General features: G+C 66.3%; 55 protein-coding genes (2 of these 55 running past the window's edge). 29 read left to right on the top strand and 26 right to left on the bottom strand.

Features of this window, described 5'->3' with window-relative positions; all coding sequences use genetic code 11:
- The 3 genes from AC50X7_RS11425 to AC50X7_RS11415 all read left to right on the top strand — a co-directional run.
- On the top strand, positions 1-859 hold the final stretch of the coding sequence (locus AC50X7_RS11425; protein WP_494979102.1) for a heavy metal translocating P-type ATPase. The gene continues 1,268 nt to the left of window position 1, outside the view; only the last 859 of its 2,127 coding nucleotides appear in the window; the start codon falls outside the window, past its left edge; it ends in the stop codon at positions 857-859.
- 44 nt (positions 860-903) lie between these two features.
- Positions 904-1,389: a hypothetical protein gene (locus AC50X7_RS11420; RefSeq protein ID WP_494979101.1), complete on the top strand. Its 486-nt coding sequence runs from the start codon at positions 904-906 to the stop codon at positions 1,387-1,389.
- Between the two features lie 69 nt (positions 1,390-1,458).
- Positions 1,459-2,067, top strand: coding sequence for a DUF305 domain-containing protein (locus AC50X7_RS11415; protein WP_494979100.1), 609 nt, complete (start codon positions 1,459-1,461; stop codon positions 2,065-2,067).
- Between the two features lie 143 nt (positions 2,068-2,210).
- Here AC50X7_RS11415 and AC50X7_RS11410 read toward each other — a convergent pair whose 3' ends face one another.
- Positions 2,211-3,428, bottom strand: coding sequence for an FAD-dependent oxidoreductase (locus AC50X7_RS11410; protein ID WP_494979099.1), 1,218 nt, complete (start codon positions 3,426-3,428; stop codon positions 2,211-2,213).
- Between the two features lie 184 nt (positions 3,429-3,612).
- Between AC50X7_RS11410 and AC50X7_RS11405 the strand changes: the two genes are divergently transcribed.
- The 4 genes from AC50X7_RS11405 to AC50X7_RS11390 all read left to right on the top strand — a co-directional run bounded on the left by AC50X7_RS11405 (position 3,613) and on the right by AC50X7_RS11390 (position 7,520).
- On the top strand, positions 3,613-4,275 hold the full coding sequence (locus AC50X7_RS11405) for an arsenate reductase/protein-tyrosine-phosphatase family protein (protein WP_494979098.1): 663 nt from the start codon (positions 3,613-3,615) through the stop codon (positions 4,273-4,275).
- Between the two features lie 158 nt (positions 4,276-4,433).
- Positions 4,434-5,531 carry an LCP family protein gene (locus tag AC50X7_RS11400; protein WP_494979097.1) on the top strand — a complete coding sequence of 366 codons (1,098 nt, stop codon included), beginning with the start codon at positions 4,434-4,436 and terminating at the stop codon, positions 5,529-5,531.
- 266 nt (positions 5,532-5,797) lie between these two features.
- Positions 5,798-6,574, top strand: a complete 777-nt coding sequence (locus AC50X7_RS11395) for a histidine phosphatase family protein (protein ID WP_494979096.1) — start codon at positions 5,798-5,800, stop codon at positions 6,572-6,574.
- On the top strand, positions 6,558-7,520 hold the full coding sequence (locus tag AC50X7_RS11390) for an NAD(P)H-hydrate dehydratase (protein ID WP_494979095.1): 963 nt from the start codon (positions 6,558-6,560) through the stop codon (positions 7,518-7,520). Before AC50X7_RS11395 ends, AC50X7_RS11390 begins: the two co-directional genes overlap by 17 nt.
- 183 nt (positions 7,521-7,703) lie before the next feature.
- Here the strand turns inward: AC50X7_RS11390 and AC50X7_RS11385 are convergent, their stop codons facing one another.
- A complete protein-coding gene (locus tag AC50X7_RS11385) occupies positions 7,704-8,126 on the bottom strand; it encodes an Hsp20/alpha crystallin family protein (RefSeq protein WP_307094058.1) in 423 nt (140 codons plus the stop codon).
- A gap of 540 nt (positions 8,127-8,666) precedes the next feature.
- On the opposite strand from AC50X7_RS11385, the gene AC50X7_RS11380 reads away from it, so the two are divergent.
- From AC50X7_RS11380 to AC50X7_RS11360, 5 genes are all read left to right on the top strand, one after another.
- Positions 8,667-10,904, top strand: coding sequence for a S9 family peptidase (locus tag AC50X7_RS11380; protein ID WP_494979094.1), 2,238 nt, complete (start codon positions 8,667-8,669; stop codon positions 10,902-10,904).
- A 448-nt stretch (positions 10,905-11,352) separates the two neighbouring features.
- Positions 11,353-12,117: a peptidoglycan-binding protein gene (locus tag AC50X7_RS11375; RefSeq protein ID WP_494979134.1), complete on the top strand. Its 765-nt coding sequence runs from the start codon at positions 11,353-11,355 to the stop codon at positions 12,115-12,117.
- 6 nt (positions 12,118-12,123) lie between these two features.
- Positions 12,124-14,583, top strand: coding sequence for a zinc metalloprotease (locus AC50X7_RS11370; RefSeq protein ID WP_494979093.1), 2,460 nt, complete (start codon positions 12,124-12,126; stop codon positions 14,581-14,583).
- Positions 14,584-14,591: 8 nt separating this feature from the next.
- On the top strand, positions 14,592-14,798 hold the full coding sequence (locus AC50X7_RS11365) for a hypervirulence associated TUDOR domain-containing protein (protein ID WP_387549592.1): 207 nt from the start codon (positions 14,592-14,594) through the stop codon (positions 14,796-14,798).
- A 4-nt stretch (positions 14,799-14,802) separates the two neighbouring features.
- Entirely contained in the window at positions 14,803-15,999 is a 1,197-nt protein-coding gene (locus AC50X7_RS11360; protein WP_494979092.1) for an NAD(P)/FAD-dependent oxidoreductase, read from the top strand.
- On the opposite strand, the gene AC50X7_RS11355 is transcribed toward AC50X7_RS11360, so the two are convergent.
- Both AC50X7_RS11355 and AC50X7_RS11350 read right to left on the bottom strand, forming a co-directional pair.
- Positions 15,983-16,564 carry a GNAT family N-acetyltransferase gene (locus AC50X7_RS11355; protein ID WP_494979091.1) on the bottom strand — a complete coding sequence of 194 codons (582 nt, stop codon included), beginning with the start codon at positions 16,562-16,564 and terminating at the stop codon, positions 15,983-15,985. The genes AC50X7_RS11360 and AC50X7_RS11355 overlap by 17 nt on opposite strands.
- Positions 16,565-16,631: 67 nt before the next feature.
- Positions 16,632-17,798, bottom strand: a complete 1,167-nt coding sequence (locus AC50X7_RS11350) for an acetate kinase (protein ID WP_494979090.1) — start codon at positions 17,796-17,798, stop codon at positions 16,632-16,634.
- A 138-nt stretch (positions 17,799-17,936) separates the two neighbouring features.
- Here AC50X7_RS11350 and AC50X7_RS11345 point away from each other — a divergent pair, with 138 nt between their 5' ends.
- Positions 17,937-18,236 carry a hypothetical protein gene (locus tag AC50X7_RS11345; protein ID WP_494979089.1) on the top strand — a complete coding sequence of 100 codons (300 nt, stop codon included), beginning with the start codon at positions 17,937-17,939 and terminating at the stop codon, positions 18,234-18,236.
- Here AC50X7_RS11345 and AC50X7_RS11340 read toward each other — a convergent pair.
- The 4 genes from AC50X7_RS11340 to pta all read right to left on the bottom strand — a co-directional run bounded on the left by AC50X7_RS11340 (position 18,233) and on the right by pta (position 24,251).
- Positions 18,233-18,484, bottom strand: a complete 252-nt coding sequence (locus tag AC50X7_RS11340) for a DUF8691 family protein (RefSeq protein ID WP_494979088.1) — start codon at positions 18,482-18,484, stop codon at positions 18,233-18,235. The genes AC50X7_RS11345 and AC50X7_RS11340 overlap by 4 nt on opposite strands.
- Complete coding sequence (locus tag AC50X7_RS11335; RefSeq protein ID WP_494979087.1) at positions 18,481-19,170, bottom strand: hypothetical protein; 690 nt, start codon at positions 19,168-19,170, stop codon at positions 18,481-18,483. The genes AC50X7_RS11340 and AC50X7_RS11335 overlap by 4 nt, the downstream gene beginning before the upstream one ends.
- A gap of 190 nt (positions 19,171-19,360) precedes the next feature.
- Complete coding sequence (locus tag AC50X7_RS11330) at positions 19,361-22,099, bottom strand: winged helix-turn-helix domain-containing protein (protein WP_494979086.1); 2,739 nt, start codon at positions 22,097-22,099, stop codon at positions 19,361-19,363.
- A gap of 82 nt (positions 22,100-22,181) precedes the next feature.
- Complete coding sequence (gene pta / locus AC50X7_RS11325; protein ID WP_494979085.1) at positions 22,182-24,251, bottom strand: phosphate acetyltransferase; 2,070 nt, start codon at positions 24,249-24,251, stop codon at positions 22,182-22,184.
- A 200-nt stretch (positions 24,252-24,451) separates the two neighbouring features.
- Here pta and AC50X7_RS11320 point away from each other — a divergent pair, with 200 nt between their 5' ends.
- The 5 genes from AC50X7_RS11320 (at position 24,452) to AC50X7_RS11300 (ending at position 28,465) form a co-directional block, all read left to right on the top strand.
- Positions 24,452-24,901, top strand: coding sequence for a hotdog fold thioesterase (locus AC50X7_RS11320; RefSeq protein ID WP_494979084.1), 450 nt, complete (start codon positions 24,452-24,454; stop codon positions 24,899-24,901).
- Positions 24,902-24,908: 7 nt separating this feature from the next.
- Complete coding sequence (gene paaK, locus AC50X7_RS11315; RefSeq protein WP_494979083.1) at positions 24,909-26,270, top strand: phenylacetate--CoA ligase PaaK; 1,362 nt, start codon at positions 24,909-24,911, stop codon at positions 26,268-26,270.
- Positions 26,271-26,320: 50 nt separating this feature from the next.
- On the top strand, positions 26,321-26,944 hold the full coding sequence (locus AC50X7_RS11310) for a TetR/AcrR family transcriptional regulator (protein WP_494979082.1): 624 nt from the start codon (positions 26,321-26,323) through the stop codon (positions 26,942-26,944).
- A gap of 95 nt (positions 26,945-27,039) precedes the next feature.
- The gene (locus tag AC50X7_RS11305) at positions 27,040-28,152 is read left to right on the top strand and encodes a S1C family serine protease (protein WP_494979081.1); all 1,113 of its coding nucleotides are present in this window, start codon (positions 27,040-27,042) and stop codon (positions 28,150-28,152) included.
- A gap of 22 nt (positions 28,153-28,174) precedes the next feature.
- Positions 28,175-28,465, top strand: a complete 291-nt coding sequence (locus AC50X7_RS11300) for a hypothetical protein (RefSeq protein WP_307094042.1) — start codon at positions 28,175-28,177, stop codon at positions 28,463-28,465.
- 156 nt (positions 28,466-28,621) lie between these two features.
- Here AC50X7_RS11300 and paaZ read toward each other — a convergent pair whose 3' ends face one another.
- Entirely contained in the window at positions 28,622-30,733 is a 2,112-nt protein-coding gene (gene paaZ / locus AC50X7_RS11295; RefSeq protein WP_494979080.1) for a phenylacetic acid degradation bifunctional protein PaaZ, read from the bottom strand.
- Between the two features lie 158 nt (positions 30,734-30,891).
- Here paaZ and AC50X7_RS11290 point away from each other — a divergent pair, with 158 nt between their 5' ends.
- Complete coding sequence (locus tag AC50X7_RS11290; RefSeq protein WP_494979079.1) at positions 30,892-31,338, top strand: PaaI family thioesterase; 447 nt, start codon at positions 30,892-30,894, stop codon at positions 31,336-31,338.
- A gap of 59 nt (positions 31,339-31,397) precedes the next feature.
- Here the strand turns inward: AC50X7_RS11290 and AC50X7_RS11285 are convergent, their stop codons facing one another.
- Together AC50X7_RS11285 and AC50X7_RS11280 are read right to left on the bottom strand one after the other, a co-directional pair.
- Positions 31,398-33,446 (bottom strand): S1 family peptidase, encoded by a 2,049-nt coding sequence (locus AC50X7_RS11285; RefSeq protein ID WP_494979078.1) that lies wholly within the window; start codon positions 33,444-33,446, stop codon positions 31,398-31,400.
- Between the two features lie 11 nt (positions 33,447-33,457).
- The gene (locus tag AC50X7_RS11280; RefSeq protein WP_494979077.1) at positions 33,458-34,177 is read right to left on the bottom strand and encodes a tyrosine-protein phosphatase; all 720 of its coding nucleotides are present in this window, start codon (positions 34,175-34,177) and stop codon (positions 33,458-33,460) included.
- A gap of 151 nt (positions 34,178-34,328) precedes the next feature.
- Here AC50X7_RS11280 and AC50X7_RS11275 point away from each other — a divergent pair, with 151 nt between their 5' ends.
- Entirely contained in the window at positions 34,329-35,282 is a 954-nt protein-coding gene (locus tag AC50X7_RS11275) for an SGNH/GDSL hydrolase family protein (protein WP_494979076.1), read from the top strand.
- Here AC50X7_RS11275 and AC50X7_RS11270 read toward each other — a convergent pair.
- Positions 35,172-35,780 carry a GNAT family N-acetyltransferase gene (locus tag AC50X7_RS11270; protein WP_494979075.1) on the bottom strand — a complete coding sequence of 203 codons (609 nt, stop codon included), beginning with the start codon at positions 35,778-35,780 and terminating at the stop codon, positions 35,172-35,174. The genes AC50X7_RS11275 and AC50X7_RS11270 overlap by 111 nt on opposite strands.
- Before the next feature lie 73 nt (positions 35,781-35,853).
- Here AC50X7_RS11270 and AC50X7_RS11265 point away from each other — a divergent pair, with 73 nt between their 5' ends.
- Positions 35,854-36,087, top strand: a complete 234-nt coding sequence (locus AC50X7_RS11265) for a DUF6480 family protein (protein ID WP_494979074.1) — start codon at positions 35,854-35,856, stop codon at positions 36,085-36,087.
- A gap of 9 nt (positions 36,088-36,096) precedes the next feature.
- Here AC50X7_RS11265 and AC50X7_RS11260 read toward each other — a convergent pair whose 3' ends face one another.
- The 5 genes from AC50X7_RS11260 to AC50X7_RS11240 all read right to left on the bottom strand — a co-directional run bounded on the left by AC50X7_RS11260 (position 36,097) and on the right by AC50X7_RS11240 (position 40,273).
- On the bottom strand, positions 36,097-36,969 hold the full coding sequence (locus AC50X7_RS11260; RefSeq protein WP_494979073.1) for a 3-hydroxyacyl-CoA dehydrogenase family protein: 873 nt from the start codon (positions 36,967-36,969) through the stop codon (positions 36,097-36,099).
- Positions 36,969-37,793, bottom strand: coding sequence for an enoyl-CoA hydratase/isomerase family protein (locus AC50X7_RS11255; RefSeq protein WP_494979072.1), 825 nt, complete (start codon positions 37,791-37,793; stop codon positions 36,969-36,971). Before AC50X7_RS11255 ends, AC50X7_RS11260 begins: the two co-directional genes overlap by 1 nt.
- Positions 37,793-39,019, bottom strand: coding sequence for a thiolase family protein (locus AC50X7_RS11250; RefSeq protein ID WP_494979071.1), 1,227 nt, complete (start codon positions 39,017-39,019; stop codon positions 37,793-37,795). The genes AC50X7_RS11255 and AC50X7_RS11250 overlap by 1 nt, the downstream gene beginning before the upstream one ends.
- Positions 39,020-39,134: 115 nt before the next feature.
- Positions 39,135-39,812: a pentapeptide repeat-containing protein gene (locus AC50X7_RS11245; protein ID WP_494979070.1), complete on the bottom strand. Its 678-nt coding sequence runs from the start codon at positions 39,810-39,812 to the stop codon at positions 39,135-39,137.
- Positions 39,812-40,273: an SRPBCC family protein gene (locus tag AC50X7_RS11240; RefSeq protein WP_494979069.1), complete on the bottom strand. Its 462-nt coding sequence runs from the start codon at positions 40,271-40,273 to the stop codon at positions 39,812-39,814. The genes AC50X7_RS11245 and AC50X7_RS11240 overlap by 1 nt, the downstream gene beginning before the upstream one ends.
- Before the next feature lie 140 nt (positions 40,274-40,413).
- Between AC50X7_RS11240 and AC50X7_RS11235 the strand changes: the two genes are divergently transcribed.
- Positions 40,414-40,590 carry a CsbD family protein gene (locus AC50X7_RS11235; RefSeq protein WP_104044994.1) on the top strand — a complete coding sequence of 59 codons (177 nt, stop codon included), beginning with the start codon at positions 40,414-40,416 and terminating at the stop codon, positions 40,588-40,590.
- Between the two features lie 112 nt (positions 40,591-40,702).
- On the opposite strand, the gene AC50X7_RS11230 is transcribed toward AC50X7_RS11235, so the two are convergent.
- The 6 genes from AC50X7_RS11230 to AC50X7_RS11205 all read right to left on the bottom strand — a co-directional run bounded on the left by AC50X7_RS11230 (position 40,703) and on the right by AC50X7_RS11205 (position 48,263).
- Complete coding sequence (locus AC50X7_RS11230) at positions 40,703-41,773, bottom strand: DNA polymerase IV (RefSeq protein WP_494979068.1); 1,071 nt, start codon at positions 41,771-41,773, stop codon at positions 40,703-40,705.
- A gap of 110 nt (positions 41,774-41,883) precedes the next feature.
- A complete protein-coding gene (locus AC50X7_RS11225) occupies positions 41,884-43,344 on the bottom strand; it encodes an amino acid permease (RefSeq protein WP_494979067.1) in 1,461 nt (486 codons plus the stop codon).
- 386 nt (positions 43,345-43,730) lie between these two features.
- Positions 43,731-45,437 carry an ABC-F family ATP-binding cassette domain-containing protein gene (locus AC50X7_RS11220; RefSeq protein ID WP_494979066.1) on the bottom strand — a complete coding sequence of 569 codons (1,707 nt, stop codon included), beginning with the start codon at positions 45,435-45,437 and terminating at the stop codon, positions 43,731-43,733.
- Between the two features lie 158 nt (positions 45,438-45,595).
- Positions 45,596-46,465 carry a metal ABC transporter permease gene (locus AC50X7_RS11215; protein WP_494979133.1) on the bottom strand — a complete coding sequence of 290 codons (870 nt, stop codon included), beginning with the start codon at positions 46,463-46,465 and terminating at the stop codon, positions 45,596-45,598.
- A complete protein-coding gene (locus AC50X7_RS11210) occupies positions 46,465-47,280 on the bottom strand; it encodes a metal ABC transporter ATP-binding protein (RefSeq protein WP_494979065.1) in 816 nt (271 codons plus the stop codon). Before AC50X7_RS11210 ends, AC50X7_RS11215 begins: the two co-directional genes overlap by 1 nt.
- Positions 47,277-48,263 carry a metal ABC transporter substrate-binding protein gene (locus tag AC50X7_RS11205; protein ID WP_494979064.1) on the bottom strand — a complete coding sequence of 329 codons (987 nt, stop codon included), beginning with the start codon at positions 48,261-48,263 and terminating at the stop codon, positions 47,277-47,279. The genes AC50X7_RS11210 and AC50X7_RS11205 overlap by 4 nt, the downstream gene beginning before the upstream one ends.
- A 163-nt stretch (positions 48,264-48,426) precedes the next feature.
- Here AC50X7_RS11205 and AC50X7_RS11200 point away from each other — a divergent pair, with 163 nt between their 5' ends.
- The 5 genes from AC50X7_RS11200 (at position 48,427) to AC50X7_RS11180 (ending at position 52,855) form a co-directional block, all read left to right on the top strand.
- A complete protein-coding gene (locus AC50X7_RS11200; protein WP_494979063.1) occupies positions 48,427-49,188 on the top strand; it encodes a CPBP family intramembrane glutamic endopeptidase in 762 nt (253 codons plus the stop codon).
- Positions 49,189-49,230: 42 nt separating this feature from the next.
- A complete protein-coding gene (locus tag AC50X7_RS11195; RefSeq protein ID WP_494979062.1) occupies positions 49,231-49,671 on the top strand; it encodes a VOC family protein in 441 nt (146 codons plus the stop codon).
- A 22-nt stretch (positions 49,672-49,693) separates the two neighbouring features.
- Positions 49,694-50,662, top strand: coding sequence for a 1,4-dihydroxy-2-naphthoyl-CoA synthase (locus tag AC50X7_RS11190; protein ID WP_494979061.1), 969 nt, complete (start codon positions 49,694-49,696; stop codon positions 50,660-50,662).
- Positions 50,663-50,675: 13 nt separating this feature from the next.
- Positions 50,676-51,905 (top strand): AMP-binding protein, encoded by a 1,230-nt coding sequence (locus AC50X7_RS11185; RefSeq protein ID WP_494979060.1) that lies wholly within the window; start codon positions 50,676-50,678, stop codon positions 51,903-51,905.
- Positions 51,906-51,973: 68 nt separating this feature from the next.
- Positions 51,974-52,855, top strand: a complete 882-nt coding sequence (locus tag AC50X7_RS11180; RefSeq protein WP_307094021.1) for a 1,4-dihydroxy-2-naphthoate polyprenyltransferase — start codon at positions 51,974-51,976, stop codon at positions 52,853-52,855.
- Here AC50X7_RS11180 and AC50X7_RS11175 read toward each other — a convergent pair.
- Positions 52,852-53,163, bottom strand: coding sequence for a DUF4229 domain-containing protein (locus tag AC50X7_RS11175; protein ID WP_494979059.1), 312 nt, complete (start codon positions 53,161-53,163; stop codon positions 52,852-52,854). The genes AC50X7_RS11180 and AC50X7_RS11175 overlap by 4 nt on opposite strands.
- A gap of 62 nt (positions 53,164-53,225) precedes the next feature.
- Between AC50X7_RS11175 and AC50X7_RS11170 the strand changes: the two genes are divergently transcribed.
- A complete protein-coding gene (locus AC50X7_RS11170) occupies positions 53,226-53,642 on the top strand; it encodes a PLD nuclease N-terminal domain-containing protein (RefSeq protein WP_494979058.1) in 417 nt (138 codons plus the stop codon).
- A 5-nt stretch (positions 53,643-53,647) separates the two neighbouring features.
- Positions 53,648-54,256, top strand: coding sequence for a hypothetical protein (locus AC50X7_RS11165; RefSeq protein ID WP_494979057.1), 609 nt, complete (start codon positions 53,648-53,650; stop codon positions 54,254-54,256).
- Between the two features lie 23 nt (positions 54,257-54,279).
- Here the strand turns inward: AC50X7_RS11165 and AC50X7_RS11160 are convergent, their stop codons facing one another.
- Both AC50X7_RS11160 and AC50X7_RS11155 read right to left on the bottom strand, forming a co-directional pair.
- Positions 54,280-55,770 carry a dynamin family protein gene (locus AC50X7_RS11160; RefSeq protein WP_494979056.1) on the bottom strand — a complete coding sequence of 497 codons (1,491 nt, stop codon included), beginning with the start codon at positions 55,768-55,770 and terminating at the stop codon, positions 54,280-54,282.
- A protein-coding gene (locus tag AC50X7_RS11155; protein ID WP_494979132.1) for a dynamin family protein crosses the window boundary here: on the bottom strand, positions 55,767-56,303 show its 3' end. 1,368 nt of this gene lie beyond the right edge of the window; the window shows 537 of its 1,905 coding nt (coding positions 1,369-1,905); the start codon falls outside the window, past its right edge; its stop codon occupies positions 55,767-55,769. The genes AC50X7_RS11160 and AC50X7_RS11155 overlap by 4 nt, the downstream gene beginning before the upstream one ends.

Raw genomic sequence — 56,303 nt, 5'->3', positions numbered from 1 at the left:
GGAGTCGGACAGCGAACACCCCGTAGCGCGGGCGATCGTGCGCGCGGCACGGGAGCGGAACCTGCCGCTGCCCGCCGTGGCGGAATTCAGCTCCCTCACCGGCCGCGGCGTCCGGGCTTCAATGGATGGCCGCGCGGTGCACGTCGGCGGGCCCGCGCTCCTGCGCGAGCTTGCCGCCGTCGAACCTCCTGCCCTTGCGGACACGACCCGCAGCTGGATGGACCGCGGCGCGGCCGTCCTGCACGTGATCGACGACGACGGCCGGGTGCTGGGGGCGGTCAGCCTTGAGGACGCGGTGCGGGCAGAGTCGCGCCAGGCAGTTGCCGCCCTGCAGAACCGCGGCGTGAAGGTGGGCATGATTACCGGTGACGCCCGGCAGGTGGCCCAGGCTGTGGCAGCCGACCTGAACATCGACGAGGTGTTCGCGGAGGTCCTGCCGGCGGACAAGGACAAGAAGGTGGCTGAGCTGCAGGCGCGCGGCCTGAAGGTGGCCATGGTGGGCGACGGCGTCAATGACTCACCGGCGCTGGCCCGCGCCGAGGTGGGCATCGCGATTGGTACAGGCACGGATGTAGCCATGGAATCAGCCGGCGTGGTGCTCGCGGGAAACGACCCGCGAGCCGTGCTGTCCATGGTGGACCTGTCCCGGGCCAGCTACCGCAAGATGTGGCAGAACCTGGTGTGGGCCACCGGCTACAACATCCTGTCCGTGCCGCTGGCGGCCGGCGTCCTGGCCTTCGCCGGGGTGGTGCTCTCACCGGCCGCCGGCGCGGTGCTGATGTCCGTGTCCACTATCGTGGTGGCTTTGAACGCCCAGCTGCTGCGCCGGCTGAAACTCAACCCGTCCGAAGTACGTTGACAATGCAGCCCCGGCACCAGCCCCCGCTCCAAGGAGGAAACAGCATGGCAACGCGCGTCCGTGTCCTGTCGTCAGCCCTCCTGCGTGCGGGGCTGGTGGCCGCGGTCCTGGCCGTCATGGCCGGGATCCTCGGCATGCACGTTATAACCGCGGACCACTCGTCCCACGCGGCGGGCCCTGCGGTGGCGGGCTCCGTGGCAGGATCGACGGCGGCGGCCGCCGCTGGCGGGCACAGCGACCATTCGCGCCATCCCGGGGACACCGCCGGTAGTCAAGCTGAACCGGCAATCCAAGCGGCTGAGCACGCGCCACTGACAGCGGCCGACGCCTGTGGCTCGGCCTGCCCTGGCATCCAGGAAAGTGGGGCGTCCTGCATCCCCTTGGCCACAACCGGATCGCTTGCAGTTTTCCCGCCGAACGGCGCCGCCGGCGGAGAGCCTAACCTGGCCGTCCATGCCCGGCATGTCCGTGCGTACTCCTTCACGCCGTCGAGCCCAACACCCTGCGAGCTGTCCATCAGCCGGACGTAGACCGGGCTGCCGCGTGGCCCGCCGCGCTTCCATCAGCCCACTCTTTACTACTTCCCTGAAGGACAAACCATGAACACGAAAATCAAAACGCTGTCCGCCGCTGCTGCGCTCGCAGCCGCGCTCGGGCTGGCGGGGTGCGCTGCCGACTCCGGAACCAATATGCCCATGAACCACGGCAGTTCCGGCCCCATGTCCAGCATGATGCCGGACGCCAACGCCGACCGTAACCAGGCTGACATCATGTTCTCCCAGATGATGATTCCGCACCATGCCCAGGCCGTGGAGATGAGTGACATCGTCCTTGCCAAGCCCGATATCCCAGCGGAGGTCACCGCCCTGGCCACCAGGATCAAGGACGCGCAGGCACCGGAGATCGAGACCATGACCGGGTGGCTTAAGAGCTGGCATGTCCCCACTATGGCGTCCGACCATTCCGGGCATGGCATGTCCGGAATGTTGGACGCCGAGGGCCTCAGTAAACTCAAGGCCGCCCAGGGAACCGAGGCTGCCCGGCTCTTCATGGAGCAGATGATCGGGCACCACGAAGGGGCCATTGACATGGCCCAGCAGGAGATCGGCGCCGGCAAGCACCCCGGCACCGTCCAGTTGGCCCGCGACATTGTCACGGCCCAGGAAGCGGAAATCGCCGAGATGAAGAAGCTGCTGGCTGCGCTCTGACTCAGCCCTCCCTCCCAGGACGCTCTCTCACGTAATGCAACTAATCGGCCAACGGTCTCTCACTTCCTTAGAAAAGGTGAGAGAGCGTCAGCCGGAAAACCGCATTAAGTGAGAGAGCGTTCCTTCTGGAGGCGGCGGTGGAGTCAAACACGGTGTTTGACGTGTTCGGGAAGGATGCCCACACCAACGAACCGTGCGGTAACCCGGCGCAGCAGGGGTGACGCCGCGCGGAGAAGCCCGATGAACCAGCGTGGCGCCACCCTGCTGCCGGCGGCTGCCCGTGCAATGACCCTGTGTCCGCTGCGCTGCAGCAGTTGCATGACCTTCACCGGCTTCTCCCGACGCCGCTGCACCGCCGCAAGCTTCTCCACCGGAACGGTTCCGGTCACGAGGTCCTCGGCGATGGCGTTGGACAGTGCGACGGCGTCCTGGATGGCAAAGTTCACGCCGACGCCGAACATCGGGGACATCGCATGGGCAGCGTCCCCGATCGCGATGAACCCGGGGCGGTACCAGCGCCGAAGCCTGTTGATCTGGACGGAGAGGAGCTTGATCTGGTCCCAGTCGGTGAGGGTGTCCACGACGGGCCGGAGAACAGGCGCAGCGCGGCCGATACGCCTGTGAAGGGCGTCAAGCCCTGCCCTTCGAAGTTCGTCTAAACCACCTTTCTGGATAACCATGCCGGACTGGTATCTGTCTCCCCGGTCTATGGTGAGGACCATTCCCTGGGGAGATATGTAGCCGAGGGTTGCCGGCGGAGGGTTCGACGGTTTGGGAAGGCCGAACCAAAGCACGTCGATGGGCACGCCGAATTCGTCGGGAACCATCCCGGCGGCAGCGCGCAGGACCGAGGCGCGTCCGTCTGCGGCAACGGTGAGCGTCGCCCGGATTTCAAGCGCGCCGTCGGGCGTGGTGGCCCGCACGCCGCGCACCTGGTCCTCCTCAATGATCAATTCCGTCACGTCACTCAGCATGCGGAGCTCAAAGTTTGGGGACACTGCGGCCTCACCGGCGAGGAAGTTCAGGAAGTCCCACTGCGGCGCCAGGACCAGGAAGTTGTCCGGGCCACGGAGTGTGCCGAAGTCCACGAGGGTAAAGCGCTGTTCGTCAAAAACGACGTCCATGGTGGGCAAACGCGTGAGCGGCAGCTTCAGGAACTTTTCGCGCAGTCCCAGCTCGCCAAGCAGTGTCACGGTGGAGGGATGCACGGTGTCGCCCCGGAAATCGCGGAAGAAGTCTGCGTGTTTTTCCAGCACGGTGACACGCACGCCGGCGCGGGCAAGGAGGTAGCCGAGAACCATGCCCGCCGGGCCGCCGCCGGCAATCACGCAGTCGCGCTCGAGAAGGTTCTCCGCTGGCATGTTGTCATCCCTTCCCACTGGTTTGCTTCCATCGTGAAGGCAGAGCGGGCAGATTGATAGTGCGCGAGCGTCCCACCTAAACCGGCGAAAGCTGAGCGAGCGTGCGGGGTGGGGCGGCCGGCGTGGGGCCCTGGCGTGTTAAGTTGAAAAGCACGGAGGCACCGGCTGGAAAGAGAAATCTCCCTTGGACTCACCCGCACCAGTAAGAATCCTGACCGTCTGCACGGGCAACATCTGCCGGTCCCCCGTGGCCGAACGGCTGCTGCAGGCGGGGCTCAACCAGGTGCTGCCGGGCGGTTTCGAGGTGGCCAGCGCCGGTACCCGGGCCATGGTGGGCGACCCCATGCAGCCCATCTCCGCTGACATCGTGCGCACCTTCGGCGGCGACCCCGGAAACTTCGCCGCCCGCCAGCTGACGCCCAAGATCCTCCGCGGCGTGGACCTGGTGCTCACCATGACCTCCGGGCACCGCGGCGAGGTCCTGCAGCTGGACGCGTCCCTGCTCAAGCGGACCTTCACCATCCGCGAATTTGCCCGGATGCTTGACGTCCTGGACGAGCGAGCTGCCGCTTCCGAAAGCAAGGAACCTGCAGCAGGAGCGTCCGACGGCGATGATCAGCTGGCAGCCAACCAAACTTTTTGGCGGGGCTTGCCGGCGAGGGCGGCTGCAGTGCGGCACCTGTCCCTGCCTTCCGACTCGTCCGAAAACGACATTATCGACCCCTACCGCCGGGCGCCCGAGGTGTACCGGCAGATGGAAGACGAACTCGCGCCAGCGATCGTGTCCATCCTGCGCCACGCACGCCTCAACGCTCCGGTTCGCGGCACACGTGCGGGGTCGCTGTAGCGGTTCGGCGGGCCAGCCACCTCCCCCGGGATATCAGCGTCGGCGCGTCCGAGCCGACGACAGCGCCCTTCCAGGTGACAGTTTGGACACGGTCGTAGCCAGGGAGGGCCCGGCAGGCGGACACTGATCCCACCATCCCCACGATGAGGTGAGGCACAATGAGCACGCCAGGCGGTTCTGAACCCGGTTCCAGGCCCTCTGGCCCCCACCTGCGCGGTCCTGGCCTCGTGGCGTATGGACGGCGGCGCTGGATCGCGGCGCTGCTGGCGCTGGTCCTCGTGGCGGTTGGCGTCGTGGCGGTCACCAGCCTTAACCGCGCGGGTACTGAGGCCCGGCCCGCTGCAACGCCAAGCGAAACACCCTCGCCAACTGAAACACCTTCCAAAGCTGTGCCGCCGCCTCCCCCTCCCCCTCCCCCTCCACCCATTCCGCAGCACCCTGCCGTTGCCATGAACGTGTTGGTCATCGGCAGCGACATGCGCGGCATTGCGAAAGACGCGGCAGCCCACACGGATGCCACCGGCGAGCCCAGGGACCAGCGTTCGGACGTGCTGATGCTGGTCCACGTCCCGGCCCACCGCCGGTCCCTGTACATCGTGTCCATGAACAGGGATATGTGGGTGGACATCCCCGGCTTCGGTGGAGGGAAGATCAACGCCGGGCTGCAATACGGCGGCATCGATATGACCACCCAGACGGTGCAGCAGCTGTTCGGTATCACCATCAACCACACCCTGATGCTGGACTTCGGCGGTTTCAAGCTTCTGGTGGACGGGCTGGGCGGCATTGACGTCAACGTCCCGGTCCCGTTTCAGTCCACACACGACACTGGGCATGTCTTCGGTCCCGGCGTGAACCACCTGAACGGCCAGGCAGCGCTGGAATTCTCCCGGGAGCGGTACGCGTTCGTCGACGGCGACTTCCAGCGGGTGCGCAACCAGCAGATCCTGCTCCGCGCCGTCCTCGCCCGCCTCACCGCCGGCGGTGGCCTCAACGACGTGACAGCCGTACGGAGCCTGGTGAACTTCGCCTCCTGCTGCCTCACCGTGAACAAGGGCTTCAACGCGGTACAGGCCGCCATTCTCGCTTACAGCCTGCGCAACCTTGATGCGAAATCGATCGGCACCATGACCTTGCCAACGGCCGGATCCGGATTCATTGCCGGCCAGTCCGTGCTGCTCCCCGATTACGGTGCCATTGCTGCCGTGGGAGCCGCCCTGCGGGAGGGACGGATCGGGGAGTTCGCGGTGCCGTAGGCTTTGGGCCGCGGCGGTGTGTGACGCGTAAATTCCTTTCCGACGCGGATATTCCCTGGCGCTCCGGTTATGCGGGCGCGACCGGGAATATGCGCGTCGCGGTGGAAGTCGGGTGTCGGGAGACTCCCGGAGCGCTGCCGCTTGCAGCGCTCCCGGGCGGGCCCGCCGTCGCCCGTTTGCTTTTTTCGTTTACATTCCCTGAGCCATGGGTACGCCGCTGGTAATGTTCCTGCATTCGGCAAGGCACACAGACGGGGTGATTCTTTGTGAAAGAGGACGGACTGACAGAGGCTGTCCAGGACGCCGGGGCGGTGGAGCTGATCCTTATCCGCCACGGCGAGAGCGAAGGCAACGTGGCGGCCACGGATGCGCGGCTGGCGGGGGCTGAGGTCATCGAGGTACCCGCCCGGGATGCGGACGTGAACTTGTCCGGGACCGGGCAGGACCAAGCAAAGGCTTTGGGTGCCGCACTGGCACGGATCGCCGAGGACCTCCGGCCGGATGCGGTGGTTTCCTCGCCGTACGCCCGTGCGCGCCAGACCGCCGAGATCGCCGTTGAGGCCGCGGGCTGGCCCGTGACGGTGCGGACCGATGAACGCCTGCGGGACCGCGAGCTCGGCATCCTGGACAGGCTGACGCGCCGCGGTGTTGAAAACCGATTCCCGGAAGAGGCCGAACGCCGCGAATGGCTGGGCAAGATGTACTACCGGCCGCCGGGCGGCGAATCGTGGGCCGACGTGGCACTGCGGCTGCGGTCCGTCCTGGACGAACTCAACAACCTCGGCACGGGGCACCGGGTCATGCTGGTCTGCCACGACGCCGTGATCCTGCTGTTCCGCTACGTGCTGGAGGGCATGAATGAACAGGAGCTCCTGGACCTTGCGGCGAGCACGTCGGTCCTCAATGCCTCCCTCACCCGTTACGTCCGGCCCTCCGGCGAAGGGCCGTGGACCCTGGAAAGCTTCAACGTGGCGGACCACCTCACGGAGCAGGGTGTAACAGTCACCGAACACGCGGGAGACGCCAGTGTCCACCCAAAGTGATTCCGTCGCCAGCGCAACTGAAGCCGCTTCACCTACCCTTGTGACGCCGTCGCTGCTGCGCGACTGGCCGCTGCCGGCACCCGGCGCGGACAAGTACTCACGCGGCTCGGTGCTGGTGATCGGCGGTGCGCGGGCCACACCCGGTGCGGTACTGCTGGCCGGTACGGCTGCGCTGCGGGCCGGCGCCGGGAAGCTCACCCTCGCCGTGGCGGAATCGGTGGCCATGCATCTTGGCGTGGCACTCCCGGAATGCGGGGCCATGGGGCTGCCGGAAACCGCCGAAGGGTCGGTGACGGGTGAGGGCCTGGACCGGATTTCCTCATACCTCGAGCGCGCCGATGCCATCCTCGTTGGCCCCGGGCTGGATGACCCGGACCTCGCGGAAAAGCTGCTGCGGGCACTGCTGGAGCGGGAACCCCGCTCCAGTGATTCAGACTCTGGCGACGGGAAAGCAAACGGTGGTCCCGCCGTCGTACTTGATGCCTATGCCCTGGGCGGCCTGGTAAAGGTGGCGGACCAACTGGAGCCGTGGAAGGGGCGGCTGATCCTGACGCCGAACCCCAAGGAGGCAGCTGTCCTGCTGGAGCGGGAGGTGGATGATCTGACGGCGGACATCGCCGAGATCGCCGACAAGTACCAGGCTGTGGTGAGCTGCCAAGGCTTCATCGCGCGGCCCTCCGGCGGGGACGGGCCGGAGGAATCGGAGCTCTGGAAAATGACCACCGGCTACGGCGGGCTGGGAACCTCTGGCAGCGGGGACGTCCTAGCCGGGGCAATCGCGGGCCTTCGCGCCCGGGGAACCACCAGCGCGCAGGCCGCATGCTGGGGCACCCACCTCCATGCGGCAGCGGCAGACCGGCTTGCCAGCAGGTTGGGCCCCCTCGGGTTCCTCGCCCGCGAACTGGCCGACGAACTGCCCGCCCTGATGCTGGAGCTGAACACCTAATCCTGCCCCGGGCCTTCGAAGCCCGGGCAGGGGATGGCCCCCGGCCGAAGCCGGGGGCCACCGTATCGGGAAGTGCAGGCCTACCCTGCCAATGCGCTTTCAGCGCTGTGGCGTGCTCAGAATGGCTATCCGCCCCAAAAGGCAGTCAACAATCATTACCCGACATCCCGATCCTGCTGGGGACTAAGCAGAAATCTCGTGCTTTGCCCCCTTCGTCTCAACCTCAATCTTACGCGGCTTTGCCTTTTCAGCGACAGGAATCCGCAGGGTCAGGACACCGGCGTCGTAGGACGCCTTCACGTTGTCGGTGTCCAGGGTGTCCCCGAGGATCAGCTGGCGGCTGAACACGCCGCGCGGCCGCTCCGAGGCGATCAGTTCGGTGTCCTTACCTGCAGGTTCCGGGCGTTCTGCCCGCACCGTCAGGACATTCCGTTCAACATCGAGATCCACTGAGTCCACTGAAACACCGGGCAGATCAAAGGCGACTACAAAGTCCTGGCCTTCACGCCAGGCGTCCATTGGCATCGCTGCCGGACGCGCTGCCGTGCCGAGGACCTGCTGGGCCAGCCTGTCCAGCTCACGGAACGGATCGGTTCGCATCAACATGGCTTCCCTCCTCGTGAGAGACGGTCCAACACTGTTTTGGTACCAGCCGATCTGTATTGGCTGATATAGATTTTTTAGCACTGGCCGGGTAGATCTGCAAGCGTTTTTTGGGGAGAATTTTTCTCCCGTTTTTGACCGCCGAGGGCAGGCAAAAGGGGCCCTCGCCGTGCGCAAGGGCCCTTCAGTGCGTTACTGCTGTCCTAGCTTCGGGTTGGGTCGGGACGAAGCGGCGCAGGGCCCGGATCGGGCACGGGCAATGGGCTGGGAGGCTCCGGCACCGGGAACGGGTTGGGCGACGGCGGACCAGGGTGGCCGGGATCAGGGGTTGGGCCTGGCTCCGGCGGGAACGGCTCGGGCTCGTGCACTGGCGGGATGGTCATAAACTTCCCCTCTCACGCTGGGCGGATGTGCCTTAGCGTGAACAGGATACGCCTGCCGCCCGGACCCTACTAGGGCACCCCGCCTCCCCCAATGCGTCCGGTTCTCGTCCGGTAGCGAACGCCCGGTCCATTGCCAGGGCGGGTGGATATATTTGAACCCATGACCCAGACTCCGCTGCAGGATTCCGCCAAAACCGCGACTTCCACCCCCGCTCCCCCGGTTGCCAAGAAGATCCCCTCCGAGCGCATCCACCACGGGGACACGTTCGTGGACAACTACGAGTGGCTGCGGAACAAGGAATCCGACGAGGTAGTGGAGCACCTCAAAGCCGAGAACGCCTACCAGGAAGCGGTCACCGCGCACCAGGAACCGCTGCGCGAGGCGATCTTCCAGGAGATCAAGGGCCGCACCCAGGAGACGGACTTGTCCGTCCCCCACCGGAAGGACGGCTGGTGGTACTTCAGCCGCTCCGTGGAAGGCAAGGAGTACGGCATCCAGTGCCGGGTCCGCGCCCAACACACCAACAACCCCGTCGCGGACTGGACTCCCCCGGCCGTTGAACCCGGCATCGAAATTCCGGGCGAGGAAATCCTGCTGGACGGCAACGTCGAGGCCGAAGGGAAGCCGTTTTTCTCGGTTGGCGGCACCGCCGTAACGGTGGATGGCAACCTCTACGCGTACGCAGTGGACAACGCCGGTGATGAACGCTTTACCCTGCGCATCAAGGACCTCCGGACCGGCGAACTGTTGCCGGACGTCATCGAAAACGTCTTCTACGGCGTCTCCTTCTCCCCGGACGGCACGCGAATTTTCTACACAGTGGTGGATGAGTCCTGGCGCCCCTACCAGGTCAAGGCCCACTCTCTGGGCACGTCCGTCAACGAGGACGTGGTGATCTACCAGGAGGACGACGTCGCCATGTGGCTGGGGTTCGAGCTCTCCGCTGACCGGCGCTACCTCGTGCTGGGGATCGGCTGCTCGGAGTACAGCGAGACCCGCCTGCTGCGGTTCGACGATCCCGCCCAGGAGCTCACCACCGTCATTTCCCGGGATGAGCGGGTACTTTATGAGGCCGAACCGTTCCTGCTGCCCGGCCCCGACGGTGTCAAGACCGAACGCATCCTGCTCACGCATAACCGCGGCGCCATCAACTCGATGGTCTCCCTGACTGACTGGGCCGAGCTCCGCAAGCCGCTCGCCGAGCAGCGCTGGGACACCGTCGTCGAACATTCCGACGACGTCCGCGTCAACGGCGCAGGCGTCACCTCCACGCACCTCGTCGTATCCATCCGGAAGGACACCATCGAGCGTGTCCAGGTCATCGGACTGGAAGGCCTGGGCACTGCGGCGCAGGAGGCGCCCGTGGAGCCCGCGTTCGACGAGGAGCTCTACACCGCGGGAGTGGGCGGCTCGGACTACGAGGCTCCGGTGATCCGGCTCGGTTACACGTCCTACTTCACGCCGTCCCGTGTTTATGACTTTGTGCTGCCCACTCCCGGGCAGCCAGCCGGTGAACTGCTGCTCCGGAAGGAAAGCCCGGTTTTGGGCGGCTACGACGGCAACGACTACGTGGCCACCCGCGAATGGGCCGAGGCCGGCGACGGCACCCGGATCCCGCTCTCCGTGCTGCGCCACAAGGCGGTCAAGCAGGATTCGACGGCGGCGGGCCTGGTGTACGGGTACGGCTCCTATGAGCTGAGCATGGACCCCGGCTTCGGCATTGCCCGGCTGTCCCTGCTGGACCGCGGCGTGGTGTTTGTGATCGCCCATATCCGCGGCGGCGGTGAACTGGGCCGGCACTGGTACGAAAACGGCAAGAAGCTCACCAAGAAGAACACCTTCACCGACTTCGTGGATGCCACGGACTGGCTGGCAGACTCGGGCTGGGTGGATCCCGCGAGGATTGCAGCACTGGGCGGCTCGGCCGGCGGACTGCTGATGGGTGCCGTTGCCAACATGGCCCCGGAAAAGTACGCCGCGATTGTGGCTCAGGTGCCCTTCGTGGATGCCCTCACCACCATCCTGGACCCGGAACTGCCGCTGTCCGCCCTTGAATGGGAGGAATGGGGCAACCCCATCACGGACCCTGAGGTCTACGCCTACATGAAGTCGTACTCGCCCTACGAAAATGTCCGCCCGGCGTCGTACCCGAAGATCGCCGCGGTGACGTCCTTCAACGACACCCGCGTGCTGTACGTGGAGCCGGCAAAATGGGTGCAGGAGCTGCGGAACAGGACCACGGGATCCGAGCCGGTGGTGATGAAGATCGAGATGGACGGCGGCCACGGCGGCGCGTCCGGCCGCTACGTCCAGTGGCGCGAAAGGGCGTGGGACTACGCCTTCATCGCCGATTCCCTCGGGGCCATTGAATTGCTCCCCGGCGCCGGCCTGAAGTAGCAACTTGAACATCCTTTGCTCCGTAACTGCCGTTTTGAGCCCGTAAAACGGCAGTTACGGAGCAATCGATGGGCGGGCCACGCGGCGCCCGTATCCAAACAAGCCAGCCATGCGTACTCACATCTGACGTTGTGCTGTCCGCTGGGGGGCAGATCAACCCGCGCCGGAAGTTGAGGTTGACGTGATCAGGGTTTCCCGGCAGCACAGCGACGGCGGAGTTCGCACTGGTTTGGGCGAGGATGAAGCCTACAAGGCACAGATCCTCACGATCATCCAAGCCGATCCGAGTGCCGGTGGGGACGGCATCGCAACGTCCAGCAAACCCGCCGCGGGGCCTGAACAGCCTCAATACTGATTTCAAAAAAACATAATCATGCTTACTATTAGTTGGCGTCGGGCTGCCCACTGGGGGTAGACAACCCGCGCCACACTGGAGGTTTGCGTGAGCATGGAACAGGAAATGCGTCCCCTGACCGACGACGAACTGATTGCGGAGCAGGCAACGGCTTTGCCTGACAAGGAAGTTGCCTCTGTCTTGGACCTGAATGCGGATTTGGACCTGGGCATTGACGCGGCAGCACCCATCGACCTCGCCGTTGCGGCCAACGCCAACGTGGCCGCGCCGATTGACGCCGCAGCCTCCGCCAACATCCTCTCCTACGGCTCGGACGCGCAGGCACTGGCGGACCAGGGCGTCATAATCGAGCAGGGCATTGTGGCCGATGCCAACGCCGAATCCACCCAGGACAGCACCATCAACCAGGGCAACGACACCGTTGACAACGGCGGCACCACTCCCACCGGCACCGAAGCGGACGCCGCCGGCACCACGGCCGACGCCGGCGGCCTCCTCCCCGACGGAACATCCACGGACGGAATCGTGCCCGAGGAAGGCCTCGGCGGCGCCTTGCCCGACGTCGGCTCCTTGCCCGACGTCGGCGCGCTGCCAACAGACCCCGCCGCCGCTCTAGACGGGGACCTGCTCAACGTCAACGTGGACCTCGCCGCCGACGCGGACATCGCCGCCCCGATCAACGGCGCGGTGGCGGCCAACGCGAACGTCGCTGCACCGATAGACGCCGCTGTGGCCGCGAACATCGGCTCCATCGACAGCCAGGCCTATGCCGTGGCCGAGCAGGACGCCATCATCACCCAGAACATCGAGGGCGAAGCCAACGCCTCTGCCGACCAGCAGTCCGACCTCGAGCAGTAAGCACAGATGACCCACGCCAGCGGCGGGCCGCGCCCCCAGGCCGGCCCGCCGTCGTCCGCTGCCCCCGTTGCCGAACGCCCACCGCAGGTTCCCGCGCGGGCCGACGGCGTCCAACTCATCGGCAGGGCGGAGGGGTCCGGCTACCGCGAGGCGCCTTCACTGGTCCGCCGTGCGGACGGCCAGACCCTCCAGCTGACGCCACTGCTCTACCTGGTGCTGGAGGCAGTGGACGGGCAGCGGAGCCTGGAGGAGATCGCGCAGCATGCCAGCGCGGGTTCCGGAAGGCTCGTCAGCGCGGAGAACGTGCGCACGTTGATCAACTCTCAGCTCCTGCCGTTGGGCCTGCTCCGGCTCGCGGACGGGTCCCAGCCGGAGGTTCGGAAGGCGGACCCGCTGCTGGGCATGCGCTTCCGCTACACCGTGACGGATCCGGAGCGAACCCGCAAAATCACCGCGCCCTTCGCGGTGTTGTTCAACCCGCTGATCGTGCTGGCAGTGACCGCGGCGTTCCTGGCCGCGTGCTGGTGGGTGCTCATGGTGAAGGGACTGGGCTCGGCTACGCATGAGGCGTTCGAGAACCCTGTCCTGCTCCTGCTGATCTTTGCCATCACCATCATCTCCGCCGGTTTCCACGAGTTCGGCCATGCCGCCGCGGCGCGCAAAGGCGGAGCCACGCCCGGTGCCATGGGCGCAGGACTGTACCTGATCTGGCCGGCGTTCTTCACGGACGTCACCGACTCGTACCGGCTTGGCCGCGGCGGCCGGCTCCGGACAGACTTCGGCGGCCTGTACTTCAACGCGATCGTTGCGGTGGCCATCATGGCGTTCTGGTGGGCCACCGGCTTTGATGCGCTGCTGCTGGTGGTGGTCACGCAGATCCTGCAGATGGTCCGGCAGCTGCTCCCCCTTGTCAGGTTCGACGGGTACCACATCCTGGCCGATGCCACCGGCGTTCCCGACCTCTTCCAGCGCATCAAGCCCGTCCTGCTGGGCCTGCTTCCCTGGCGGTGGGGAAAGCCGGAGAACAAGGTCCTCAAACCCTGGGCACGCGCAGTGGTGACGGTGTGGGTGCTGGTCACCGTGCCATTGCTGCTGTTCAGCCTGGCCATGATGGTGCTTGCCCTGCCGCGGCTGCTGGCCACGGCATGGAGCAGCGCCGTTAGACAGCAGGGACTGCTCGCCGACAGCCTTTCCGCCGGGGATATTGCCGGGGCCGCCGTGCGCGTCCTGGCCATCGTGGCCGTGGCCCTTCCCATGCTGGGCATGCTCTATATCCTGCTGCGGCTGCTGAGGCAGCTGGTCACCGGGCTCTGGCAGAAGACCCGCGGCAGGATCCTGCAGCGCACTGCCGCCATGAGCGTTGTGGCGGTACTGCTGGGCGGGCTCGCCTGGGCATGGTGGCCCGACGGCGGGACGTACCGTCCGGTGCAGCCTTACGAACGCGGGACCCTGGCGGACGCCACGACGTCGGTCCTTCCAGCAGCGGACACCGTCCTGCGGGAGGGCAGCAGCGGGAGGACGGTGGCGCTGTGGCCCGAAGGTGCCGCCAAGCCAACCCGGGAGAACCCGCAGCTGAGCTTGGTGCTGGTTCCGGTGGAGGCCTCGCCGGGCGCCGGACTTGATTCATCCCCGGCCGCTTCTCCAGACGCTGCCGCCACTGCCGGTTCCACCGCCCCGTCCTGGGTATTCCCGTTCGACCGGCCGGCGGCCCCGGAACAGGACGGCAACCAGGCGCTTGCAGTGAACACCACCGACGGCTCGGTCACCTACAACGTGGCCTTCGCGCTGGTCTGGGCAGAGGACGGCGAACCCGTGGACACCCGGAACGAGGCCTACGCCTTTGCCAACTGCACCGGCTGCGCCGCCGTGGCGGTGGGTTTCCAGGTGGTCCTCATCGTGGGGCAGGCGGATGTTGTGGTCCCGGAAAACCTCTCGGCCGCTGCCAACTACAACTGCGTCGAATGCCTCACCTATGCACTGGCCAGCCAACTCGTCCTGACGCTGGACGGCCCCCTGAGCGAAGCGGGCATGGAGCAACTGACGGCGCTCTGGGCGGAAATCGCAGAGTACGGCCGGAACATACAGAATGTACCGCTCTCGGAAATCCAGGCCCGGCTGGCCGCGTACAAGGAACAGATCACGGCCATCATCAAGGCCGACCCGAGCGCCACAGAAACCGCGGCAACGCCCGTGCCCGCCTCAACGAACACCGCCCCGCCTCCAACTGCGCCGGCCGGAGCACCCAGCGGAGCGCCCACCGGGACGGGGGTTTCCGGGGTTACACCTGCGACGGCGCCCGCAGCACCCGCTCCGGCAGGGGCCGGGGCCGCAACCGCCCCGGCGACGCAGCCCGCCCCCGGTGGGGCACCGGCGTCGTACGCACCCGTTGAGACGCCGGCCCCAACGGCGGATACTGGGGGCACGGCCCCCGCCGCTGAACCACTACCCACCGCAAACCCCAGCTAGGAGAGCAGATGTCGTTGAGCAAGGGAACGTCCGTGGAATGGAACACGCCGCAGGGCAAAACGCACGGCAAGATTGTGGAGAAGAAAACCAGCGATTTCGAGCTGGACGGCCACACGCACCGCGCCAGCAAGGATGAGCCCCAGTACGTGGTGGAGTCGGCGAAGACCGGCGCGCGGGCAGCACACAAGGCCTCCGCCCTGACGGAAAAGAAGTAGCGCTGTGGCCGCCCAGCACGAAGTTGTCATCATCGGCGGCGGCAACGCCGGGATCTCCCTGGCCGCCCGGCTGGAGCGTTACGGCGTCAAGGACGTGGCCCTCATCGAACCCCGGGACCACCACTTCTTCCAGCCGCTGTTCTCCCACATCGCCGGGGGCAGGGCCGCAGCCAAGGAAGCCGTCCGGCCGCAGGGACCCCTGATCCCGAAGGGCGTCACGTGGATCCGTGACTCCGCCTCGGGCGTGGACACCGACGCGAACCTGGTCACCCTGGCTTCCGGCGGCACCGTGGCGTACGGGCAGCTGGTGGTGTGCCCCGGCCTGCAGTACGACTGGGACGATGTGCCCGGCCTTGCCGAAGCCGTATACTCGCCGAGCGGCGCCTCACATTATGAGTTTGAGCTGGCACCGAAGGCCTGGACGCTGCTGAGCGGGCTGACGTCCGGCACCGCAGTGTTCACCATGCCCGCCGGTCCCATCAAGTGCGGCGGCGCAGCCCAGAAACCGATGTACCTCGCCTGCGACTACTGGAGGGAACAGGGCGTACTGGACAAGATCCGCGTGGTGATGGTCCAGCCCTATCCCACCGTGTTCGGGGTGGCGGAGGTGGACCGCGAGCTGGACCGGAAAATCGCGGAGTACGGCATCGAGTTGCGGACCAACAGCGAACTGGTGTCCGTGGATGCTGCCAGCCAGAAGGCCACCATCCGGAACACCGAATCGGGCGCCGGGGAAAACCTGCACTACGACGTCCTCAACGCCGTCCCGCCCCAGTCCGCCCCGGACTGGCTGAAGGCGACAAACCTGCCCGCACCGGATGACACAGGTGGTTTTGTGGAGGTGGACCGGCAGACCCTCCGGCACCTCCGGTTCCACAACGTCTGGTCGCTGGGGGACGCTGCCGGAACCACCAACTCCAAGTCCGGCGGCGCCCTGCGCAAGCAGACGAAGGTGCTGGCCCAGAACCTGGTGGCTGCCCGTAAGGGAAAGCCACTGCCGGCCAAGTACAACGGCTACTCGGTGTGCCCGTTCACGGTTTCGCGCAACACGGTGGTGTTTGCCGAGTTCGATGACCGGTACCGGCCCATGCCCACCATCCCGCGTGTTCCCACCTGGAACGAGAGCAAGCTGTCCTGGGTGGTGGACCGGGACATCTTCCCGCAGGTGTACTGGAACCTGATTCTCAAGGGCCGGGCTTAGCTGCCTTCGCTGCCTGGTCGACGCGCCACTCGTCGGCCAGGACCGCGTAGATCAGCTCGGTGGCCCACTGGCCTTTGTAGTGCCACTTGTCCACGTGCCGCGCCTCCTGACGCATGCCGAGGCGGCAGCAAAGCTCCGCGGACGCCGTGTTGAGCTCGTCCAGGCGTGCCTCGATCCGGTGCATGCCCAGCTCCTCGAAGCCGAGCCGAAGCATCGCCGCCGCGGCTTCCGTGCCATAGCCCTTGCCCCTGCCGCCCGGGGCCAAGGTCCAGCCCACTTCGCCCTGCCCGCACCCCGGCAGCCATTTGAGGACCACCTCACCCTGCAGCCCGCCGTCGTCCGCTGCCTCGATGGCAAGCGCCACCCAGTCGCCCTCCTTCTCGAAAACGAAGTTGGCGTACCGGCCCACCCGCTCCATCGACTGCGTGTAGGTTTTCGCCGGCCCCGGCAGGAAGCGGGCGGTCTCACGCAGCGAGTGGTAGGCGTGGAAGGCGTCGAGGTCGCCGCCGTCGAAGCGGCGCAGGATCAGCCGCTCGGTGCGGATCGGCAGGGTGATGTCAGGCATGGACCGAGGCTACGTCATTCCGCATCGACTGCTCCATAAGCGCCGTTTTGACTGACCAAAAGGGCCGTTACGGAGCAGTCGATGAGGATACGACGGCGGCTGTCACCTCCGCGATGGCCCGTTCCTCATCAGTGGGAACCACCAGGACGGGGATGGCGGACTGAAGCGTGGAGATAACGCGCGGTTCCTTGGACCGCTCGGCGTTCAGGCCGGCGTGGAGTTGTATGCCAAGGGCGCCCAGTTTCTCGGCCACGAGCGCACGGAACTGGTGCGAGTTCTCGCCAATCCCGGCGGTGAACACAAGTGCCTTGGCCCCGCCCACGGCCACGTGGTAGCCGCCGATGTACTTGGCCAGCCGGTACGAGGTGACCTCGAGCGCGGTGGCCGCCTTGGCGTTGCCGGCCTCGGCTGCTTCCACCACCGAGCGCATGTCGTTGTTGCCGGCCAGGCCCTTCAGCCCGGATTCCCGGTTCAGCATGGTGTCGATGTCCTCCGGCGTCCAGCCGGCCCGGCCCAGGAAGACCAGGATGGAGGGGTCCAGGTCGCCGGAGCGGGTTCCCATCACCAGGCCCTCCAGCGGCGTGAATCCCATGGACGTGTCCACCGAGTGGCCGCCGCGGATTGCCGTGACGGAGGCGCCGTTGCCCAGGTGGGCGATGACGCCGTCGAATTCTTCAACGGGTAGGTCCAGCAGTGCGGCCGCCCGGCGGGTGACGTACTCATGGGACGTGCCGTGGAAGCCGTAACGGCGGATGCCGTGGTTCGTGTAGAGCTCGTCAGGGACGGCGTAGCGCCAGGCGTGTTCGGGAAGGGTGCGGTGGAACGCCGTGTCAAAAACAGCCACCTGCGGCATCTCGGGCCACTTTTTGGTGATGGCGCGGATACCCAGCACGTTGGCGGGGTTGTGCAGGGGCGCCAGCGGGTTGAGGCGCTCGATGGCACGGGTGATCTCGTTGTCGATCAGCACCGGCTCAGCGAACCGCTCGCCGCCGTGCACGACGCGGTGCCCTACCGCGGCCAATTCCAGGTCGCCGAGTTCCTGGTGGATGGCGGCGTCCACCTGCTCCAGCGCCTCGGCATGGTCCCGCGGGCCTACGATTTCGCCGTCACCGTCACCGCCGTTGCCCTGGCCGATCTTTTCGATCAGTCCCTCCGTGAGCACGCTCCCGGCAGCAACATCGCGCACCTGGTACTTGAGCGAGGACGAGCCGGAATTGATGACGAGCACGAGCATGCGGGCCTCCTGAGCCTGGCTTCTGCAGTTCAAACCACACTATAGGTTGCCCCGGTGCCGCACGGTTTCCTTGCGGAAGGGAGCGGGCTGTGCCTAGAGTCGGCGGACAGGCTGGACCACGCCCGAGAGGACATTTCCATGACGAACGAGCCCACTTCGTACGACGAAAACAAACCCACCGACACGGGATCCGGCAACACCGCTGCGCTCAAAGCCCAGGGAGGCGCAGGTTCCGGGACGAAGGACCCCACCGGAGTGGAGGGCGCGAACCCGGCCCTGGACGACACCGGAGCCTCCAAGGCCGGCGAGACAGGGGATGCCCCGGAAGCGCCGGAGAACCTGGAGGACCTCGACCTCACCCCGGAGGGCCTGTCCGACGAACCGGCCCAGCAGGAGGATCCGGACAGCCTGGCCAGGCCGGACAGCAGCGACGCCTAACTCCCAGCGGCGGCACTCACCCGGGTGCCGCCGTCGGCTGCGTCCAACGCCTCCACGGAGAGAAGGACGACGCCGAGGTCCCGGACTTTGGTGAGCAGGCCGTGCAGCGCCGCCTGGTCGGCGACGGCTCCGCTGAGCATTGTGGTGCCGTCGCTCTCGTGGGTAAGCGTGAGGTTGCCGAACCAGGCAGACCAGCGCTGGTCGAGGTGCCCGCCGATGCGGATCCCGTACCGGGTGGGGACAGTCACCTCACGGCCTCCGGTGCAACGGCCGGCCCGGCAGTGCCGGACAGCGGCAGGGCTGCCGGTGTACGCAGCCCGCTCCACAGCGAGTACCCCAGGCCCATTAGGGCGACGCCGGTGGGGATGGCAAACAGCCGTTCGCTGACCTGGGGCAGCAGCGGAATGGCGAGGGTTGCCACGGATCCGATGGCGAGCAGCGCCGCAGCCCAACGGGCCAGCACCTTAGCACGAAAGAGGGCGATGCCGAAGAGAAGTCCGCCGCCCAGGAAGGTGAGTGCCGAGGCGATGTTCAGGACCGGAAAGAGGCCGGTGTCGCCGTTCACCTGTTCCCCAAGGACCATGGCAAAGACGTCGTTGACGTAGCCGGGGTTGGTGCGGGCGAGCGTTGGAAGGACTACCGCGCCGATGACCTCGACGCTGGTCATGATGAGGTAGCCTGCGCCGAACACGAGGTACCCCACCAGGCCCAGCAATCCGGCCTGCTTAACCTGGCGCAGGTACATGCCGGTGATGCCGATCAGGGACAGCCCGCTCATCAGGACCTTGAGGGTCTGGCGGACCGTGTACTCGGTGGTGGTGGCGAACTCCGCGTCCAGGTGCGGGTGGTTGATCTGAACGGCGATGAACAGCAGGCCCGCTGCGACGGCGGACAGGCCGGCCCAGCGGGTGAGTTTGGTGGTGCTGATGGACATGTCAGGGTTCCTGTCGGTGGCTGCGGCGCTTGGGATTTCCGGCTGACGCTGCCGGATAACTCCAAGGTAGGGACCAACGGGGTGAGCAGGCATCACCCGATGATGTGACCAGCGGGGTGAACCCCGGGCCGGATCCAGCGGCCCGTTGACAGCAGCGGCGCTGGAGCAGCCGGCGCTGCAGCCGCCGGCCCTACAGCAGGCCGCGGTCGCGTGCCCGGCTTACTGCCGCCCGCCGGCTGGTCACGTCGAGCTTGGTGAAGATGTGCTTGGTGTGCGTGCGCAGCGTGTTGTGCGAAATAAACAGGGCGCGGGCGATCTCCGGCCCGTTCAGCTCGCTGTCCAGGAGCCGAAGGACCTGCAGTTCGCGTTCGCTCAGGGGGTCAACGTCCGACGGCGGGTGGTCCCGGGGGCCGGCAGGTGCCGTGGGTGGAGGGGCAGCCAGGCCGAGCAGCCGCTGGGCGCGGGCGGCAGCAACGCCGTCGTGCATTGCTCCGTGCGCTGCTTCCCGCAGCAGCTCCACCATCAGCGGGCCTTCGTCCAGGAACAGCCGCACGTACCCGTCCGGTTCCGGCGCGGCGGCCAGCGCAGCGGCGAGCGCCTCCTGCGCCTGGCGGCGATGGCCCAGCACCGCGTGTAACTGGGCCTGGAGCATGGCGATCTCCACCATGCTGCCCGCGCGGGCGGATTCGGCGGCGCCGGCAGCCATCCGGTCCAGCAGGCCAAAGGCATCTTCGACGGCGCCTTCGGTGGCATCGGCGCCCGCCAACTGTTGGGCGATCAGCAATCGCACCAGGGTGAGGTGGCTGTACTCCTTCAGGTAGCCGCCGTCGCCTGTGACAGTGATGCCATGCTCCCGTGCCCAGCCGGCCGCCTTGGACAGCTTGCCCTGGCGCACCCACATACGGGCTCTCACTGCCGGGACGGGGCGCACGTCCGGGAAGAAGCCCGGCCGGTACAGCTGCTCCGCCTGCTCCAGGTGGCTGATGGCGCCATCCGGGTCATCCTCATCCTGGGCCACCAGCGCCTTGGCCACGAACCACCGGTAGCGGCTTTCGGCCATTGGCCCCCGTTCGACGAACACCGCCGCTGCATCGAGGTGCCGCCTGGCCTCGTTTCCGTTTCCGGCCTGCCTGCTGATCTCGCTGAGGGCCACGTGCAACTCGGCGCCCGCCCGCAGCATGGAGTCGCCCCGGCGGTTGGCCTGCTGCAGCGCGTTCTCGCAGAGCCGGCGTGCCTCCCCCGGCCGGCCTGCCGCAAGCCACATGTCCGCGAGGATCACCGTGCTGCTGAACTCGTCCAACAGATTGCCGGCGGCGTGCAGGCTTGCGACCGCCTGCGTGAATATCTCCAGGGCTCCCTGCACGTCACCGTCCGCCCAGGCGGCAAGCCCAAGCAAGCCGGCAGCGGCACCACGCGCCAGGTGGTCCTCGGGGCGGGCAAGGTCGAGTGCTTGCCGGGCATAGGCCGCCGTGCCCTCGGCATCTCCCCGCGCCTGCGCCAGGGAGGCTCGGTAAGTGGCGATGGTGGCCGGCAGCGTCCTGACCTCCTGGTTCCCGGGCCCGGGAACGGATCCGGCAGGCGCCGCCCCCTCCGGGAGTCCGCGCTCCGCGGCAGCCAGCCACGGCTCCACCCCGGCCAGATCCCCGGAGGCCATCAGCATGGCGCCAAAGAAGACGCTCAGCACCGGGCTGCGCCGGATGGCGGCCTCGGGCAGCGCCTTGAGCCAGCCGAACAACACGGCGTCCTGGCGGTTGCGCCGGAGCCCGGGCACAGCGAGCTCCACCAGCTGTGCCGCGCGGTCAAAGTCCTGTCCGGCGAGGGCGTGCCGGACGGCGTCGGCTTCGTGGCCATGTGCCTCGTACCAGCGGCTCGCGCGCTGGTGCAGGGGTGGAATCTGCCCTGGCTCCTCGCTGAACAGACGCCCTCTCAGCACGTCGGCAAAGAGGTGGTGGTAGCGGTACCACTCCCGCTGGTCATCCAGTGGGATGACGAACAGATTGGCGCGCTCCAGGTTGACGAGCATCGCACTGCCGCCTTCATGACCTGTCACGGCATCGCAGAGCGGCCCGGTAAGCCGGTCGAGGATCGCTGTGTGCTGCAGGAAACTGCGGACGTCGTCCGGCTGGTGCTCCAGCACCTCGTCCACCAGGTAGTCCACGACGTACCGGTCGTCCCCGGCGAAGCGTTCAACAAAGCCGGCGGCGTCCTCCCGGTCCCGGTCCCGGAGCGAGAGTGCGGCCAGCTGAAGTGCCGCGATCCATCCCTCGGTCCGCTGTTCAAGCGTGGAAACCTGCGCCGCGGCCAGTTCCAGCCCTGCCACGTCGCTGAGGTAGGCCGCCGCCTCCTCAGGAGTGAACCGCAAGTCAGCGGCGCGGATTTCCACCAGGCCCCTCTTCACCCGCCAGCGGGACAGGGGCAGGCCAGGGTCGGAGCGGGTGCTCACCACAACATGGACGTGCTGCGGCAGGTGCTCCAGGAAGTAGGTCATCCCGGCGCCCGTCTCCGGGTTGTCCACCGTGTGATAGTCGTCCAGTACCAGCCAGACGTCGTGGGGCACGGCCGAGAGGTCGTTCACCAGGGCGGTGAGGACAAGCTCGGTAGCAAGGGGCGGAGAAGCGATAAGCTCCAAGGCGGTCCGCCCCACACCGGGCACAGCGGCTTGGAGTGACGTAACGACGTAACCCCAAAATGCGGCCGGTTCGCTCTCTCCCGCGTCCAGGGAAAGCCAGGCAACGGAGCGGTCATTGCCGGCTGTGGTGGCAATCCAGTCGGCAAGGAGGGCTGTCTTCCCGAATCCTGCCGGAGCGGACACAAGTGTCAGGCCGGAATCGGCGCCACTGCGCAGCTTTTCCCGCAGCCTCGGCCGGGCCACAAAACCGCGCCTCGGCGCGGGGACGTACAGTTTCGTCGCGAGGAACGCACGGTCCATGTTATCACCCTAGGCGACGACGGCACCCAAGCCTGCTGCCGCCGTCGTCCGTCCTCCCTGAGCCTTGCGGCGACGGGGAGCGTCAGGCCTGCGCCTGGATGGCGGTGATGGCCACGGTGTTCACGATGTCCTCCACGGTGCAGCCGCGGGAGAGGTCGTTGACCGGCTTCCGCAGCCCCTGCAGGACCGGCCCGACGGCGACTGCACCGGAGCTCTGCTGCACCGCCTTGTACGTGTTGTTGCCGGTGTTGAGGTCCGGGAAGATGAACACGGTGGCCTGCCCGGCCACAGAAGAGCCCGGCATTTTGGACTCGGCGATCGAGGCGTCCACAGCGGCGTCGTACTGGATGGGGCCCTCGACGGCGAGGTCCGGGCGGCGCTCGCGCACCAACTCGGTGGCCTGCCGCACCTCGTCCACCGCCTCCCCCGAGCCCGAGCCGCCGGTGGAGTAGGACAGCATGGCCACCCGCGGCTCCACGCCGAACTGAGCAGCGGTCTCGGCGGAGGCCAGCGCGATGTCCGCCAGCTGTTCCACGTTCGGGTCCGGGTTCACTGCGCAGTCGCCGTAGACCAGCACCCGGTCCGGCATCAGCATCAGGAATACCGAGGACACGATCTTCACGCCTTCCCGGGTCTTCACGAACTCCAGCGCCGGCCGGATGGTGTGGGCGGTGGTGTGGGCGGCACCGGACACCATCCCGTCCACCACGCCGAGCTGGACCATCATGGTGCCGAAGTAGCTGACATCCTGCATGATCTCCAAGGCTTTGGGCACGTCAACACCCTTGTGCGCCCGCAGCTCTGCGTACTGCTCGGCGAACTTCTGCCGCAGGTCCGAAGTGGCGGGATCCACGATGTTGATCCCGGAGAGATCGATGCCGCGGGTGGCAGCAAGCTCGCGGATGTCCGTTTCCGGTCCGAGGACGGTCAGGTCGCAGACGTCGCGGCGGTACAGGATTTCCGCGGCGCGGAGGATCCGTACATCCGTCCCCTCGGGGAGGACCACGTGGCGGCGCTGGCCGCGGGCCCGCTCGATGAGGTCGTGCAGGAAACGCAGCGGAGTCATCCGTTCAGCCCGCGGCAGGTGCAGCCGCTCCACCAGCTCGGCCTCATCCACGGTGCGGGACCAGAGCCCAAGCGCCGAGGCCACCTTGCGGCGGTGCCCGGACCAGATCTCGCTCCGGACCTCGGAGACGCGGCGGGCAGTGGTGTAGGTGTCATCCGTGGCGGCAAACACCGGGAACGGCGCCTGCGCCAGGAGCGGGTAGATGTTGGCGTCCGGTGCCAGCCCGCCAGTGAGGATGAGCGCTGAAGCCACGGGAAACTCTGGCGAGAAGGAGGATGCCAGGCACGCGACCATCACGTCGGCGCGGTCCCCGGGCACGATCACCAGGGCGCCCTCGTCCAGCACATTCAGGAAGTTGCCCACGTTCATGGCCGCCACCTTGATGTCCTTCACGTCCCGCTCCATGTCCGCCCGGCCCGCAATCTGCCGCACCCCCAGCGCCGCAGCCACTTCGCCGGTGGTGGGGCGGGCAATCTCTTCCAGCTCGGGCAGGACATACACGGGGCGCTTGGAGGCGCCGGGCTTCACGGCGGCGGAGATTGCCTCGACGTCCTCCGGATCTGCGCGGTTCACCATGATGGCCAGCAGCGCGCATTTCTCGGCGGCGAGCTCCTTGCGGGCAACCTCGACGGCGGCCGCCGCCTCCGCCACGGTCCGCCCCTTGGCGCCCACCACGGCCACTACGAGGGCGGCCAGGTTGTTGGCCAGGCGGGCGTTGAGGTCGAATTCGACGGCGGCATCCTGGCCGGTCAGGTCCGTGCCCTCCACAATCACCACGTCGCAGTGGCGGGAAATGTCGGCGAAGATCTCCACACAGCGGGAATCAATCTCCTCGCGGTTTCCTTCGGCGAGCAGGGACCGGACCTCCTCGTGGGTGAGGCCGCCGCGGCACCGCTCATCCTCCAGGGCGAACCTTGACTTCATCAGCGCCACCATGGGATCGTCCTTGGCCGTGGGCCCGGTGACTACGGGTTTGAAAAAGCCGATCCTGTCCGCGTGGCGGTGCAGGGTGTCCGCCAAACCCAGGGCCACAAGGGACTTGCCCGATCCGGGAGTGGTTGCGCTGACGTAGATGCTTTTGGCCATGGTCCGCCCTTTTGCTGGTCTGCTGGTGCCGGTCCTCCATCCTTGCACTTCCCGCCCCGCGAGATGGCACTTCGCGGCAATGTCCGGCCGCGGGACTGCCGTGAAATGCCATCTCGCGGGAAGGAGATGCCCTTGACACCGGACCCCCTCATGGGATTACCTAATGAACATTCGGTAAATAAAGCTGGAGGCAATGACGCATGGCTGAAACAACAGTGTCCGGGGCCATCCACCCCATCCTGGAAAACGACTACGCCTCCATCTGGATGGGAATCGAAGTCCTCGCCGTCAGCGACGGGCACGCCACCATCCGGATGACCCTCCGCCAGGAAATGCTCAACGGCTTCGGCATGGCGCACGGCGGAATGATCTTCGCCTTCGCGGATTCCGCCTTCGCCATGGCCTGCAACCCGGTCCACCCGGCACCCGGCGAGGAGAACAACATCACCGTAGCCGCCGGCGTCGACATCAACTTCCTCAAGCCCGCCTACCGCGGCCAGGTGATCACCGCCGTCGCCGACCGCCGTTCCAGCGCTGGACGCAGCGGACTGTACGACATCCAGATTTTCGCTGCCGACGCCGGCTCCCAGGCCCCTGGCGAACTCATCGCCGAGTTCCGCGGACGCAGCCGGACCATTCCCAAGAAGTAGGACAACCATGACCCTCCACGCCCCCGAAACCCCCACCTCCGCCGGCACCACCGCACCCGACGTCGCACTGGACCGCGAAGAAACCATCTCCCGCGACGAACTCGAGGCGCTGCAACTCAGCCGCCTGCAGCACACCGTGGCCTACGCCTATGAGCGCGTGCCCCTGTACAAGCGCAAGTTCGACGACGCCGGAATCCACCCCAGCGACCTGCGCGAGCTCACCGACCTGGGCAACTTCCCGTTCACCACCAAGGACGACCTGCGGGCGGAATACCCGTTCGGCATGTTCGCCGTGCCGCAGAGCGAAGTAGCCCGCGTGCACGCCAGCTCAGGCACCACGGGCCGGCCCACCGTCGTCGGCTACACCAAGCAGGACCTGGCCGACTGGGCCAAACTTGTGGCGCGCAGCTTCCGCGCCTCCGGCATTCGGCCCGGCATGAAGGTCCACAACGCCTACGGCTATGGGCTGTTCACCGGCGGCCTGGGCGCCCACGCCGGCGCCGAAGCCCTCGGCTGCACGGTTATCCCGATGTCCGGCGGGCAGACCGAACGGCAGATCCAGCTGATCCAGGACTTCAAGCCTGATGCCATCCTGGCCACCCCCACTTACCTGCTGACCATCGCCGACGCCATGGCGCACATGGGCATCGACCCCGCCTCCACCTCCCTGAAATTCGCGGTGCTGGGCGCGGAGCCATGGACCCAGGAGATGCGGCACGAACTCGAAGTCACCATGAACATCAAGGCCTGCGACATTTACGGCCTCTCCGAGGTGATGGGCCCGGGCGTCGCCGGTGAGGCCGTGGAGACCCAGGACGGCAGCCACATCTGGGAGGACCACTTCCGCCCCGAAATCATCGACGCCTTCAACCCCGTGGTGGGTAAGGAGAACGTCCTGCGCGACGGCGAACACGGCGAACTCGTCTTCACGTCCCTTACCAAGGAAGCGCTGCCCATCATCCGGTACCGCACCAAGGACCTCACCCGGCTCCTGCCCGGCACGGCCCGCCCCGCGCACCGCCGGATGGGCCGCATCACCGGCCGCAGCGATGACATGATCATCCTGCGCGGCGTAAACCTCTTCCCGTCCCAGATCGAGGAGATCGCCCTCCGCATCCCCGAGCTCAGCCCGCACTTCCAGCTCGAACTCACCCGCCCCGAGGGCCAGCGGATGGATCAGCTGACCGTCCGGATCGAACGCCGGGATGCTGTGACCTCCGAGCAGAGCACGACGGCGGCGCGCACCTTGAAGGAGCAGATTAAGATCCATGTGGGTTCTTCGTGCTCGGTGGACGTGGTGGAGCCAGGTTCGCTCGAACGGTCCAACGGCAAGTTGCGCCGGATCTACGACCTGCGGCCGAAGGGCTAGCAGCATCAGCCCACGCAGACTGACTGACCGTTCATGAGAAACTAGGCACCATGCCCAGCACCACTGAAACAGCCACTTCCGCCGCCGGCGCCAAGCGCGGCCGGCCCGGATACGACCAGCAGTCGGTGCTGCGCATCGCCGTCGACGTCTTCAACCGGCACGGCTACGACGCAACATCCATGGGCATCCTGGCGGACAACCTGGGCATTTCGAAGTCCGCCATCTACCACCACGTGCCGTCCAAGGGCGACCTCCTCAAGCTCGCCCTGGACCACGCACTCGGAGGCCTCGAAGCCATCCTTGAAGCGCCCGAGGCCACCTCCGGCGCAGCCGATGCCCGGCTCGAGTTCGTGCTCCGGCAGACCGTGGCCGTGCTGGTGGACCGCCTGCCGTTCGTCACGCTGCTCCTGCGGCTGCGGGGCAATACCGAGATTGAACGGGACGCCCTGGAACGGCGCCGCACCTTTGACCACAAGGTGGCCGGGCTGATCTCCAACGCCCGGGACGAGGGCTCGCTCCGCCAGGACATTGATCCCCGGACCGTCACCCGGCTCCTTTTCGGCATGATCAACTCGATCGTGGAATGGTACAAGCCGGGCGGCTCCCTCTCGCCTGAGAGGCTTGCCGACGACGTCATCACCATGGCGTTCGACGGGCTTCACTCCCAGCCCTAAGCCCCTCCCGGGACCAAAATACTAAGCGTGCTTGGTATTTCCATTGCTCCCCGGCTACGGTGATAGGACCAGCCAGCATCCGCAGGAGGTCGACCATGAGCACCACCATCAGCCAGGGCTTTTGCCGTCCGCTCCGTGCGCACGCAGCAGCAGGCGTGGTGCTGGCGGTGTGCCTGGCCCTCACAGGTTGCACCGGCTCACCCACTCCACCGGCGCCGGGCGAAACCACCGCGCGGACAAACGGCAACGCGTCGCCGGGCGCCACTGGTTCACCCGGCGCTGGCAACTCCGCTCCGGCCCCTGACGCGGCCGGCGGCATCCCCAATCTGGTGGCGAACCTTTCCCCGTCCGTGGTGACCATCTTCACCAAAGGCGGCGGGCTGGGAAGCGGCGTGGTCTATTCGGAGGACGGCCTCATCCTCACCAACGAGCATGTGATCAGGGGCAACACCACGGTGGAGGTGGGCTTCGCCGACGGCCAGCGGGTGGAGGGTACAGTGCGGGCCACCGATCCTGTCACGGACCTGGCCCTGGTCCAGGCCAAACGCACCGGCCTGCCCAAGCCCGCCTACCAGACCACCCTGCCCCGCGTGGGAGAGGGTGCCCTGGTGCTGGGTTCCCCGCTGGGCTTCGAGAATACTGCCACCGCTGGCATCATCTCCGGACTCCACCGCTCCATCCCGGGTTCCGCCTCCAACAGCCTCTCCCTGGTGGACCTGATCCAGACTGACGCGCCCATCAGCCCCGGCAACTCCGGGGGTGCGGTCATCAACATGAGGGGCGAGATCATCGGCATCAGCGAGGCGTACATCCCGCCGTCTGCCGGAGCCGTCTCGCTGGGCTTCGCCATACCTGCCGCAACCGCCGTGGAGGTGGCAGAGGAACTGCTGGCGGACGGCACCGCCGAGCACGCCTACCTGGGCCTCACTCCGTCCCAGCTGACACCGCAGATCGCGGACCAATTGGGCATCGACGCGACCACCGGCGTCGTAGTTTTGTCCGTTGACGAGGACGGGCCCGCCGGACGTGCAGGAATCCGCCCCGGCGATGTCCTGGAGTCCATGGAAGGGGTGGAGCTCAACGCACCGGAGAAGCTCCTTACTGAACTCCGGAACCGCAACCCCGGCGATACCGTCGGCTTCAAAGTCCGGCGGGATAACCAGACGCTGGACATCAAAGCGGACCTCACGAACCGACCAACACAGTAGTACCCGAGAGAAAGGTTAGACAATGAGCCCCAAGGAAGAACCGAACGCCGGATTCATCACACCGGATCCCTCCAAAGTCCGCGAGGACATCCCCGGCGACGCCGGAGACGAGGCCAACGCGATCCGCTTCAGCGAGGAGCAGGCACTGATCGAAGAACAGGCCAAGGGCATCCGCCCGGACACCTACAGCGTTCCCGCCGGCGGCCCCACCATGGACGAGGCCCGCGGCAACATGGACCTTTCAGACCAGACCGGGGCAGCGCCGTCGGACGACAGCAGCGACGACGGGCTGCACAACGGCGCCGAATCCTGACACTTCTGGCGTAAAACGGGCCTGAAACGACGGTAGGGGCGTCCCGGTTGATCCGGGGCACCCCTACCGCTTTCGGCGGGTCCTGGAGTTCGTACCCGGCCGCCCAGACCCAAACGCCCGCCCACCTTCGCCAGGAAAGGTGAGCGGGGGTTGGGGCTACTTTGCTACCAGGGTGAGGACGTCATAGGTGGCAACGATCTCATCGTTCTGGTTGGTCAGCACGGCGTCCCAGGCCACCTCGCCGTACTCGTCGGTTTCGCGCGGGGTGATCTTCTTGGCGGTCAGGGTCACCCGGATCGAGTCGCCTCCCGCCACCGGAGTGATGAAGCGCAGGTTTTCCAGCCCGGAGTTGGCCAGGACCGGGCCCGGGGCGGGCTCCACAAACAGGCCCGCCGCCCAGCTGAGCAGCAGGTAGCCGTGCGCCACGATGCCCGGGAAGAACGGGTTGGCTTCCGCGGCTTCCTGGTTGGTGTGGGCGTAGAACTTGTCCCCGGTGGAGTTGGCGAACGCGGAAATGTCCTCCAGCATGACCTGCCGCAGCTCGGACCGGACGGCGTCGCCGATCCGCAGCGTCGCCAGGGACTTTTGGAACGGATGCGTGCCCTCGGTTTCAAGGGTGAAGTTGCGGTCCGCGCCGGCATGCCAGACGCCGGTGACGGCGGTCAGCATGTTGGGCGAGCCCTGGATCGCGGTGCGCTGCATGTGGTGCATCACCGAGCGGATGCCGCCCAGTTCCTCGCCGCCGCCTGCCCGGCCGGGGCCGCCGTGGACCAGGTGCGGCACGGGCGAGCCGTGCCCGGTGGAGCTGCGGGCGTCCTCGCGGTTGAGCATCAGGACGCGGCCGTGGTGGGCGGCGATCCCGGTGACGAGTTCCCGCGCGATGGCGGGATCGTTGGTGCACACCGAGGCGACCAGCGAGCCGCTGCCGCGGGCGGCGAGGCGGACGGCGTCGGGAATGTCCCTGTACCCGATGACCGACGAAACGGGGCCGAACGCCTCCAGCGAGTGGACTTCCTCCGCCTCGGGGTCCTGCCATTTGAGCAGAACGGGGGCCATGAAGGCGCCGCCATCCACAACCCCAGTGGATCCGTCGGCAGAGGTGACCGACGGCGAATCGAGCGTTCCGTACGCAAGCTCACCGCCGGCGTCGAGCATTGACTGGACGGCAGCACGCACGTCCTCAAGCTGCTCCACCGACGCGAGCGCGCCCATGGTGACGCCCTCCGCCCGCGGATCCCCGAGGACGATCCGTTCGGAGATGCGCTTGCCGATGGCAGCAGAGACCGCGGGAACGAGCTCCTGGGGGACGATGGCGCGCCGGATGGCGGTGCACTTCTGCCCTGCTTTGGCCGTCATCTCAGTAACGACGGACTTGACGAAGGCGTCGAATTCCGGCGTGCCCTCCACCGCGTCCGGGCCCAGGATGGCGGCGTTCAGGGAGTCAGTTTCGGAGGTGAAGCGGACGCCGCCCTGGACAACGTTGGGATGGGACTTCAGGGAGAGCGCAGTGGTGGCAGAGCCCGTGAAGGCGACCAGGTCGCGGTAGTCGAGCACGTCCAGCAGCCCGCGGACGGAGCCGGAAATCAGTTGCAGCGAGCCCTTGGGCAGAATATTTGATTCAACAATCGCCTTGACCACGGCGGCCGCCACGTACCCGGTGGGAGTGGCCGGCTTGACGATGGTGGGAACCCCGGCGATGAAGGCCGGGGCGAACTTCTCCAGCATGCCCCATACCGGGAAGTTGAAGGCGTTGATCTGCACGGCAACGCCCGGAATGCGGGTGTAGATGTGTTCGCCGGCGAAGGATCCGTCCTTGGACAGCACCTCCATGGGTCCGTCCATCACCACCTGCGAGTTGGGCAGTTCGCGCCGGCCCTTGGAGCCGAACGTGAAGAGGACGCCGATGCCGCCGTCGATGTCAATCATGGAGTCCACTTTGGTGGCGCCGGTCTGGGCAGAGAAGGAGTAGAAGTGTTCGCGCCGGGCGTGGAGGTACTGCGCCAACTCCTTGAGCTTGAGGGAACGCTGGTGGAAGGTCAGCTGGCCGAGTTCCGCCTGGCCAGTGGTGCGGCCGTAGTCGACGACCGCTGAAAGATCCAGCCCCTCCGTGCTCACCTTGGCCAGGATCTCCCCGGTGCTCGCGTCACGCACGGGGACAGCGGAACCCGTGGAACCGTCGTCGGGCGTCCACCATGCATCCATGATGAAGCTGGGCACTGTCTCCACGGTGTCGACCGTGGCCTGGGGAGCTGTGGCAGTGGTGGTCATCGTTGACGGGTCCTTCCAACATGGGACATACAAAGGCGGCCAGTGATTACTGACCGTCCGTTCGGTAATATATTCACCATACATGAAAGGCCGCGGTGCAGACTAGAAGGCCGGGCTTGAAAAAGCCACCCGGAAATGGTCACCCAGAAGGAGAACTTATGAGCGCCCCGTCCCCAAAGGATGCAGCTGTGGAGAACCACCCGGATGCGCACGAACTGTGGAAGATCACCCTCGGTGAGCTCGACGAGAAGATGGGCGTGAAGATCCTGGAGGAGTCGGTGGAGCGTGTGGTGGCCACCATGCCTGTGGAGGGGAACAGGCAGTCCTTCGGGTTGCTGCACGGCGGAGCGTCGCTTGCCGTGGGCGAAGCAGTCGGGTCCTGGGCGGCCGTGATCCACGCGAGCACCTTGGGCAAGACGGCGGTGGGTGTGGACGTCTCGGCCACCCACCACCGCTCCGCGCGCGAGGGCCAGGTGACCATCACCGCGACACCCATCCACCTGGGCGGCACCCTCACCACGCACGAGGTGATCATCACTAATGAAACAGGCCAGCGGCTTTGCACCATGCGCATCACCAACCTGCTGATGCGGCGCCACAAATAACGCGTTGCCCTATCAGATAAGGCTCTTATCGCCCGCTTTTGGCGACGATAACTGATAGCTCATTCGGTGGTGCTGTGCTGCCTCTGGCGGCGGACCAGCATCATCAGCAGCCCGCCGGCGGCAATGGCTGCTGCGGCAGCGCCTGCCGCCGGGACGAGCGCGGCGGCTCCGGTGTTGGCCAGGTCAGCGGGAGGCGCGGCGTCCGTAGGGGTTACGACGACGGCGGTTGTGCCGTCAGTGGGAGCTGGCGCTGCGGGCGGGGCTGGGGCAGCCGGGGCAGGGGCTGGTGCCGGAGCGGCCGGTGCAGGTGCCGGAGCTGAGGCTGGAAGGCCTGATTCAACGGGGGAAGGCTCCTCTGAAGCAGTCCCAGTGGGCTCCGGTTCAGCTGAGGAAGCTTGTCTGAGCTCAAAGCTGCTGGTTCCGGAAGTGCTGAATCCGTTAACCGTTTCGGCCGTAAACCGGAGCGTTCCTTCGCCTTGGGGGGCGGGAAAGCTCCAGCTGCCGTCTGCGCTCAGGGGGACTTTGAAAGGTTCCTGCCCCTGGAGCGTGATACGGACTTCCGACCCGGCAGCAACCGCAGATGCCGGTGCGGCTGGAACGTTCCCGCTGATTTCCTGCCCCGGCTCGAATGGTGCTCCCGCTGCCGGGGTCGAAACCACAGGCTTATTGAGGAAGAGCTCGAGCTGGTATCCGGGCAACACCTTCATGCTCTCCTGGAGGGTCGCGGCAACGGCGAAATTGATCACGTTGCCATCCTCATCTGGAGTATCCCCGGCAGCGTGGGTTCCCACGGCGTAGTTTCCACTGACGTAGGGCCCGCCGGAATCGCCACCGCTGGACTGGACACCGTACGAGAGGAACCCACGGAAGGCTCGCACATCGTTAGGGTCTGCAGCATAAGCGGGTCCTCCGACCAGGAAAATCCCAACGGCATCGACCTTGCCGCAGGACCAGCCCGAGGTCCTGCCCGAACGGCAGACCTGCGTCCCCACTACAGGTTCGGCCGTGCCGATGATCTTGACGTCAGGTTCCGGCTGCGAGGCGTCGCCCCAGGTGCTGGCTGCCGGGAGCGGGTCCACGCCGGAGCGGAGGGACCCAACCACCGCAATATCGGTTCCTACGTTGCCGGGGTCAGTGACCGCCATGTGGTCCGGGCCCGCTGCGGTGTTGGGGTCCAGCACCCTTGAATTACCCGGACCGCCAAACTGGCTGAAGCCAAACCTGCCCAGCAGCCCGACCGGCACGCCTTGAAGCGTCAGGTCAGCCGTTTTGGCTGCACCGTCAGAAGCACAATGGCCCGCCGTGAGGACCGCAGGCAGCCCTGCAGGGTCAAAGGCAGAGAAACCCGTGGAGCAGATCCAACCGGTGTCGGTGATGTAGCCGACTCCCCCGGGAACGTCCTCTTCGGGCACGAGCGGAGCGCCGCCGTCGAGCTCCACGTTGGCGTAACGGGACACGAACTCAGCCGCCGACTTCTTGCCGGAACCGGCCGGGGCAGTGACGTCCACTGCGGCACTGGTATCAACCGGGCCAGCAGCCGGATCGGCCGACGACTCCGGTGCGTTGAGGGTGCCAGTCCGGATGACGAACTTCCCACCGGAGGTCACCACGGCCTGCAGGCCGTTCAAACCCACTTCGCGGACGTAGGCCTGGAACAGCTGCTCCGTGCTGATGGCCAACTCGGTGCCCTGGGGTTCCGCAGCGGCCGCTTCTGAGGGTCCGGCTATGCGCCGTTGAGCGGGGTCCTCCACCGCCAGGTTCGGGATGCTGCCGGCGAGCACGGCCACTTCCGCCAGCAACTCCGCGCCGGAACCGGACACAACGATCCGTCCGTCCTGGAGCCGTGTCCCCGAGTAGCCCGGGACGTCCCGCAACAAAGCGACAGCCTTCGCCGCCTGGTTACCCAGCTCCCCCGCTGCAATGAATTCGGCCGGAGTCATCCCAAGGTCCCGCACCACCGCGTCGTCAAGGGCAGCCGCGGAGAGGCCATCCGTGGCCACGCCGGAAGCTTCCGGCACAGGTTCATCCGCCGCCCAGACCGGGCCTGCTGCATAGGCAGAGGACGCCAGGACTCCCGCAGCCGCTCCAGTGGCGAGGAAACGCCGCACCTTGGCCCCCTTCATCGGGACACCCCGGCTCCACAGAGGGCCAGCACCGCGCCCAGCTCGCCAGGCGTGACGCCGTTCCGCAGCAAAAAAGCACGCGTATCCAGGCTCCGCACAAAGTCCACCACCGCGACTCCGCGCTGCTCAAGCAGCGGCGCCAGCTCGGTTTCCTCAACATAGCGTTCCCGGGCGTGCGGCGGACCGTGGGTGCGGTAGCGTTCGTTGATGCCGCGGGCTGCGCGCCGATAGCTGTCGGCGATCTCCTGGTCCGAGTCCCCCGCAAGGTCCTGGACCATTGCTGCCACCATTCCGCTGCGGTCGCGGCCGGCGGCACAGTGCAGCACCACGTCGCCGCGGCTCGCCGCTGCCGAAAGCTGACGAAAGACGCCCGCCAGCTTTTCCGGAAAGAGCCGGGCGTTGTCTGCACAGTAGGCGGGATCGTTGAGGTAGGGCCCGGACAGTTTTACGAAGCGCGGATCGCCCGGCACCTCGGTAGGCGCAGTAACGATTGTGATTCCGGCCAAGGCTGTGTCCGCCACCAGCGGGTCACTGTCCCGGCGCCCCGCCTCGGCAGCGTTACGGATGTCAATCACGGTGCGGACGCCGTCGTCGTGCGCCTGCCGCCAACCCGCTTCGGTCAGCCACTCCCGCCGCCCCATCCGGTAAACACCACCGGCCACGTGCCAAGCGTTGACAGCACCATCCCAGTCCATGGACCCGTCCGCTCTGTTCATCCGGACAGCTAACCACACTGGCCACAGGAGCCGCACGTCGCTTAGGGGACATTTTGGTGAAATTGGATAGCCGGGCCCCGTGACGGCCGGGGACTGCCGGCGTACGGTGACACCTACATGCCTTCTGTCCATCGTTCAAAGGAGAGCCCTGATGGGAACAGCAAAAGTACGACGGCGGCACTCGGCCTTCGCGGCCAGCCTCGCCGGCGTTGTTATGGCCGCGGGCTTGGCCATGGTCCCGGCGCAGGCTGCAGAGAAGACCAAGTACATCGCCCTGGGTGACTCCTTCGCCGCCGGGCAGGGGGCGGGCCCGTACCTCGACGGGTGTTACCGGAGCGAAAATGCCTACTCCGAGCTCGCGGATGAAGCCGCAGCCATCAACCTCGTCACGAACGCGGCCTGTAGCGGCAAAACAACCTCGGACGTTGTCAACCACCAGCTCCGCAAGCTGAACAAGAGCACCGAGCTCGTAACCATTACCGCCGGCGGCAACAACATCGGCTTCGGCAACATCATCGTTTCTTGCGGCGCAGCATTGGCGGGTGGCACGCCAGGTACGGGATGTGGAACTTCGATCACCTTCGCCACATCCCAAATCTCCGGCGGCCAGTTGTACCGTGATGTTGTCGCGATGATCGAGCACGTGCAAGCCGCAGCGCCTAACGCCAGGATCGTCGTGACCGGCTACCCCTACCTCCTGGACCCGATCCCCGCAGGCCAAACCGACCCGCGGTCCCTGTTCATCTACCAGGCCACTCAACTGTCCGACGGACTGAACGCAACCATCGCCAAGGCCGCCTACAGCACCGGAGCCACATTCATCGACGTGCGGCCCGCTTTCCTCGGCCATGGCGCCATGTCGCGGGACCCCTGGATCAACCTGATCCTTGGCGGCCCGACCGACCCTGTCAGTCCGGATAACTTCCACCCGAACGCAGCAGGCTATGAGGCGTACTTCGCCGCACTAAGGGCTGCCCGCGTCTTCCAGCCCGCCCTACCCCCGCCGGGCCAGCCGGTACTCGAGCCCGGCACGGACCATGGGCCATTCGTGTTCGAGGATGGAAAACACCACAGTGTCGCGCAGGATGCCGTCCCGCGTCCTTGAGTGGTTGCGGAGCACGCCATCCTGCTTGGCGCCCAGCCGCGCGATGGCCTCGCGCGACTGGTGGTTGAGCCAGTGCGTCCGGAACTCCACGGCCGGGCAGCCCAGAACTTCGAACGCGTGCTGCAGGAGCAGCAGCTTGGAGTCCGGATTCGTCCCCGTTCCCTGCACTGAAGCGGCATTCCAGGTGGAGCCGATCTCCACCCGGGGAGTGCCGGCGTCGGCATTCATATAGGTGGTCATCCCGATGATCCTGCCCGGGCCGCCGGTGGCGGGGTCGATCAGCCGGGTGGTGAACGGCAGCATCGAACCCTGCTCCTGCAGGGTGAGCCGCCGCTGGATTTCGGTTTCCATTTCGTCAGGAGCCGGCACCGACGTGTACCAGAGGCGCCACAACTCACCGTCGCGCGCAGCATGGACCAGGCCGTCGTGATGCTCCTGATTCAGCGGCTCCAGGGTTACATACCGGCCGGTCAGGGTAAGGGGTTCAAGGAAGGTCACCGCACCAGCCTAGGTCCAACCATCGGGACCGGTACGCTGGAAAAGCACCAGGACCGCGAGCAAGGGAGTTAACGTGTCAGGAAATAATCCGGATCCGGAGGACGACAAGATTACAGGCTTGGAGCCGGGAGGCGGAGTGCCGCCGGGCGAAACGCCTCCGGGTGAAGCCTCCACAGCCGGGCCCCAGGGCCATGATGAGCACGGCACCAAGAAGAGCACGCAGTTCTTGGTGATCGCAGCTATCGCGGTGGTGGTCCTGCTGTGCCTCCTGTACTTCATCGGCTACATTGTGGGCTTCTTCGACTAGCCCGCTGTCCTAGCTGGGCCAGTCAAAAAAGCCCTTCCCGGCCTTGCGTCCCAATTCACCCCGGGCCACCTTGTCCTTGAGAATCTGCGGCGGAGCGAAACGGTCACCCAGCGTGGAATGCAGGTATTCGGCAATGCCGAGCCGGACATCCAGCCCCACGATGTCGGTGGTTTTCAGCGGCCCGGTGGGGTGCTTGTAGCCCAGGACCATGGCGGCGTCGATGTCCTCGGCAGAGGCCACCCCTTCCTCCACCATGCGCATCGCCTCCAGGGCGATGGCAACGCCCAGCCTTGAGGACGCAAAGCCTGGAGCGTCATTGACCACGACGGCGGTCTTGCCGAGTGCCTCCACCCACCCCTTGGCCGCGGCAGCGAGTTCGGGAGACGTGCGTGTTCCAAGCACCACCTCGATCAGGGTGGAGGCAGGAACGGGGTTGAAGAAATGCAGTCCGAGGAAGTTCCTCGGCCTGTCCAGCTCACTGGCCAGGCCGCTCACGGACAGTGACGAGGTGTTGGATGCCAAGTACGCGTCCCCCGAAAGCTGCTCTTCGATTCCACGCAGCGCGGTGACCTTCAGGTCCCAGTCCTCCGGCACGGCCTCGACCACCAGCTGCCGGTCCTTGAAGGCGCCATAATCAACGCCCAGGGCAAGCCGGGACACCAGTTCATCCAGGTTGGCGTCGACGGCACCGCGCTCAATGCTCTTGGCTGCGGCGGATTCAACCCGTTGCCGGGCAGCCTCGGCTGACTGCTCGTCGCGCTCGATCACCAGTACGTCAGCGCCCTTAACCAGGAAGGCGTGCGCGATGCCTGCACCCATGCGTCCGCCGCCGAGGACACCCACGCGGGAAGGGAGGCCGGAGGCAGGTTGCGGTGTATTCATCAGTTCTTCTCTCCGGTCTCGTTGCCGGCCTTCGCACCGGTGTTCTTTTCAGCGTTCTTGGCGGCGTTTTTGTCGAGGAACCTCTGCATCCGATCAAACTTGGCCTCGGATTCGAAGAGGATGCCCTGGGCCAGCTGGTCGATCAGCGGGTGCGCTTCGGCCGGGGCATGGAATACGGACTTGGTGATGCGCACGGCCAGCGGGTCCTGGCGGCCAATCCGATCCGCCAGGTGATGCGCCGCGTCCAGGAGCTCCCCAGGCTCGTGGACTTCGGTGATGAGGTTCACGGCCAGCGCTTCCTCTGCGCCAAGGACCCGGCCGGCCAGCAGAACCTGCTTCGCCACCGGCTCCCCTACCAGCTCTCTGAGCCGCCAGCTGGCCCCGGCCGCGGCGAGGATCCCGAGCCCGGTTTCCGGGTTGCCGATGCGGACGTTGGGTGTGCCGATGCGGAAGTCGGCCGCGTAGGCGAGCTCGGCCCCGCCACCCAGGCAGTAGCCGTCAAGGGCAGCGATCACCGGCATGGGCAGCTTGGCGATCCGGACGAAGATGCTGGAGTTGATCCCCTGCAGGGCATCGTCCCGGCGCCGCTCGCGCAATTGCCCGATGTCCGCCCCGGAGGCAAACACGCCCTCCACACCCGCGATGACCAGCACCTTCGGGTTCTGCTCGAGGGCGGTGCAGACCACGTGGAGTTCATCCACCATCTGCTGGTCGATGGCGTTCCGGACCTCAGGACGGTTGAGGAGCACCACCACGCGGTCACTGCGCTCTTCCACCAGCAGCGCATGGAACTTCTCCGCTGCCAGGTCCACGGGGCCCGGCATCAGACTTTCTCCAGCAGCATCGCTGTGCCCTGGCCAACACCAATACACATGGTGGCCAGCCCCACCCGGGCGTCCTCCCGCTCCATCCTTCCCAGCAGGGTGATGGCGATCCGGGCCCCGCTGGAACCCAGCGGGTGCCCCAAAGCGATGGCGCCGCCGTCGTTATTCACAATCTCTGGTTCCAAGCCCAGCCGGCGGATGCAGGCGAGGGACTGCGTGGCGAACGCTTCATTAAGTTCGACGGCGCCAAGGTCACCTACGCTGAGGCCGCTCCGCTTGAGGACTTTCTGCGTGGCAGGCACCGGCCCGATGCCCATGATTTCGGGCTCGCAGCCGGCCGAGGCGCCGTCGATGATCCGCGCGCGGGGTGTTAGGCCCAGCCTTTCAATGGCAGCTTCCGAGGCGACGATGATGGCCGAAGCGCCGTCGTTCAGTGACGACGAGTTGCCGGCCGTGACTACCGTTCCGCCGTTCGCGACCGGCCGCAGCCCGGCGAGGACGTCCAAGGTGGTGTCCGCCCGGGGGCCTTCATCCGTGTCGACAACGTGCTCGGACTTCCTGGTCTTGACGGTGACCCCGACGATTTCGTCCTTGAACCGGCCGGCAGCCGTGGCGTCCAGGGCCCGCTGGTGCGAGCGGACCGCGAAGGCGTCGGCGTCCTCGCGGGAGATGCCGTCCACGCGGGCCACTTCTTCGGCTGTTTCAGGCATGGAGTAGGTCATTTTGCCATCGCGGGACAGCTCGCCCTTGTGGAACTGGGGGTTGGTGAAGCGCCAGCCGATGGAGGTGTCGAAGATCTGGCCGGGCTTGGCGAAGGCGGCGGTGGGCTTTTCCTGCACCCAGGGTGCCCGGCTCATGGATTCCACGCCGCCAGCAATAACGATGTCCGCGGCGCCGGCCTTGATCATGTGGCTCGCCTGGATGATCGCGCTGAGGCCGGAAGAGCAGAGCCGGTTAACGGTGATGCCGGGGATGTGGAGGGGCAGCCCGGCCAGTAAAGTGGCCATCCGCGCGACGTTCCGGTTTTCCTCCCCGGCCCCGTTGGCGTTGCCCAGGATGACCTCGTCGATGCTGTCCGGATCCAGCCCGGCCCGGTTGACGGCCTCCCGGATTACCAGGGCCGCCAGGTCGTCAGGGCGGATGGACGAAAGTGCGCCGCCGTACTTGCCCACGGGCGTTCGGACCCCGCCAACGAGGAAAGCCTGCGGACCTGCGGTTGCAGCCATGGAAACACCCTTCACACGATAAACAGCACTGTCATCGGCGGCCGGCAGCACTCCCACTTACCGACCGTTCGTTCTGTAAATAGTACACGGGCGGTTGTCCTATGGGTACCGGGGCCTAGAGGACCGTAACGCCCAGATGCGCGGCCAACAGGGGCGCGAGGAGGCCCAGCTGGTACTCATCCACCACCACGCCCGCCATGCTGCCGAGCCCGCTGATGCTGCGGAACTCCGTGCCGCGGATATCGAAGTCCTTGAGTTTCGCCCCGCCGAGGTCGAGGGAACCGACGGTGCAGTTCTTAAACGCCACCCGGGTACCGGCGGCGGAGCCAAGGTCCAGTTCATTGATGATGCAGTCGGTGATGAGCACGTCGGTGAGCCTGGCGCCGCGCAGGTTGAGGAAGTCCAGCTTGCCACCGTCAAGGCGGACCGACTGCCAGCCGCTTTCATAAAGCTCAGCCGAACCCAGCCGCGGATTCCGCAACTCAACGTCCCGCCACGTAGTCCGGGAAGCCTTGAACACCGGCGCGTACAGCTCCCCCAGGATGCAGTCGCGGAACGAGGAGCCGCGGAGCTGGGTGTCGTTGAAGGAGACCCCTTGGAACTCGCACTCCGCGAAGTCTGTGCCGCTCAGCTCGAGACCATCGGCCTCCGGACGGCTGTACCGGCCGCCGTCGTACCGTTCACCGCGGCGGAAATCCGCCGCCGGCTGGTCCGTCAGGTTCTCCAGCCGGACCGGCGTGAGCCGGGGCGCAGAGACGTTGCCGGCAACGGCTTTAGGAGGACGCCCGGCCACTACGGACGCGACTCTGCCTTGGCAGCGATTTCCGTCAGGTCCTTTGTTAGGGCCTTGCCGGTGGCCGCCATGCCCATCCTGCCGAACAGCAGCATCATGAGGCGGCTCGCGAACGTCGGCTTGATGACCTCGGCGCCAAAGGTGAGCGTGAGGTCAGTGCCGCCGTCGCGAGGGGCCAGTCCGAAGCGCGTGGTGTAGTCCGCGCCGCCCTGGACAGCCTTGACGGTGGTGCTGCTGTGCTGGTCCGCTTCGACCACCCACATCTCCACGGTCTCGGATTTGCCCAGCATCTTCCGGGTCTCCTTCCAGCGCGTCCCCTCCCCGTAGGGGCCGTCGGTGAGGAGCTGCACGGAGTCCACTCCGGACAACGTTGCCGCCGAGCCGGGGATGTCCGTGATGACGGACCAGACCCTTTCCGGGGACGCGTTGATGTGCTGGGTGACGCTGATGCTGTGGTCCATGTTTTGAGCCTAGCTGCGGGCGCGGACAATCAACAGGCGCCCCTTCATGGTGGAAATACCGGACTTGAATTAGTAAGCAAGCTTCGTGTTAGTGTGAAAAAGCACTGTTTGATCAACGGAAACGAAAGGAGGCCACCACCATGGGCCTCGGAGACAAGATCAGTAACGCAGCAGAAGATTTCGGCGGCAAGGCCAAGGAAGCCACCGGCAACGCCACCGACAATGACCGCCTCAAGGCCGAAGGCCAGACCGACCAGGTCAAGGCCGACGCCAAGAAGGTCGGCGAAAGCGTCAAGGACGAGTTCAAGCGCGACTAGCCTCTTCCTGCGGCAGTCCGGCTGAACCAGGCGGGCTGTGACAGAGCGAAACGGCGGCGGATCCCAAGGGATCCGCCGCCGTTCTGTTTGCCCGCCCAACCATTGGAGCGAGTCACCAGCCGCTGCGGGTGGGGGTATGCCCCTGCCGGGAGTCTTCGGGCATGGTCATCTCGGCCCGCAGCCCCAGGAGCCGGATGGGGCGATCCGGTTCAATCTTGGCCACAAGCTCAAGGGTCCGGTCGAGCACTTCCGCGGGATCCGAGGTCTCGGGGATCTTTCGGGCATACGTCTTGGTGAAAAACGGGGCGTAGCGGACTTTGAGCGTCAGTCCGACCACCGGCCGCCCCTCGGCCGCGACATCCTCCAGGACGCGCGCCGCCAACTCTTTGACGGCGTCGTCAATCTGCGCGGATTCCGTCAGATCGCGCTGGAAGGTGGTTTCCCGGCTGTGCCCGCGGGCTACCCAGGGCGTGTCATCGACGATCCGCGCGCCGTCGCCCCGCCCTAGCTGGGCATACCAGGGACCCATCTTGGGGCCGAACTCAGGAACCAGGTCATCAGGATTGGACGTTGCCAGCTCGGCAACGGTCCCGATCCCGAGCTTGGCAAGACGGCGCGACACCTTCGTTCCCACGCCCCACAGCTCGATCGTCGGCCGGTTGCCCATCACTTCGAGCCAGTTGTCTTCCGTGAGCCGGAAGACGCCGGCGGGCTTGCCGAACGACGTCGCCACCTTGGCGCGGACCAGCGTATCCCCCACGCCGACGCTGCAGTGCAGCCGGGTCTGCTTCAGGACCGCGTGCTGCAGCTGCCGGGCGTAGGCCTCCGGATCCTCCGTCTGCACACCAACAAACGCTTCATCCCACCCGAGCACCTGCACCGTAGCGCCCGGCTGCGAGTGCAGCACCGCCATGACTTCCTCGGACGCCGCGAGGTAGGCGTCCTGGTCGACGGGCAGGATGACGGCGTCGGGCACTTTTCGTGCGGCGATGCGCAGCGGCATTCCCGAGCCGACGCCGTACGCCCTGGCTTCGTAGGACGCCGTGGAAACCACCGCGCGCTCGCTCGGATCACCGCGGCCGCCGATGATCATCGCCTTGCCCGCGAGTTCGGGGCGGCGCAGCACCTCGACAGCCGCAATGAACTGGTCCAGGTCCACGTGCAGCACCCATGGTTCCCTCACACGCCTTAGTGTGCCTCGGCCGGCCGCTCCGCACCACCTCCCAAGCCGGGAAACGCCGACGGCGGGAGTCCCCTTCGAGGGGATCCCGCCGTCGTCGTACTTCTCTCGTGTTAGCTGTAGAGCGCGTTCTTGGGCTCGTTGTTCTTGACCTTCTGCCAGCCCAGCCACAGGACCACGGCGAAGAACGGGATGGTGGCCAGGGTCCAGAGGCCCAGGTAGAACACCTCACCGGACTTGCTGGTCATGGTGTCGAAGCCGATCAGTACCGCGATGGCGAGCAGGGCGATCAGGCCGGCCCAGCTGGTCCACGGCGAACCGGGCATCGGCAGGCTGGACGTGACGCCCTTCTTGTGGCGCAGCGCGATCTGGCTGGCGAAGATGGCGCCCCAGGTGAAGATCACACCTATGGAGGCGGTGTTGAGCGCCAGGTCGAACGCGTGCGAGCCGCCCAGCCAGATGTTCAGCATGATGCCTACAAGGTAGAACGCAGCGATGGCGAGGATGGCCGCGTACGGGACGTGGCGGCGGGACATCCGGGTGAGCCACTGCGGGGCGTGGCCGTTGTTGGCCATGGTGCGGAACACGCGGCCGATCGAGTACAGGCCCGAGTTGCACGAGGACAGGGCGGCCGTGATCACGATCATGTTCATCACGTCGCCCACCCAGGCGAGGCCCATCTGGCCGAACACAGTGACGAACGGGGACGTGCCCGCCACGTACTGGTCCGAGGGCAGGAGCATGGCCAGCAGGGTCACGGAACCAACGTAGAACACCACGATGCGGAGCACGACGGCGCGGATTGCCTTGGGCACTTCGCGTTGCGGGTTCTGCATCTCGCCGGCGGTGATGCCCACCAGTTCGATGCCGTTGTAGGCGAAGATCACGGCGTTGAGGACCAGGACCATGACCAGTGCGCCCTTGGGGAACATTCCGCCTTCGGCTGCAAAGAGGTTAGCCACCGAGGCGTTGCCGTCGCCCACCTGGGCGTTGGTGACCACCATAAAGGTGCCCACCACCAGGAAGATCAGGATGGCGCCCACCTTGAGGCAGGAGGCCCAGAACTCGAACTCACCGAACGCCTTGACGCTCAGCAGGTTGACGGCCACCAGGAGTGCCAGTGCGGCGATGGCCGAGGCTTCCACGGGGACGTTGGGGAAGAAGAACTGGAAGTAGAGCCCGATGGCGATCAGTTCGGCGATGCCGGTCATGCCCCAGTTGATGAAATACATCCAGCCGGACAGGAACGCGCCCTTTTTGCCGAACATCTCACCGGCGTAGCTCACGAACGAGCCGGAGGTCTGGCGGTACATGATGAGCTCGCCCAGTGCCCGCATCAGCAGGTAGGCGATGACGCCGGCAATGGCGTAGGAAAAAATCAGGGCCGGGCCGGTGGAGGCGAGGCGGCCGCCGGCACCCATGAACAGGCCGACGCCGATGGCGCCGCCCATGGCGATCATGGTGACGTGGCGCCTGCCCAGGGTCTTGCTGTAACCCTCGGCGCTGAGGGTGGGGTCGACGGCGGTGGATGGTGCCGTGTTGTTCTGCAGATCTGTGGGGGTACTTTGAGGCACAACGATTCCTTGTGGGTTGGGGGTTGGCCGCATCCGGAACACTGATGATTCCGCTCACAAATTCGGGGTTTTGCCCTATTGGGCAACCGATTGTGACCGGTATCTCTCGTGGCGCCGAAGCTTCGAGCGGCTCGTCTATCTTACAAGACGCGAAGGGGTGCTACGTGACGCGGGCTACACCGGGGTCTGCAGTACCGGACTCCCGCGGGCGCGGGCGACGTTCCGGGCGCGGGCGGCGGTCGGCGGGCGGCGGGCGGCGTCTCACCCCGTGTCGACGGTTCCCTGCGCGTTCGACGGCGGCCCGCGTCGAGTCGGCGGGGAACCGTCGAAACGGGCCCGGGCAGCCGGGGTCACCAGCAGCCGTGGGCACGTATTAGCCGGACGCGTCAGGCCGGGGCGAGCACGCCCTTGTCCATGGAGTAGCGGAGCCATTGCCCGGTGACGGTATTTCCGCCCAAGTTCCCGCCACCGTTTCCGCCGTTTTCCGCAGCCCGGCGGCAACGGGCAAACCATTCGCGGAGGGCCCGGTCGTGGCTGACCATCACCAGGGTCCCGGTGAAGGCCGCGAGCGCCGCCTCAAGCTGCTCCACCAGTACGGGCGCCAGGTGGTTGGTGGGCTCGTCCACAATCAGTGTGCTGTAGCCACCCAGGAGCAGGCGGGCGAGCGCAAGCCTGCGCTGCTGCCCCGCGGACAGGCTGCCAACGGGCACGTGGAACTCACTGGTGCGGAACAGTCCCAGCCGCAGCAGGGCTGCAGCATGCTCGTCAATGTTCCCGCCGAGCCCTTCCGCAAACGCCGGCAGCAGCCGCAGCCAAGGCCTTTGTGGCAGCTCCAGTTCCTGCTGCAGGTAGCCCACCCGTTCTGGCCGGGTGACCCGTCCCTCGGTGGGTAGCAGCGTCCCCGCCAGCACGGACAGCAGCGTGGACTTGCCGGCGCCGTTCGGCCCGGTGATCAGCACCTTCTGGCCGACGCCGGCCTGGAAGTCAGTGGGTTCGAGCCGGCCCATAACACTCACGCCGTGGACCGCCAGCGGCACAGCCGGATCTCCGCCGGCATCGGCAGGCGCATCTGCTGAAGGCAAGGACTCGGGCGCGGCAAGCCGCAAAGGCACCGGCGGCTGTTCCACCGGGCTGGCTTCGAGCCGCCGCAGCCGTTCCTGGGCGTTCCGGACCTGGCTGCTGGCGGCTTTCTGCCAGGTGCCGGCCTTGAAGTCGAAGCCCATCTTGTCGCCGTCGCGCTTGCGGCCGTACCCCATGGTTCCGGCGACCGTCTCCGCCTGCCGCTTTTCGGCCTCCATGGCGTTCAGCCAGCCGTGGTACTGCTGAACCCAGCGCTGGCGTTCGGCTGCCTTCTCGCGAAGGTAGCCGTCGTACCCGTTGCCGTAGCGGTTAACCGCTCGGCGCTCGGCATCCACCTCGATAATGGTGGCCGCCACCTTGCGGAGCAGCATGCGGTCGTGGGAGACCACCACTAGAGTGCCGCGGTGGGCCGCCAGCCGGTCTTCCAGCCACGCTGTTCCGCGGGCATCCAGGTGGTTGGTGGGTTCGTCGAGGAGGAGGATGTCCGCCGGATCCGCCAGGACGCAGGCCAGCGCCACGCGCTCCTGCTCCCCGCCGGAAAGCGAAGCCAGGGCACGACTCCGGTCCAGGCCGCCCAGGCCCAACCGGTCCAGCGCAGCCTCCACCCGCGATTCGGCGGCGTAGCCTTCGCGCAGCTGATACTCCGTTTGAAGCCTGCCGTAGGCTTCCAAATCGCTGTCCTCCGCGTCTGCCAGGCCGGTCTCGAGCCGGTCCAGCTCCGCCTCGAGGGCACGGAGCGACGCGAGTGATGCGTCAATCGCCCCGCCAACGGTGAAGGACTCGGGCAGGCCATGGGTCTGGGCGAGATAGCCAACACGGCCGCCAGTGGTGGCAGACCCTTCATGAGGCAGTTCAAAGCCGGCAAGGACGCGCAGCAACGTGGATTTGCCGGCGCCGTTTTCACCGACCACCGCCACGTGTTCGCCGGCAGGGATGCTCAGGTTGATGCCGTCGAACAGCAGGCGGTCGCCGTATCCGTGGGAGACGTCCGAAAGGTTGATGTGTTCAGTCAAGGGAAGTCCTCGCATAAGTTCCGCAGTGTGGCAACCGGAGCTGAACCGGTTATGTTCGGTGCTCGACGGCGGCCCTGGACGTTGGGGACCAGCCCGACTCTGCCGGGCTGGTGGGCTAGGACTTCATCGCTCCAGCCTGCCCGCCGGAGGTCATGCCGTCAAGCAGCGGCGACGGCAACGGCCTTCCGGCGGCGGGCCTTCGCCAGCCGGGTGCCGATCAGTCCCTGCCGCGGGCTGAACAGATAGACGACGGCGAACACCACCCCCTGCGTGAGGACCACCATGGCGCCGGAGGCCGTGTCGAGGTAGTAGCTGAAGTAGATACCGGCGAGCGAACAGACGGCGGAGATCACGGGAGCGATAACCAGCATGCGCGCGAAGCGGTCGGTCAGCAGGTACGCCGTGGCTCCGGGGATGATCAGCATGGCCACCACCAGCACCACACCCACGGTCTGCAGGGCCACCACGGAGGTCAGCGCAAGCAGGCCCAGGAGCAGGGCGCCGAGGCGTTGGGGCGAGAGCCCGATGGCGTGCGCATGGGTGGGATCGAAGGCGTAGAGGGTGAGGTCCCGCCGTTTGAGGATGAGGATGGCAAATGCCACCACCCCCAGCACCAGGACCTGGACCAGGTCCGGAACGCTGACGCCGAGCAGGTTGCCGAAAATGATGTGGTTGAGGTCTGTCTGGCTGGGTGTCACCGAGATCAGCACCAGGCCCAGGGCAAACAGCGAGGAAAACACGATGCCGATCGCGGCGTCCTCCTTCACGCGGCTGGTGTTGCGGACCACCCCGATCAGCGTCACGGCGATGAGCGCGAACACCAGCGCGCCCAGCGCGAACGGGGCCCCCACAATGTAGGCCAGCACCACTCCGGGCAGCACGGCGTGGGACACCGCATCGCCCATCAGGGACCAGCCGATCAGCACCAGCCAGCAGCTCAGTACGGCACAGACCACCGCGGCCAGGGCGGTGGTCACCAGTGCGCGGACCATAAAGTCATAGCCCAGCGGTTCGAGGAGTATCTCCATCATTGGTTCACCCGCTTGCCGTCCAACAAGCCGCTGCCGGAATCGGGGCGGCCGCGGCTGGCCGAAGTATTGCCTTCCGGCAGGTCCCGCTCCAGCACATCCAGGCCGAACGCCATCGCCAGGTTTCCGGGCTGCAGCACCACGTCCGGCGGTCCGTGCATCAGTACTTTATGCATCAACAGGACCGCCTCATCGCACAACTGCGGCAGGGCGTGAAGATCGTGCGTGGATACCAGGATGGTGCAGCCGTCCGAGGCGAGTTCCCGCAGGAGCCGGGTGATGGTGGCCTCGGACCGCTTGTCCACACCGGCGAAGGGTTCGTCCAGGAGCATGGTGGTGGCACCCTGGGCGATGCCGCGGGCTACAAAGGCACGCTTCTTCTGGCCGCCGGAAAGCTGCCCGATCTGGCGTCCGGCGTACGGTCCCAGTTCCACCCGGTCCAGTGCTTCGTCGACGGCGGCGCGGTCCGCTTTGGACGCACGGCGGGTAAACCCCTGGTGGCCGTAGCGGCCCATCATCACCACATCCCGCACGGAGAGCGGAAATTGCCAGTCGACGTCCTCGCTTTGCGGGACGTAGCCGATGCCGCCCTGCTTGCGCGCCCTCGATGGCGACTGCCCGTTGATCTGTACGGTGCCGGCGTCGGGCTTGATCATCCCCATGATCACCTTGAACAGTGTGGACTTACCGGAGCCGTTCATGCCCACCAGGCCGCAGATCCGGGCGGGATCAAGGGTGAGGGTGGCCGCATCCAGTGCCCGCACTTCGCCGTAATGGACGGTGACGTTGTCCACGAGGATTGCCGGGGTGGTCATGATCCTGCCCCGGCCGTTGCCCCGGCGAGCGCCTTGGTGATGACCTCAGCGTCGTGCCGGATGAGGTCCAGGTAGGTGGGTACAGGCCCGTCCGCTTCAGAAAGCGAGTCCACGTAAAGGGTGCCGCCAAACTTTGCCCCGGTAGCACCCACCACCTGCTGCATGGGGGCGTCGGAAACCGTGGATTCGCAGAAGACGGCCGGGACCTTGTTGGCTCTGACGTACTCAATGGCCCGGGTGATCTGTTGTGGGGTTGCCTGCTGCTCGGCGTTGACGGCCCAGATGTAGACCTCTGTCAGTCCGGCATCGCGGGCCAGGTAGGAGAACGCGCCTTCGCAGGTGACCAGGGCGCGCTGGGTTTCGGGAACTGCGGCCAAGCTGGACTTCATCTGGTCCTGCACAGCCTGGAGTTCGGCCTTGTAGGCGTCCCCGTTGACCCTGAAGGCCGCGGCATTGCCCGGGTCCAGTTCGCTGAACGCCTTCACCATGTTGTCCACATAGATCTGCACATTGACGGGCGACATCCACGCGTGCGGGTTGGGCTTGCCCTGGTAGGAGTCCTCGCTGATGGACATCACCTGCACCCCGTCACTCACCACCGCGTGCGGCACGTCCAGGCCTTCGACGAACTGCCCGAACCAGGCTTCCAGGTTGAGCCCGTTGTCCAGGATGAGGTCCGCCTTGGAGGCCTTCCGGATGTCGCCGGGGGTGGGTTCGTAGCCATGGATTTCGGCGCCGGCCTTGGTGATGGACTCAACCGTGAGCTTATCCCCTGCAACATTCCGTGCGACGTCGGCCAGCACCGTGAAGGTGGTCAGCACCACGGGCTTGCTGTCGCTTCCGTTTCCGGCGGCGTCCCCTCCGCAGGCGGTCAGCAGCAGGGAAAGTACGACGGCGGCTGCCGCGGCGGCACGGAAGCGCACCTGGCGGAGTGAGCTTCTTCGGGCGGCTACTTTGGCGCACCGAAATGAAAGTTTAGGCATACCGAATATTCTAGGGGACGCACAATTCTCCCGGCAACGCCACAGACTCCCATTTTCTCCCCCGTTGCCCTATCAGATTTGGTTCCTAAAACGGTGGTTTAGGAACCACATCTGATAGGGCAACGGTGGGGGTGGGGCTGTCGGGGGAAGCTAGGCTGAAAGTATGGCCACCGCACACCGAATACCACCCGCACCGCAGCCGCAGCTCTACAAGTTTTCCCCCTTGGATGGCATCGCTGTCATCCTGTATGTGGCTCTTGCCGGGTTTTTTACTGTGGCCGGGGAACTGCTTGCACCCTTCCTGCGGCAGGTTGCCCCCACCCCTGCGGCTGCCTCCTACGCGGTCAACCTGCTCTTTTATGCGTCCGTGGGCATACTGGCCATCACTGCTGCCCGCCGAGTGATCTGGCGCGACCTCAAGGTGCTTGCCACCCGTCCGTGGTTCACACTGCTGATGGTCCCGGCCGCCGTCATCGCAATGATGATTCTTTCCGCCGTTGCAGTGGCGGCCAGCGGCAACGTGCAAACATCCGAGAACCAGGCGGGACTCCAAGCGCTTATGCAGCAGGTTCCCGCGTGGTTGATGGTCCCGCTGCTGGTGGTGGTGGGCCCGTTCGTGGAGGAGTTCATCTTCCGCCACCTGCTCATCGGGAAGCTGAGCCGGCGGGTGAATATCTGGGTGTGCTGCGTGCTGTCGGTGGTCCTGTTCGCCGCCCTGCACATCGTGGGACAGGAAGAGCTGACGCTCACCGTCCTGATGCCCTACCTGGCCATGGGCGCGACGCTGGTGTTTGTGTATGTCTGGACGGGCAGGAACCTGATGTTCTCCTACTTTGTCCATGCGGCAAAGAACCTGCTGGCAGTGGTGTTCATCTACGCCATCCCACCCGAGTTCTACGAACAACTCCAGCAGGTCCAGGCCTGACCGCACCTACCGCAGGAGCACCTGCCGCCGTACCTTGGTGGGATGGGACTGAACATCCAAATAGTCATTGACTGCAGGGATCCGCACTACCTCGCCGAGTGGTGGGCCGAGTCGCTTGAGTGGGCGGTGGAACCTCAGGATGAGGGCTTCATCCGCTCCATGATCGACCAGGGTTTCGCCACCGAGGACCAGACAACTATGCACCACGGCAAGCTGGTGTGGCGCGAAGGCTGTGCGATCCGGCCGCCCGAGGAACTCGAAGCAAAGGCACCGGAGCGGCGGCTCCTTTTCCAGACCGCACCGGAGGGAAAAACGGTCAAGAACAGGGTGCACTGGGACATCAACCTGGCGGGCCGCGATAAGGACGAAGTTCGCCGGGAACTTGAGGCCCGCGGTGCCACCTTCCTCTGGACAGCCAACCAGGGACCGCATTTCTGGCACACGATGGCAGACCCCGAGGGCAACGAGTTCTGCATCAGCTGACCCCGATTACTAGACTTGGACGGTGAGCAACCAAATCCCCGCCTCGGTGTCCGACGTCTTCGATCCCACCCGCTGGCGTGTTGTGTCCGGCTTCGACGACTTCCAGGACATGACCTACCACCGGCAGGTGGAGCGCGATGCCGACGGCGGCTGGCTGCGTGACCTGCCCACGGTGCGGATCGCTTTCAACCGCCCCGAGGTCCGCAATGCCTTCCGGCCGGGCACCGTGGATGAGCTGTACCGGGCCATGGACCACGCACGGATGTCCCCGGACGTTGCCACCGTCCTGCTCACGGGTAACGGCCCCTCCCCCAAGGACGGCGGCCACTCCTTCTGTTCCGGTGGAGACCAGCGTATCCGGGGCCGCGACGGCTATCGGTACGTAGTACAGGATGCAGCCAACGGTGAAACCCAGGAAAGCATTGACCCCGCGCGGGCCGGCCGGCTTCATATCCTGGAGGTCCAGCGGCTCATGCGCACCATGCCCAAGGTGGTCATCGCCGTCGTCAACGGCTGGGCGGCCGGCGGCGGGCACTCCCTGCATGTAGTCTCCGACCTCACCATCGCCTCCCGCCAGTACGGCAGGTTCAAGCAGACAGACGCCACCGTCGGCAGTTTCGACGCCGGCTACGGCTCGGCCCTGCTGGCCCGGCAGATCGGGCAGAAGGCCGCGCGGGAAATCTTCTTCCTGGCCCGCGAATATTCCGCGGAGGACATGGTTCGGATGGGCGCCGTCAACGAGGCTGTGGATCACGAACGCCTCGAAGAGGTCGCCCTGGAGTACGCCGCCGATATCGCACGGCAGTCCCCCCAGGCCATCCGGATGCTCAAGTTTGCCTTCAACCTTGCCGACGACGGCCTGGCGGGACAGCAGGTGTTCGCAGGGGAAGCCACCCGGCTGGCCTACATGACGGACGAAGCCGTTGAGGGCAAGGAAGCGTTCCTGGAAAAACGCGACCCCGACTGGTCCAGCTTCCCGCACTATTTCTAAGGCAGGACGGGCAATGAACACTGAATTCCAGAACAGCGAACCGCTCGGAACAGGGTCAACTACCAGCGGCGTCCTCAATATCGACCCTGCACTGCAGGCGCTGGCCGCCGCCCTGCACGGGGACGGCCCCGCCGTCGAACTTTCGGTGGATGAAGACGGCGCCCTGGTGGTGGGCCATCTCGGAACGCCCGGCTGCGATGACGCAGTTGCCGTGGTTCGCACCTCCGGGTCCACGGGTACGCCCAAGGCCACGGTCCTGACGGTGGAATCCCTGGCCGCGTCCTCGATGGCGACTGCCCTGGCGTTGAAAGGCGAGGGCCAGTGGCTCCTGGCCCTGCCCGTCCAGTACGTGGCAGGCATCCAGATCCTGGTGCGTTCGCTGTTTGCGGGCACCCGCCCCTGGGTGATGGACATGTCAGGCGGCTTTACGCCCGAAGCCTTCACCGCTGCAGCGCAGGAACTGACGGACAAAATCCGGTTCACCTCGCTGGTTCCCACGCAGCTTCGGCGCCTCCTGGATGCGCCGGCCCCGGAGACCCTGGCCGTGCTCCGCCGCTTCAATGCAGTCCTGCTGGGCGGCGCGCCCGCACCCGCTTCACTGCTGGCGGCCGCCAGGGATGCCGGTGTCCGGGTGGTCACCACCTATGGTTCCGCCGAGTCCTGCGGCGGCTGCGTCTATGACGGCTTTCCGCTGGAAGGGGTGTCCGTCCGTATTGAGGAGGATGGCCGCATCCTGCTGGGCGGCGACACCATCGCCGCCGGCTACCTGGAAGCGCCGGACGAGGCCGACAGCACCTTTTTCGAGGAGGACGGCGTGCGCTGGTTCCGCACCAGCGACCTCGGCAGCATCGACGACGACGGCCGGCTCACGGTCCTGGGCCGCGCTGACGACGTGATCATCACCGGCGGAATCAAGGTATCCGCAGCGCATGTACAGGAGGAGCTGGAAAAGTCCGACGACGTCGCCGCCGCCTTTGTGGCCGGCGTCCCGTCCGCCGAATGGGGCCAGGCCGTGGCAGCTTACGTGGCACTGGCCGGTCCGCCGGGAGGCACCTTGGAACGCGGAGGCCCTGCCGCAAGCGGGGAACACGGCGTCGTCCTTGAACAGGAATGGCACCGGACGCTCGGCATCCTTGCCCCCAAAACCGTGCTCGCGGCGTCTTCCCTGCTGATGCTGCCCAACGGCAAACCCGACCGCCTGGCCATGGCCGCCGAACTCAACGCCCTGCACCAGGGAAAGTAAAGTAGACCTGCACCACCCGGCAGGGCCCCATCCTGCCGCCTTCCCCAAAGTAACGCGAGGTACTGACCGTGGCTACAGCCGCACAATGGATCCAGGGCGCCCGACTCCGAACACTGCCGGCCGCGATTGCGCCGGTAGTGATCGGCTCCGCCGCCGCTTATGAAATGGATTCGTTCCTGCTCTTCAACGCCATCCTCGCGGCGCTGGTGGCCCTCCTGCTCCAGGTGGGCGTGAACTATGCCAACGATTACTCGGACGGCATCCGCGGCACCGATGACGACCGTGTGGGTCCGCTCCGCCTGGTGGGTTCGGGAGCCGCCAGCCCAGAGCACGTGAAGCGGGCGGCGTTCGGTGCGTTTGCTGCCGCAATGGTCTTCGGGCTGATCCTGGTGGTGATCACCCAGAGCTGGTGGCTGATCCTGGTGGGCCTCGGCTGCGTCATGGCGGCCTGGGGCTACACCGGCGGCAAAAACCCCTACGGCTACATGGGCCTGGGCGACGTGTTTGTGTTTGTGTTCTTCGGGCTGGTGGCGACGCTGGGCACCACCTACACGCAGGCCGGGCAAATCAACCTGCCCGCCATTATTGGCGCTATCGGGACGGGGCTGATCGCCACCGCGCTGCTGATGGCCAACAACGTCCGCGACATACCCACCGACATGCAGGCCGGCAAAAAAACGCTCGCTGTGCGGCTGGGTGACAAGCACGCCCGCGAGAGCTACGTGCTGATGCTCGCCGTGGCAATCATGCTGGTGGTGATCCTGGCCCCCGGGCGGCCGTGGATGCTGATCGTCCTGCTGCTGATTCCGGCCTCCCTGATGCCGGCCTGGCTAATGATCAACGGCCGCAAGCGCAAGAGCCTGATCCCCGTCCTGAAGCAGACCGGCCTGATCAACCTCGGCTACAGCCTGCTGTTCTCACTGGGCCTGGTGCTGAGCCACGGCTTCTAGGGGCGCTTAGGGTCCTTGGCATCGTTGCTGATGGTGATGTCCGGGTTGGCGTCCAGGAGGGTGTCCTCCGCGTGGGCGTCCTGGACTTCGTTGGCTGAACGGATCGGCTTGGACTTGCCCGAGAAACGCTGGTGGATGGCCGCGGCCGCCTCATCCCGCTGCTTCTGGAAGAACAGGTAACTCACGGCGAAAGCGATCAGTGCTGCGCAGATGACGGACATCAGCACGCCCAGCTGCAGGAGCATAAAAACCACAAACAGGGGCGCGAACAGAGCCAGGCGGATCAGGGAATATTTCAAAAAGGCCACTATTCCAGTTTAGCCGCCTCCCGCCCGAGGCCCCTGCGCCTCCTGACGATAGACTTAATGGCATGCTCCTCCGTGTGGCTTTGGCCGTCGCAGTCCTCGTCATCTTTGTGTATGGCCTCGTTGATGTGATCCGCACTGATGGGCGCCTCACCCGGGGGATTTCCAAGCCGGCCTGGATCGTGGTCATGATTGTCCTTCCAGTGGTGGGCGCCATCCTTTGGCTCCTGATCGGCCGCCCCCGCGGCGCGTCCCCCCAACAGCAAAGCCAGCGCCATCCCATCGCCCCTGATGATGATCCGGACTTCCTCCGCAACCTTGAAACCCGCCGGCGCCACGAGGCCGAGGCGGAGCAACTCAAGAAGCTGAAGGACGAACTGGACGCCAAGGCGAAGGACGACGACGCCAAGGGCGGCGGCAAGGACCAAGACCAGGCCGACAAGCACGAATCGGACGAGCACGATACCGACGGACTGAAGTAGGGCGTATGGCTCAGGAACCTGACGGGGAAGACCGGTTGCGGACCACCCCCCAAGGTGCCGCGGCCCGACCTTCATCGTCAGGCCCGCCACCGCCGCCGCCAAGGCCAGGGCTGTCCTATTCCGCTCCGGCGCCCATCGCCGTCATTCCGGCAGCTCCCCGCAGCGTCCGGAATGCGCGGACCTTTTGGCTCCTCAGCTTTGTGGCCGGTTCCGCCGTCCTGGTGGGATCCTTCCTCACCCGGGATTCGCATCTTGAGCGGCTGCGCACGGTGGTGGCCCAAATGGCCCCGGACGGCGACACCGAAGCGGTCACTATTGCCACGGGCGTCGTCTTCTGGGGCAGCTTGGGTGCTGTCCTCCTGGTGATCCTGCTCGAGGCCGCGATGCTCGGCGTCGTGATGGGCCGGCAGGGCTGGGCACGCTGGGCCCTGTTGCCGCTCCTGGCCGGGCATATCATCGTCCTGGCGGTAGCAGCTGCCTTTCTTGTGCCCGAAGGCGACGCCGGCAGTTACGTGGCGCTGCTGTGGGGCCTCCAGCTCCTGATGGCGCTCATTGGGCTGGTGCTGTTCTTTATGCCTTCAGCCAACGCCTGGTTGAAATCGGGCCGGGACTAATTCATTGGCAGCCAGCCAGCCCCTTACGCTGGCTGGCGGGCCGGCTGCACGGCACACTGGGCAACAATGCCCTCGCAGCTGCGGATAACCACCCGGCAGGCATCAAGGGCAGAGCGGTCGGTGATGGGGTTTTCCGCCACTGCCCGCCACCGCTCCAGGCAGCGGCGGGCCTCGGCCGCCAGCAGTTCCGGACCAGCATCAGCTTCCAGGCCCAGACGAACGTGGGACGCGGCGCCCCATCCCCCAACGAGGCCCTCGGCTTCACTGGCCAGTTCAGGATCCAGGGACACGCCGGTGGTCCGAAGGGTTGCCAGCAGCCGCAGTTCACGGAACTCGTGGGCGTTGACCTGCAGCCGTTCCAGGGCGGCGGCCAGATGCCCTGTCCCCTCCCGCGGTGATGTGCGAAGAAGTGTTTCCACCCCCACCAAAGCGGTCCTGGCCTTCAGCGCCTCGGCACGGGCCTGGAACTGCCGCCCCAGCATGTCGATCAGGGGATCCAGCCCGCTGCGCCGGGCAAGTTCATGCGCCAGGGGCGTGGGCTCGGCAAATCCATTGCGGATGAGAACCACTGCGAGGCGGATGCCGAACAAACCAAACCTTTCGAGCAACGAGGCGCGGGCCGCCGTCGTCAGGTCTTCCGGGCCGGCAACCTGCAGGAACCGGTCCGCCGAGAGCAGCAGCTTCTCCCGCTCTGCCCGTTCCATCGCGGCCAGCAGCTGCAGCGCCTCGAAGTCGGACTGGCGCAGGCTTCGGGCACTTTGCGCCAGCAGCCCGGCCACCGGGACCACCCCCAACGCCAGCTTTCGCAGGCTGTGGTCCCGGCGGTATCTTTCGGCTATCTCCCCCGCGGAGAGGAGCGAATCGATCCGTCCTGCCCCCACTTCATCTGCACGGGAGAGGACTGCCAGGGCATTGACCGTGCCGGACCTCCCGGCCTCGGTGTCCTTGAACGATTCGAGGAACCGCAGATCGGAAGCGTGCATATGGCGCATCAGGTAGATGATGGCATCGGCCTCCGAAGGGGTGTCCTCCGGAGTCAGGAAACTTGTGGACCGGGCGGACACGTCTCCCGAGAGCGAGGCAATGCCTGGGGTATCGATCAGCGTCATGTCCCGCAGGCCCGGGGAGGGCCACTCCACGTCCAGCCGGTCTACCTCGTCGGCTTGCACGCTGCCCAGCACGAACACCAGGCGCCCGTCCACACGTTTGACCGGAAGGCTGCGCGGCTCGCCCTCCACGGGGTAAAGCGTGATCCGGGGGGTGGGGCCGTAGCGGTACCAGGTGACGATGCGCGTGCACTCCCCCGTGTCCGTGGGCGCTATCTCTTCACCGAGGATGGCGTTCAACAGGGTGGATTTTCCGGCTTTTACCATCCCGGCAACGGCGATCCGCAGTGGTTCGGCAAGCCGTTTGGCATAACCCTGCAGCGCTGCCACTGCTGCAGGATCCTCGCGGTAGACCTCCAGCGCCTCCTGGACCAGGTCCGCCGCCCCGGTGATGGTTGAGGCTGTCATCCCACCGCCGCCGACGGCGCCGACACCATGCGGGCTGCGCCGGACGTTGATCCGGAATTGTCCGGGCCGGCAGTGTTTGGGACGGCGGCCGGCTCGGCAGCCACTGCTCCCGCCGCCTGGGACAGGGCATCCACATTTTTGAGTTCGGCCTTGATCTCGCGGATGCGGACGTCCTTTCTCAAGGCGTACGTGGTGGCGGCTTTTTGCGCTGCGGCCACCGAATCCTGCAGGGAGCGGTGATGCTCGTCCGCGATCTCCGTGAAGTGGTCGCGGGTGGAGCGCTGAACAAGCCGCAGCCGGTCCTTTAGCTGCTTGCCTACCTGGAAGGTAACATCGTCCAACTGCCGCCGGACAAGTGCCTTCGCTTCGTTTTGCCGGCGCTTGAGCCGAGCCTCCTTGTCTTCCCGGTAGGCCTTGCGTCCCAGCAACAGTCCGGCGCCCACGGAGAGGGGGTTGATCAGGGCCATGCCGAAGATGCCGGTCAGGAGGCCAAACATCAGCACCCCGCCGTAGGACCCGCGCATGCCGATCAG

Source organism: Pseudarthrobacter sp. Hb11 (assembly GCF_059383655.1).
The sequence above is the reverse complement of the archived record's forward strand: the minus strand, read 5'-3'. Positions and strand labels throughout refer to the sequence as shown.

Coding starts and splice junctions, on each gene's coding strand:
- AC50X7_RS11250 (WP_494979071.1), bottom strand. CDS start 39,019: ATGGCTGCAACCGCAGGTCCGCAGGCTTTCCTCGTTGGCGGGGTCCGA.
- AC50X7_RS11400 (WP_494979097.1), top strand. CDS start 4,434: ATGAGCACGCCAGGCGGTTCTGAACCCGGTTCCAGGCCCTCTGGCCCC.
- AC50X7_RS11195 (WP_494979062.1), top strand. CDS start 49,231: ATGGGACTGAACATCCAAATAGTCATTGACTGCAGGGATCCGCACTAC.
- AC50X7_RS11420 (WP_494979101.1), top strand. CDS start 904: ATGGCAACGCGCGTCCGTGTCCTGTCGTCAGCCCTCCTGCGTGCGGGG.
- AC50X7_RS11385 (WP_307094058.1), bottom strand. CDS start 8,126: ATGTTGATGCGAACCGATCCGTTCCGTGAGCTGGACAGGCTGGCCCAG.
- AC50X7_RS11260 (WP_494979073.1), bottom strand. CDS start 36,969: ATGAATACACCGCAACCTGCCTCCGGCCTCCCTTCCCGCGTGGGTGTC.
- AC50X7_RS11310 (WP_494979082.1), top strand. CDS start 26,321: ATGCCCAGCACCACTGAAACAGCCACTTCCGCCGCCGGCGCCAAGCGC.
- paaZ (WP_494979080.1), bottom strand. CDS start 30,733: ATGACCACCACTGCCACAGCTCCCCAGGCCACGGTCGACACCGTGGAG.
- AC50X7_RS11410 (WP_494979099.1), bottom strand. CDS start 3,428: ATGCCAGCGGAGAACCTTCTCGAGCGCGACTGCGTGATTGCCGGCGGC.
- AC50X7_RS11320 (WP_494979084.1), top strand. CDS start 24,452: ATGGCTGAAACAACAGTGTCCGGGGCCATCCACCCCATCCTGGAAAAC.
- AC50X7_RS11290 (WP_494979079.1), top strand. CDS start 30,892: ATGAGCGCCCCGTCCCCAAAGGATGCAGCTGTGGAGAACCACCCGGAT.
- AC50X7_RS11370 (WP_494979093.1), top strand. CDS start 12,124: ATGACCCACGCCAGCGGCGGGCCGCGCCCCCAGGCCGGCCCGCCGTCG.
- AC50X7_RS11185 (WP_494979060.1), top strand. CDS start 50,676: ATGAACACTGAATTCCAGAACAGCGAACCGCTCGGAACAGGGTCAACT.
- AC50X7_RS11165 (WP_494979057.1), top strand. CDS start 53,648: ATGGCTCAGGAACCTGACGGGGAAGACCGGTTGCGGACCACCCCCCAA.
- AC50X7_RS11335 (WP_494979087.1), bottom strand. CDS start 19,170: ATGTCCATCAGCACCACCAAACTCACCCGCTGGGCCGGCCTGTCCGCC.
- AC50X7_RS11305 (WP_494979081.1), top strand. CDS start 27,040: ATGAGCACCACCATCAGCCAGGGCTTTTGCCGTCCGCTCCGTGCGCAC.
- AC50X7_RS11160 (WP_494979056.1), bottom strand. CDS start 55,770: ATGACAGCCTCAACCATCACCGGGGCGGCGGACCTGGTCCAGGAGGCG.
- AC50X7_RS11255 (WP_494979072.1), bottom strand. CDS start 37,793: ATGCCGGGCCCCGTGGACCTGGCAGCGGAGAAGTTCCATGCGCTGCTG.
- AC50X7_RS11170 (WP_494979058.1), top strand. CDS start 53,226: ATGCTCCTCCGTGTGGCTTTGGCCGTCGCAGTCCTCGTCATCTTTGTG.
- AC50X7_RS11365 (WP_387549592.1), top strand. CDS start 14,592: ATGTCGTTGAGCAAGGGAACGTCCGTGGAATGGAACACGCCGCAGGGC.
- AC50X7_RS11210 (WP_494979065.1), bottom strand. CDS start 47,280: ATGACCACCCCGGCAATCCTCGTGGACAACGTCACCGTCCATTACGGC.
- AC50X7_RS11215 (WP_494979133.1), bottom strand. CDS start 46,465: ATGGAGATACTCCTCGAACCGCTGGGCTATGACTTTATGGTCCGCGCA.
- AC50X7_RS11345 (WP_494979089.1), top strand. CDS start 17,937: ATGACGAACGAGCCCACTTCGTACGACGAAAACAAACCCACCGACACG.
- AC50X7_RS11350 (WP_494979090.1), bottom strand. CDS start 17,798: ATGCTCGTGCTCGTCATCAATTCCGGCTCGTCCTCGCTCAAGTACCAG.
- AC50X7_RS11375 (WP_494979134.1), top strand. CDS start 11,353: ATGGAACAGGAAATGCGTCCCCTGACCGACGACGAACTGATTGCGGAG.
- AC50X7_RS11200 (WP_494979063.1), top strand. CDS start 48,427: ATGGCCACCGCACACCGAATACCACCCGCACCGCAGCCGCAGCTCTAC.
- AC50X7_RS11280 (WP_494979077.1), bottom strand. CDS start 34,177: ATGAACAGAGCGGACGGGTCCATGGACTGGGATGGTGCTGTCAACGCT.
- AC50X7_RS11355 (WP_494979091.1), bottom strand. CDS start 16,564: ATGCCTGACATCACCCTGCCGATCCGCACCGAGCGGCTGATCCTGCGC.
- paaK (WP_494979083.1), top strand. CDS start 24,909: ATGACCCTCCACGCCCCCGAAACCCCCACCTCCGCCGGCACCACCGCA.
- AC50X7_RS11240 (WP_494979069.1), bottom strand. CDS start 40,273: ATGGACCACAGCATCAGCGTCACCCAGCACATCAACGCGTCCCCGGAA.
- AC50X7_RS11275 (WP_494979076.1), top strand. CDS start 34,329: ATGGGAACAGCAAAAGTACGACGGCGGCACTCGGCCTTCGCGGCCAGC.
- AC50X7_RS11235 (WP_104044994.1), top strand. CDS start 40,414: ATGGGCCTCGGAGACAAGATCAGTAACGCAGCAGAAGATTTCGGCGGC.
- AC50X7_RS11205 (WP_494979064.1), bottom strand. CDS start 48,263: ATGCCTAAACTTTCATTTCGGTGCGCCAAAGTAGCCGCCCGAAGAAGC.
- AC50X7_RS11330 (WP_494979086.1), bottom strand. CDS start 22,099: ATGGACCGTGCGTTCCTCGCGACGAAACTGTACGTCCCCGCGCCGAGG.
- AC50X7_RS11380 (WP_494979094.1), top strand. CDS start 8,667: ATGACCCAGACTCCGCTGCAGGATTCCGCCAAAACCGCGACTTCCACC.
- AC50X7_RS11415 (WP_494979100.1), top strand. CDS start 1,459: ATGAACACGAAAATCAAAACGCTGTCCGCCGCTGCTGCGCTCGCAGCC.
- pta (WP_494979085.1), bottom strand. CDS start 24,251: ATGGCCAAAAGCATCTACGTCAGCGCAACCACTCCCGGATCGGGCAAG.
- AC50X7_RS11300 (WP_307094042.1), top strand. CDS start 28,175: ATGAGCCCCAAGGAAGAACCGAACGCCGGATTCATCACACCGGATCCC.